The organism is Paenibacillus sp. UNC451MF, assembly GCF_000686845.1.
Taxonomy (GTDB): Bacteria; Bacillota; Bacilli; order Paenibacillales; family NBRC-103111; genus Paenibacillus_S.
Map to the genome: position 1 here is coordinate 1 of NZ_JMLS01000008.1, position 57,671 is coordinate 57,671.

A 57,671-nucleotide genomic window follows, 5' to 3' on the forward strand; every position below is an offset into this window, starting at 1 on the left:
TTTCCTTATCTCAAAGCTATACGTCGTGAGCTTTTGCCCCTTTTTTGCCATAACGAAAAGCACCCCCTACAGTTTTCATCGGTTATTAACACCAGGGTGTTTTACCAATGTCCACTATAAGGGGTGCAGTTCAAGTCTGCGAGGGTCAGTTCCTCGAGTTGTTTTATGGAGGCTTGAACAAGCCTGAGCCGGTGCATCGTCCAATCGGCTTCAACCATCTTTGTCTGGAAGTCGACAATATACATGAGATTGCCAATCATCTAAAAAGCCACGGTATCCTGCTGGATGTAGAACCCAAGCAAGGAAAAGATACCAACTACCAGTGTTGGGCGAAGGATCCGGACGGTAACCGGATTGAATTTATGCAAATGATGCCTGGTTCCCCGCAATTGAATGTTCATTAATCCCAATAATCATGATCCTTTAAATCAGGAGGTTATATAAAATGGAATATCGTACACTAGGAAAAACAGGAATTCAAGTGTCCAGTCTTTGTTTTGGCACGATGTCGTTCGGAGGACCGGCCGATGAAGAAGAATCCAAAGCTATGTTTCGCCGATGCAGAGAAGCCGGCATTAATTTTTTCGATACAGCTAATGTGTATAACCGGGGCTTGTCGGAAGAGATCTTAGGGCGCTGCATTGCAGATTGCCGCGACGAGATCGTATTGACATCCAAGGTGAATTTCTCGATGGGACAAGATGTGAACGCCAAAGGCTTATCGCGCCGACACATCATGCTGGCCGTGGAGCAAAGCTTGAAACGGCTTGGAACCGATAGGCTTGATTTATATTTCGTCCATCATTTTGACTCGAAAACTCCGATGGAGGAAACGCTGCGTGCTCTGGACGACCTCCAACAGCAGGGGAAAATTGTGCACCCTGCGGTCAGCAATTGGGCAGCCTGGCAAATCGCTAAAGCACAGGGGATTTCGTCCAAAGAGGGTTTGGCTAGGTTCGAATGCATACAGCCCATGTACAACTTGGCGAAGCGTCAGGCGGAGGTTGAAATTTTGCCAATGGCGGCTTCAGAGCAAATTGGCGTTATTTCCTACAGCCCACTCGGAGGCGGATTGCTCACAGGAAAGTATGGAAAAGACCGTAAGCCTGCACAAGGCCGGCTGGTCGATCAAAGAAATTACACCGAGCGCTACAGTGAATCCGTATATTATGATATTGCCGAGAAGTTTACAGACTACGCTATGGAGCGTGACGTGCATCCTGCTTCATTGGCTGTCGCATGGGTTATGAGTCATCCTGCCATTACTGCTCCCATTATCGGAGCGCGTAATATCGAACAGCTGGAGCCATCGCTTGCAGCACTCGACATCGCTATGACGCCTGAATGGCGCGAGGAAATCTCTGCATTATCGATGACCCCACCTCCAGCTACCGACCGAAGTGAAGAAAGATGAGGTGAACGCTCGTAAAGCGACAACATGAACATACATAAAACAGCTTGTATTAGGAATGTCGGCATCGTCGCTCACGTCGACGCCGGTAAAACGACGACCACCGAGCATATGCTCTACGAAAGCGGCCGAATTCGCAGCTTGGGCCGGGTTGATGCCGGAACGGCAGTGACCGATTGGATGGACGTTGAACGGGAGCGGGGCATTTCGGTGCGTGCGGCAACAACGGTATTCCAGTGGAAGGATTGCACGATCAATTTAATTGATACGCCAGGCCACGTCGATTTTTCCTCAGAGGTTGAGCGTTCGCTTAGGGTACTAGATGGAGCTATCCTGATTGTTTCTGCTGTAGAGGGCGTTCAGGCGCATACGGAAACGTTGTGGAATGCACTTCGGACATTGCGAATACCGACGATGATTCTGATTAATAAAATGGATCGTGTCGGTGCGGATGCGCAGCGCGTCCTAGATGAATTGAAGAAATATTTGTCACCGGATGTAATCCCCATTCAGCAGTATAACGGAATGGAGGAAGCTTTTCTCGGAGTGAAGGGACTGTGGGAGCGGCAGGAGAGTGGCACGGTTCACAGAACTGCCGATCTACAGGAGCTTTACGATGGAGTACTTGAGCGATTAGCAGAGCATGATGAGTCGCTGCTTGATGCCTATATTAGCGGTAATACAGTGCCGGATTCGGTATTGGTTGAGCGATTGTTTGAGCTTACCCGTCAAGCGGATGCTTATCCCGTATTATTCGGCGCGGCGAGCAAAGGAATAGGCATACAAGAGCTGATGAATGCGATAGTTGAGTATATGCCTGCCCCCTTGGGGAAATCGGAGGACCCTTTATCCGGAGTTGTGTTCAGGCTGGAACGCGACAAGGTCATGGGAAAAATCGCTATGGTGCGCCTTTATGGTGGGCGTATTCAGAATCGTGACGTCATCCACAACACCACATTGGAGCTGGATGAGAAAGTTACGCAAATCCGCAAAGTACATGCAGGCCACCACGAGGACGTAGGGGTGCTCGAAGCGGGAGACATTGCGGGAGTATGCGGATTAGGTCGTGTGCGAATCGGGGATGTCATCGGCAGCGCTGATGCCGTTCCTCCGGCCCACAGGCTGACGCTGCCTTTACTGACTGTACAGGTGAGTCCAGTTCAAACGGCGGATTACCCTCAGCTCGTTGCCGCACTGCAGGAGCTTTCCGATGAGGACCCGCTGCTAGATTTACAATGGCATCAGGAAGAGCGGGAGCTGCATATGAAGATCATGGGTCCTATTCAGCTGGAAGTTTTGACCCATGTGCTGCAATCCCGTTTTGGTCTGCAGGCTGAGTTCGGGCAGCCGACCATCATTTACAAGGAAACGCCTTCCCGCTCCGGGTTCGGTTTTGTCGCTTATACGATGCCCAAGCCATGTTGGGCCATACTGAAGTTTCACATAGAGCCCGGCCCAAGAGGAAGCGGTCTGACTTACCACTCAATCGTCAAACCGGAAAAGCTGCTGCCGGGCTACCAGAATGAAGTGGCCCGTAGGGTTCCCGAGGCGCTTCAGCAGGGACTCCGCGGATGGGAGGTCACAGATTTAAAGGTGACGCTTGTTGAGGGGGAACACCACGTATGGCATACGCATCCTCTGGATTTCGTATTGGCAACACCGATGGGGATCATGGACGGATTGGTGAATACGGAGACTACGCTTTTGGAACCCTACTTGCATTTTCGAATCACTGCTCCAGAAGAAGCTAATGGTAAAATTATGCATGAACTGATTCTGATGCGCGCGGTATTCGACTACCCGGTTATTGCGGGCGAGCGGTTTACGGTAGAAGGAACGATACCCGCGGCGACTTCTCTCGAGTTTCCTGTGAAGCTGAGTACATTAACAGGGGGTAGAGGGACTTTCACGACCCGCTTTGACGGGTATAGAGAGTGTCCGCCTGGAGTAGACATAATGAGAGCGAGAAGAGGGATAAATCCTCTTGATACTTCGAAATATATTCTCAGCATGCGAAATGCGTTAGGATCTCAACGGTCTTAGGAAACACACAGAAGACGAGATTTATCTACCATTACAAAAGGAGGCTCTCAGTTATGCTAACACGTCAAGTTGGACGTCTAGGTCACCAGAGCTCGGTTGTTATGTTTGGAGCTGCTAGCTTGGGCAGCGTGAAGCAGGAGGAAGCAGACGAATCCATCGCGTTCGCTTTGCAGCACGGGGTTAATCACTTTGATACGGCGGCGAGCTACGGTGAAGCTGAGCTTCGTATGGGTCCGTGGATGCCGAAGGTCCGCAGCGATATTTTTCTGGCGACCAAAACCGGAGAGAGAACGAAGGAACAGGCGAAGGCTCAAATCTACCGTTCCCTAGAGCGGCTTCAGACCGATCATATCGATCTTCTGCAGCTTCATGCGGTAGGAACGCTGGAGGAGCTGGATAAGTGTACAGCTAAAGGAGGAGCCTTGGAAGCGGTTCTAGAAGCGAAAGCTGAAGGTATTGTGAAAGCCATCGGGATTACAGGACATGGACACTTAGCTCCTGCTACCCACTTGGAAGCACTGCGGCGGTTTCCGTTCGATACAATGTTACTGCCGCTGAATTATTACTTGTACTCTCTCCCAGACTACCGTACGGCATTCGACGCGCTGATGGAGGAAGCGGGTAAGCAGGATACTGCCGTTAGAGTGATTAAAGCGATTGCCAAAGGACCATGGGGAGAGCAGCAGGAACGTACTTACGCAACTTGGTATGAACCGTTCGATCGTCAGGACGTTATCGACGCCTGTGTTCATTTTGTACTGTCATTCCAAGGCATTGCCGGATTCGCAAGCGCTGGGGACATTCATTTGTTTCCCAAAATTGTCGACGCGGTGGAGCGTTATGGTTCCATGAGTAATGACGAGGCAACACGCATATTGAGTGCGATAAGCGGCTACAGCTCTCCGTTCGGAGCCTCGACCTCTATTGCTTAATGGTCTCATGCTTCGAGATGTTCTCCATATAAGCACCGGAAGGAATTTCTGACGCTCAACTGATCTTCACTCATCATGCCTCCGATTTCCGCATTCAGCGGGGATTCGGGGGCTATTGTTTTTGTTGGCAGACATAACTAGCATCAGTGAAGCGTAAGGGATTTGTCAGTAAACGAGCATTACCATATGAAACTAAAATAGGGTAAAATAAGATAGTACGCATGGATACGCCAGCTAGGCTACTTTTTTTATGAAGATATTGTAAAATCATGGGAATATAATAAAATGAATTTAGCAACTTTAATTAACTACTAGATTAACAGCATAAATCGGAGGGAATCCAGCTGGACACTTACGCTTGTCTATATATAATCCGGGGGGAACCTCATCGAGCGGGGACCTGTATTAATTTAAGTACGGATGAATGGATTGTTGGACGATCGTCCAATGACGAGGTACCGGACCTTGCATTTTCCAATGCATTCATCTCACGGAAACATTTGATGATTCGAAAAGAAGGGGAAAAAGCAGTTCTATATGACATGGGCAGCATGCACGGGACGGAGCTAAACGGGACACGTATCGAACCTCATACTCCACACCCTTTACAAGCTTTCGATATTATTAAGCTCGCCAAAGGAATGGTTGTCATCCATTTCTCGTATTTATTCGCCGATCAGACGCTGGAGTTCGAGCCTATCAGCTATACGCAGCAGTTTAATTTCCAAGAGCTTGGCTTTTCGATTAACTGGGAGAAGCGGGAATGCACGGTAGAAGGACAGCGCATTGTGATGTCGGAGAAGGAATATGGCCTTATCAAACTGCTTTATGATCAAGCTAACCAGCTCGTGCCGTTCGATGAGATTAAGAAAACGGTATGGCCAGAAAGAACGTCGGGTGCCGATGGCGTTCCAGATGTTAGTATGGATGAACTGAATGCTTTAATCTATCGGATCCGTAAAAAGTACGGAAAAGATACATTTACGATCAGCGCTGTCCGCGGAAGCGGATATGTTTTAGAGAAAGACTGATTCACCCTTTAGAAGAATGAACTGGGAATCCAAAAGTATCGTATGAGGAAAGAAGGAACGACTGTGAGATATATTCAAGTACAAACGTCCGGGCCGCTTCATGGATCGGTAACGATTCAAGGCTCCAAGAACAGCTCTCAAGCGCTGCTCGCCGCAACCTGTCTGGCGGATGCCGCAGTCGTACTCGAGGGGATACCCAATAACAACGATTTTAAAACGATCCGTCAAATCGGCAAAGATATCGGACTTAAAATAGAACGTCAAGCTTCAGGGGAGATGCATATCGATCCTCGGTATATCCACAGTGCTTCCATTGATCCAGGCAAGTCTTCCGCCTATCGGGCTTCGTATTACTTTGTTGGTGCGCTTCTGGCCAAATTCGGCAAAGTGACTGTCGGTTTTCCAGGTGGGGATAACTTTGTATCCCGTCCGATAGACCAGCATCTCAAAGGATTACGGGCGTTAGGCGCTCAAATAACGACTTATAACGATTATTACGTTGTAGAAGCTAAGGAGCTTCATGGAGCGGATATTTACTTCGATATGATTACGTCTGGGGCTACCATCAACTGTATGCTGGCTGCTGTTCGGGCTAAGGGGCGCACACGTTTGTTCAATGCGGCTTTGGACCCGGAAGTAGTGGACACCGCCAATTTCCTGAACCAGCTTGGAGCCAAAATTGTTGGAGCCGGGACCGAGCAAATTCGTATAGAGGGAGTACCTTATCTTGGCGGAGGAAAGTATTCGGTCATTCCAGACCGGTTGATCGCAGGATCTTTCCTGATGGCTGCGGGGATGCAAGGCGGCAGCGTTACAGTGAACAATGTTATCCCAGAGCATATGGGATCATGTATCTCGAAGCTTAAGGAAATCGGATTGGAGATCGAAATCGGGGACCAGAGCGTAACGGCCCATTCTTATGGAAGGCTGCACGCTACACGCGTGAGAACCGGCATGTATCCTGCTTTTGCTACCGATCTTCAGCAGCCTTTGACTGCGCTGCTTACGCAAGCTTCAGGAAAGAGCATTGTGACGGAAAAAATCTTCACCCAAAGATTTAACCACATTATGCAGCTGAAAAGAATGGGTGCCGATGTGACGATCCGTAAGGAAAGCGCCTATATCAAGGGCGGAGTTCCTTTGAAAGGCGACTGGGTGCATGCGACAGATGTACGTGCAGGAACCTGCCTCATTCTAGCTGGACTTGCTGCTGAAGGCAGCACGAAGATTACCGGTATCGAGCATATTGAGCGGGGCTATGAGGATGCTATCGGACTGTTCAGCTCCTTGGGCGCACGAATTTCATGGGAAGAGTTATCCGATCACACGGACACCACATTGGGATGGGGACGAATGTAAGCAGCAATCACTATAAATCTAGGGAGGATGTTGCTGATGGATCCTATATTAACGCTCGCCGAGGAGATTGCGGTACAGGCCGCCAAAGCGGCGGGAGCCGTTGCGAGAAACCTGTTTCAACAAGGCTTCAAGGTCGAAGAGAAGGATGAGAGCGGAGATTTGCTGACGGAAGCGGATTTGTTGGCCGAGCAAATCATTATACATAGCATCAGAACGATTTTTCCTGATCATCAAATTCGCAGCGAAGAGTCGGGAGTGTCCGGGAACGAAGGGGATTGGCTGTGGATGGTGGATCCGCTGGACGGAACGAACAATTTTGCTATTGGGCTGCCTTTGTTTGGAGTATCTATTACATTGGTTTATCAGAATCAACCTGTCTTGGGTGTTATTTATGACACGATGCAGGACAAGGTCTATGTTGCAAAACACGAATTAGGAGCTACTTGCAATGAAGAGGAGCTTCGAATGCCGTGGAAACCGGAGTCGAAACGACTGACAGTCGGCTGGATTCAGGGCCATGCAGTGCAGCAGGATGTACATGCTCTTCGTTTGAGAAAGCATATTGAAGCGAATACGAAGCGGATGCTTCGACTCTGGGCCCCAACACTTCAGTGGGTAATGCTTGCCCGCGGTCAAATCGACGGAATCGTTCTTTACAATTCGGAAGGTGATGATCTATATTCCGGACTCCTGCTAGTACGGGAAGCCGGAGGGCTTGTAATGGACTTTGACGGCCGACCTTTTGATGGCATGAATGCAGAGCCATATATTATCGCCTGTCCCCCGGAACGAAAAGAAGTGATGCTGCGATTGGTGCAGGAAGGCATGCTTTCAGCTGCAGGCAGCTTTAATTAATTTATTTAACGGCTTTTTTTCACTCTTGCCTTCATAAATATGTCATAATTTATCGTTACAATGTCCCTATCACCTGGAATATCTAATATGAAATCAGGCGGAGGGAAAAACAAATGTTCATGAAAAAAATAGCTGCTATCAGTATTGCAGGAAGTTTGCTGTTAAGCTGTGGCATTGCCAGTGCAGCAGATCAATCGGGTACTGAAGCTGTTAGCCCAAGTGCAGACAGCATCCAGAAGGGTGATCATGCCAAGAAAAAGCTTACTGCAGAAGAACGTAAGCAGAAAGTGCTGGAAGCGGCAAACAAGCTAGGCATCAACACGGAAGGCAAGACGGATAAGGAGCTGCGGGAGCTTGTAAGGCAGCAATTGGAAGAGGCTGCCAAGCAAAAGCAAGCGGATAAGCTGAAGAAGCTTCAGGATGAAACCGTCAAGCTGGGGATCGAGCTGGGACAAAAATCGGCGAAGGAGCTATCGACCGAAGTCCGCGAGAAGCAAAAGCAAATCCACGAGCAAAAAAAGCAAGCTCTCCTTCAAAAGCTTCAGGATGAAGCCGTTAAGCTGGGGGTCGATCCGGCGGATAAAACAGCGAAAGAGCTCGGGCAGGCTATTAAAGCAAAGCATAAGGAGCTTGCTGCTCAAAAGCACAACGGCAAGAAAAAGAAAGCAGCCGAACAATAACCGGTTGCAGAATACATAGAGAAACGGCAGCGCTTGAGAGAGCGCTGCCGTTTTGTTGTTTAAACCAGTGACGCCAGTCGACTACATCCTTTTCACAATGCGATAGTGGCTTGGCGGAGAGCCGAAGTACAAGCTGAATGAGCGGGAAAACGAGGCCGCATCAGAATAATGCAGTGTGAACGCAATCTCTGCGACAGTGAGCGATGTTTCTTTTAGCAGCTGCATTGCTTTATTCATGCGAAGCTTTATTAAATATTTAATAGGTGTCAAACCTAGATGCTCGGTAAACACTTTGGAGAAATAGGATCGATGAATTCCGACATGTTCAGCGATATGATGAACGTCAATGGGCTCGCAATAATGCGTGTTCATATAATCAAGGCTTTTTTGAATCCATTCTTTCTGGCTGTCTCTTTGTGGTTCCGCTGTCGTGTCCGTTTGACGTTGCATAAGATCGAATAATTGATACAGCAGACTAAGGAACAAGAAACGCGTGCGCCCCGGTTGAAGAGCACCCACAGACCAGAAATGCTGCAGCGTCAATTCGACCTCTGTAGAAATAACCCCTTTTACATAGGGCTTGCTGGGCAGGATTCCCACTAAGGAAAGCAATATCGGAGCTTGTTCTCCGTGGATACCGATCCAGGTCATTTCGAGAACGACATCCAGATCGGCCGGACGGTATTTGTAGGAAAGGTCGGGAAATAAGCAAAACATATCCCCTTTGTTCAGCAGCACCGTCGTATCCTCATATTGAAAACGCACAGTCCCCGACCTGACAAAATGCATGCTGTAATGCCCTATGGCACGCGGACCTGCGTTATAGTTCGGCTTCGCTTTATTGCGTCCAGACCGAACTAACCATAGCCCCAAGGACTTATCTGTCTCGTCTGGAGTAAAGTACATCGTGTCCGCATATTCCTGAGCGAATTCCTGCATTCTTATCCCTACTTTTGCTGTTTCTTTTCAGTATACTCACTACCTGACAAAATGCAAAGTCTTTAGGACATTATGCAATTGTCCCATACCCGGGATGACGATATATTGATGCTAGGACTGAAACCATAACGTACATGAGAGGATTTTCTGCCAATGACTCGCACGAATGTCTTATTTATTCTATCAGATGACCAAGGAGCTTGGGCTATGGGGTGCGCGGGCAACGACGAGATCCGTACGCCGAACCTGGATCGGCTCGCGGCTGCGGGCATCCGCTTTGACAATTTTTTCTGCACATCACCTGTTTGCTCTCCGGCAAGAGCGACCTTGCTAACGGGACGCATTCCGTCACAGCATGGTGTGCACGACTGGATTAAAGAAGGCAGCATGGGGGAGAAGGCACTAGCCTATCTTGAAGGTCAGACAGCATACACGGATATTTTAGCTGAAGCAGGCTACTATTGCGGGATAAGCGGTAAGTGGCACTTAGGCGATAGCATGACACCGCAGCACGGTTTTTCCCACTGGTTTGTTCATCAATCCGGTGGGAGCCCTTACTACGATGCGCCTATGATTCGAGATGGTAAGCCTGGTAAAGAACCCGGGTATGTAACGGATGTCATTACAGAAGATGCCTTGCAGTTCTTGGATGGGCAGACAGGAGAACAACCATTTTATTTGAGTGTTCACTATACGGCACCGCATAGTCCGTGGATTAATAACCACCCGGAGGAGATTGTGGCGCTCTATGATGATTGCAAGTTCGAATCTTGTCCTCAAGAACCCGAGCATCCATGGACGATACCTGACGCACCGTGGGGCAACGATTGGAAGGCTAATTTGAAAGGGTATTTCGCCGCTGTCACTGCGATGGATATTCAGATCGGACGCTTGATCGATAAGTTAGAAGCAAAGGGCTTGAGGGAAAATACGTTAATCGTATTTATGGGTGATAACGGATTTAACTGTGGTCATCACGGTTTTTGGGGCAAAGGAAATGGCACATTTCCACAAAATATGTATGACACCTCCGTGAAAGTTCCAGCTCTTTTCAGCCAACCAGGAACAGTTCCACAAGGTGAGGTCTGCTCTTCCATGCTGAGCGGATATGATTTTATGCCGACCTTATTGGAATATCTTGAGGTGAGTAATTCAACTGCGGCTTCGGATCATATCAAACTGCCCGGACAAAGCTTTGCTCCCCTGCTCCTAGGTAAGCCAGTAGAGGAACGCGAGCATATATTCGTATTCGATGAATACGGTCCAGTACGCATGATCCGAAGCAACGAATGGAAATACATTCATCGTTATCCGTATGGACCTCACGAGCTGTATGACCTAAGGAATGACCCTGACGAACGTAATAATCTGATGCTTGCCGGAGAGGATCACGAACATGCGGTTCATCTGAAGGCAGAGCTTGACGAATGGTTCGTACGCTATGTAAACCCAGAGTTGGATGGCGTTCGCGAACCTGTAACAGGGGGAGGACAGCTAACGCTGGCGGGTACTGCTAGCAAAGGCAAGAAAGCATTTTCCTAGAACCCTGTCAAAAACGATCGTATTGCGAGATGCCACAAGACAACAAGCATCGGAGGTAGCGGCAGCATGAACCATAAAAAACCGAACATCCTTTTAATTACAAGTGATCAGCAGCATTGGAATACGATTGGCGCCTTTAACAAGGAGCTCCATACACCGAATTTGGACCGGCTTGTTCGTGAAGGGACTACATTTGACAGAGCCTACTGCCCTAACCCGACGTGTACTCCAACAAGAGCATCTATTGTCACCGGGATGTATCCTAGTCAGCATGGGGCATGGACTTTGGGCACCAAGCTGTTGGAAGACAGGGAAACCGTAGGTGAATTGCTAAGCAGCGGCGCTGGCTATAAGACGGCATTGATTGGTAAAGCGCACTTTCAGCCCATCGGCTCGACCGAGCAGTACTCCTCTCTGGAAGGCAGGGAGAAGCTGCATGATTTTGAATTCTGGAAATCATTCACTGGTCCATATTATGGCTTTGAACGAGCCGAAATGCTTAGAAACCATACGAACGAATGGCTGGTGGGACAGCATTACGCCTTATGGATGGAGGAAAAGGGCTGCAAGAATTGGCGTGATTATTTCACCCCACCTATCGGGACGATGGATGCGAATGAACAGTTTAGCTGGCCGATTCCAGAGAAATACCATTATAATACTTGGATTGCAGAAAGAACGAACGATCTTCTGGAGCAGTATCAGCAAGCAGACGATGCATTCTTTTTGTGGGCCAGCTTTCCGGACCCTCATCCTCCGTACTTGGTTCCTGAACCATGGGCGAGCATGTATGAACCGAAGAAGCTTACGATTCCTAGCTTGATACCTGGCGAGCATGATAGCAATCCGCCTCATTTCGGTAAGACGCAAGAGCCCGAGCCGGACTTTTCAGACTATAAGGAAACGGGCTTTGGCATTCACGGGTATCATTCCCACGTCAAACTCACAGAAGAAGAGCATAAGAAATCGGTGGCTGTCTATTATGGAATGATCAGCTTTATGGATAAGTATATAGGCTCTATCCTGGACAAATTGGAGGAGCTCGGGCTGAAAGAAGACACCATCGTCATTTTTACGACCGATCACGGTCATTTCTTCGGCCATCACGGGCTGCAAGCCAAGGGGGGATTTCATTACGAGGATTTGATCCGGGTTCCGTTCATCGTCAGGTATCCGGGCGAGGTTCCCGCAGGCAAGGTGTCCGACTCAATGCAGTCCTTGGTGGATTTGGCTCCAACATTTCTTTCCTATGCAGGTGTGACAGTGCCTCCGACTATGACCGGGGTGAATCAGACTCAGGTTTGGAAAGATCCGCAAAGTAAAGCAAGAGATCATATCATTTGTGAATTTCATCATGAACCGAACACGATTCACCAGAAAACGTATGTAGATTCTAGGTATAAAATAACCGTGTACTATAACCAGACCTATGGCGAATTATTTGATCTGGAAGAGGACCCGGGAGAACTCAGAAATCTGTGGCATGAAGAAAGGTACAAGGAGCTTAAGCTGGAGCTCTTAATGAAATATATTTGGGCGGAGCTGGGCAAAGAACCGATGCCTATGCCGAGGGTTTCCCACGCGTAGAAGGCTTCTGGGGCCTATGTGCAAATTTGGCATATGCCGTAAAAAATGACTTATATACAAGTGGAATTCAAATTTATTAATCTGGCAGTAAGCCGACTGGACGTTATTAGGGAAGGTCGGCGCTCGCCGGGTACTATGGGAGGTAAGTCCATTGACAATCGTATTGAACACCCAAGTGTTAAGTTCATTATCCAAGGTGTTTGCAGATGAAGCTCTAACAGAGCCCCTGCTGAAAAAAGCAAGCGCATTCATGAACGAGACGTTCTCCTTTCAAGTGGCCCTTCACTCACCCATGCTTCTCAAGTCCGTTCAAGTAAAAGTACGCGGAGAGCTTGCTGGAGTTACAACTGTAAGAACGGTCGGGCTTGTACCTTCTGAGCTACCCTGGATGCATGATGCCGATTTGCATGTACTTCGCACCACGCCGGGACTTTACCCGGACCCGCTGTATACGGTGGATGAGCAAGAGGGGCTTACTTTATTTCCCGAACAATGGAGAGCCTTGTGGTTCACGGTTGCATTAGACAGAACGGTGAAGCCTGGGGAGTACGACATCGAGGTTGCTTTCGAAAATGCGCAGGGCGTAGAGCTCAACTCCGAGAAACTGAAGCTTGAAGTTATTGCGGCTGAGCTACCTGAGCAAAAGCTCATCCACACCGAATGGTTCCATACGGATTGCCTGGCTGTACATTATGGGGTAGAAGTATTCTCGGAGCGCCATTGGGAGCTGATCGATAAGTATGTCCATACGGCGGTTCGGCATGGTATCAACATGATTTTGACTCCAATCTTCACTCCACCGCTAGATACGGCTGTCGGTGCTGAGAGGCCTACAGTTCAACTCGTCGATGTGCAGAAATCGGGGGATACGTACGAGTTCGCTTTCGATAAGCTGAAACGTTGGGTTGATCTTTGTACGGAGCGGGGAATCCGTTACTTCGAGTTCTCGCATTTATTCACTCAGTGGGGTGCCAAGCATGCGCCCAAAATCATGGCTGTAGAAAATGGGGAGTACACGAAGATTTTCGGTTGGGAAACGGATGCCAATAGTGATGAATATCGCAGCTTCCTAACGCAGTTTTTGCAAAAGCTTGTTAGCTTTATTCAAACGAACGAATTAGAAGAAAGAAGCTATTTCCATAATTCCGATGAACCAAGAATGGAAGACATGGAGCAGTACAAGCGAATCAGTGAATTTACGAAACAGCATTTGGGTGATTATCCAATTATCGATGCCTTATCAGATTATGCCTTTTATGAGAAGGGCGTTGTAGAGAGACCGATCCCGGCGAACAATCATATCGAACCGTTCATCGAGAACGGGGTTAAGCCTTTGTGGACCTATTATTGCGTCTCGCAAAGAAAGCTCGTTTCCAATCGTTTTTTCAATATGCCGTCAGCCAGAAACAGGATTATTGGCATGCAGCTGTATAAATTTGGGGCGGAAGGGTTCTTGCATTGGGGCTATAATTTCTGGTTCTCCCAATATTCCAAGAAACCGATCAACCCATTCCTGAATACGGACGCCAATCATTCGTTCCCTTCGGGGGATGCCTTTCTTGTGTACCCAGGCCCAGACGGACCTATCGAATCAATCCGAATGGAAGTTTTTTATGAAGCATTGCAGGATTTACGCGCTCTTCAGCTGTTGGAAACCTTCTTAGGCAAAGAGCAAGTTGTTGCTCTGCTGGAAGAGGGGTTGGAGCAGCCGCTAACATTTAATGAGTATCCCCGGTCTGCGGAATGGCTGTTAGCCAAGAGAGAGCAGATTAATCAAAATATTCAGCAGTATGTATCAAAGTAAAACCATCATGAAGCCGCTGGGAGAAGATAAAATGAGTCGTAAGAAACCAAACCTGCTGTTTGTTTTCCCAGATCAATGGCGAAGACAGGCCGTCGGTTACCGAAAAGAAGATGAAGTGATCACTCCGCATATCGACCGCTTTGCACAGGAGAGTCTGATTATGAATAATGCGATCAGCTGCTTTCCGCTGTGCTCACCTAACCGCTCGGTTATGCTGACGGGAAGATACCCGCTATCGACGGGTGTTACTACGAATTGCAAGCTGGGACTTCCTGTGAAAATGAACGATGATGAGCTAACGATAGGTAACATTTTGAAGAAGGAAGGGTATCAAACCGGCTACATCGGAAAATGGCATCTTGATTTGCCGGAGCAGTCAGCGGTGGAGGAGCCAGAGTCAGGCGCTAGACACTGGGATGCCTACATACCTTCTGGTCCAAGAAGATTCGGATTCGATTTCTGGTATTCGTATAATGCCTACGATCAGCACTTAAGACCGCATTATTGGCGGGATACGCCACAAATGATCGAGCCTAACGAATGGTCGACCAAGCATGAGACGGACGTTGCTATCGAGTTCATCCGCAACCGGAACCAAGAGCAGCCGTTTTGCTTATATGTGTCTTGGAATCCACCTCACCAGCCTTTCGAGCAGGTTCCGGATACATACAAACAGATGTATGCCGATAAGCCTGTTAGCTACCGTCCGAATGTCCAGGGAAAAGGGCTCGCGCAGGCAGAACAGCATCTTCGTAACTATTACGCTGCGGTGTCGGCAACGGATGATCAGTTCGCTCGCTTGCTTCAAGCTCTGGAGGATGAGGGGCTGTCCGACGATACGATTGTCGTGCTTACTTCGGATCACGGTGAGATGATGGGCTCCCATGGCTGGCTGGAGCATAAAAACATTTGGTATGAAGAATCCATCGGCGTTCCTTGCTTCATACGATATCCAGGCCATGTTGCCACAGGCACCGAAGAATGTCTGTTCAACAGCTCAGACCTTGTTCCTACGCTGCTAGGCTTAATGGACATCCCGGCCCCGGCACAGGTTCAAGGAAGCAACCTTTCGTCTCTTCTTCGCGGAGAGGGTGGGGATCGTCCTTCATCCACCTTCATCTGTCATTATCCTGGAGCTATTGGAGAGCACGAACAAGCGCGTGCGCAGGGTCTGGACATTAACGCTTATGGCTGGCGTGGAGTTCGCACGAATCGATACACCTACGTAGCCAAACGTAATTTTGGAGATGAAACGGTCGTAAGAATGTGCTATGACAACGAGAATGACCCGTATCAAATGAATCCAGTTAAGTTGGAAAGCGCCCCGCTGGAAGGACCTGAGGTTGAGTTAGAGCAGGAATTGAAAGCTTGGCTGGAGCAGCTGCGAGATCCTTTTAGCTTGGAGTAGTAAAATCGATTGGGTTAGAGAAAATTTTGATTATAAGCTAGGACTATTGCTGGAGGGCTGATGACAGTCCTTCAGCAAATCCCTCAGCTATACATAGTCGATAAAAATTAGGGGGATTACACAATGAAAAGAAAACGCTTTCAAAAAATGGGAACAGCATCACTTGCCGCAGCGCTCTTAGCTACTTTTGTAACCGCTTGCAACTCTGGGGCAGACAGTACAGCAACGACTCCTAAAGAAACTCCGACGGTGAAGGACAGCAAGAAGCCAGTTGAGCTGGTCGTCTATAATGCTTCGAATTCCACGGCTACCGCGGAAGCTTTTATGGATAGCGATATCGGCAAAGAAATTAAGGCCAAATTTCCGCAGGTGACCATCAAGTTCATTGCTACGGGCAAAGGTACGACGCCTAACGAGCTAATCGTTTCCGGGCAAGCGGTGGATTTGGTTCTATGCTCGGTGTTTTCGTTTCCGTCTCTTGCTGACACCCAGCTGTTGTTCGACATGAGTGAGTTAATAAAGAAAAATCGTTATGATCTTAATCGTCTAGGGCCTAATACGGTTGAGTTTCAAAAGCAGTTCGGCGGGGGAATCTACGGCTTCCCTGTAGCGAGTGCTCCCACAGCCCTTTTCTACAATAAAGACATCTTTGATAAATTCGGGGTTCCTTATCCAAAGGACGGGATGACCTGGGACGAAACCTATGAATTAGCCAAAAAGATGACGCGAACCGATGCCGGGACGACTTATTACGGCTTTGCGACCCGCTATCCATTTATGTATAACACCAATCAGTTATCGCTTTCATACTATAACCCTACAACGCAAAACGTTCAGGTTACGGATGATAAGTTTAAGCTGTTTATGGAAAACTTTACGCGGTTCAGTCAAATTCCAGGTAATGACAAAGCGAATACGGATATGTTCGGCAAAGATAAGAACGTCGCGATGATGGCTTATCAGATTGGACGCTGGGATTTCGATAGCTGGGATATGGTGAGCATGCCTACTTTCAAAGAAGCGCCGGGTATCGGACCGCAGGATTACGCTACATATATGAATATTTCCAGCACTAGTAAAAATAAAGACCTCGCGTTTGAAATTTTGACGGCGCTGACGTCCGATGAGTACCAAATGAAAATTTCTAAGGCCGGTACTCTGCCGGTTGTTACGACTCCTGAGGTTATCAAGGCTTTCGGCCAGTCCGCAGATGGGTCTAACGGAAGAAACTTTAAAGGGAAAAATGTCAGTGCCTTCTTCGCAAAAGAAAGAGCAAAGCCGTCCTTCGTGACCAAATATGACGATATCGTTGCCAAACGGATGACCACGGCTTTCAATGCTATTGTAGCAGGAGAGAAAGACTCAATAAGCGCTTTGCGTGAAGCGCAGGAGGGTGCTACGAAAGATATTGCATCCGTTAAAAAGTAAAAGGTTCAGATTCATGCTCGTTAGGAGTTACCTTGACTCTAGGTAATTGATCAGGCATGATACTGTTAAACGGCTTGCTGACGTTCGGAAGGACGGTCCCGCTTCAGGACTTATCTTCATAGGACGAGCATAGGCTGCTGACAGTCAGGAGGCGCATCAATGAAAAAACTGCTGCAGGGCGGGGTCAAATTTTATCGAAAATTCATTTCGCCGCTGAAGCCGCCGACATGCCGATTTTATCCTTCTTGCTCCCAATATGCGCTGGATGCGCTGGAAATACACGGTCCCGCCAAAGGAACCTGGTTAGCTGTGAAAAGAATATGTAAGTGCCATCCGTTTCATCCTGGGGGGATTGATTATGTTCCTCCAGCGACGGAAAAGCAAAAATAAATGAAATTAGAAAGGGTGCCGAATCGGGTTGTTAGACACCGCAGGCTCCCTCACTTGACACAGGTCGGCTTTATCGCTATATTTGCCTTAACCCTATATTTGTATAGCCTATGAACGGATGAGTACTTTGCAGATGTCACACAGAGAGCCGGGGTAGCTGAGAGCCGGTTGACGGAAGCAAGGGAAGATGGTCCGGGAGGATATGAAAGTGAGCGTAGCGCAGAAAGAACTGCTGCAACCGTGAGCTGTCGTCGTAATTCCGGCGTTAACGGAAAGTCGCATAAAGACTACTGAGCCTTGCTACTCTTAAACGATTAGCGGGGGAAGTTGGGTGGTACCGCGTGAGCACAAGCTCTCGTCCCAAGCTGGACAGGGCTTTTTTTGTTTTTCATTGAACCTAAAAAGGAGCGATTTACGATGACAGATCAACAAAAATCGTTTTACATTACGACGCCGATTTATTATCCGAGCGACAAGCTCCACATCGGACATGCTTACACAACGGTTGCGGGTGATGCTATGTCTCGATACAAGCGGCTGCGCGGCTATGATGTGATGTACCTCACCGGTACGGACGAGCATGGGCAAAAGATTGAACGCAAAGCGCAGGAGAAGGGCGTTACTCCTCAGCAATTCGTTGACGACATCGTCGCCGGTATCAAAGAGCTTTGGAATAAGCTGGACATCTCTTATGATGATTTCATCCGTACGACAGAGCCGCGGCACAAGCTATCTGTAGAGAAAATTTTTGCCCGTTTGATCGAGCAAGATGATATTTACTTGGGAACTTATGAAGGCTGGTACTGTACACCATGCGAATCCTTCTTCCTGGAAAATAAACTGGTGGACGGCAATTGTCCTGATTGCGGACGACCCGTTGAACTGATCAAGGAAGAGAGCTATTTCTTCCGGATGAGCAAATACGCGGATCGCTTGTTGAAATATTACGAGGAAAACCCTGAATTTATTCAGCCGGAATCTCGTAAAAATGAGATGATCAACAACTTCATTAAACCAGGTCTTGAGGATTTGGCTGTGTCCCGTACAACCTTTGATTGGGGAGTTAAAGTACCAAATGATCCAAAGCATGTCATCTATGTTTGGATCGATGCGTTGTCCAACTATATTACTGCACTCGGATATGGCAGTGAGGATGATAGCAAGTACAAGAAGTACTGGCCTGCTGACGTGCATTTGGTCGGAAAAGAAATCGTCCGCTTCCATACGATCTACTGGCCTATCATGCTGATGGCGCTGGATTTACCATTACCTAAAAAGGTATTTGGCCATGGCTGGCTGCTGATGAAAGACGGCAAAATGTCTAAATCGAAAGGCAACGTAGTAGATCCTGTAACTCTGATCGACCGCTATGGTCTGGATGCCCTTCGTTACTATTTGCTTCGGGAAGTTCCTTTCGGTTCTGATGGCACCTTCACACCGGAGAGCTTCGTAGAACGGATCAACTTCGATCTGGCTAACGATTTGGGTAACCTGCTGAGCCGTACTGTCGTTATGATCGACAAGTACTTCGGCGGAACGGTACCTGAGTATATCAAGGACGCTATTGAATTCGACGGAGCACTGTTGGATACAATTCGTACTACCGTCCGCAAAGTTGAAGACTCGATGGAAAATATGGAGTTTTCCGTGGCTCTGGGAGCGATCTGGCAAATGGTCAGCCGTACGAACAAATATATTGATGAGACTCAGCCATGGGCTCTTGTAAAAGATGAAAGCAAGCGTTCGGCGCTAGGCTCCGTACTCTATTGCTTGGCTGAATCGCTGCGAATTGCTTCCGTAATGCTGCAGCCGTTCTTGACGCAAACTCCGCGTAAAATGTGGCAGCAGCTAGGAATTCAAGAAGGTCCACTGACAGCTTGGGATACGATTCACCATTTCGGAACCCTTCCAAGCGGTACGCGAGTGGAAAAGGGCGAGGTAATGTTCCCTCGACTTGAAGTGGAAAAGGAAGTTTCTTACATCGCGCAAGCTATGGGCGGAGGCGCTGAAGCAGCTCCGGCAGTAGTGAAGGCTGATGGTAAGGCGGCAAAAGCTTCTTCTGAAGAGAAAAAAGAAGCAGTCGAAGGTGTTCAGGAAATCTCAATCGACGATTTCTTCAAGGTTGAGCTTCGGGTCGCTGAAGTTATTGCGGCAGAGCCGGTAAAAGGAGCCGACAAACTGTTGAAGCTTCAGCTGGATCTTGGTACTGAGCAGCGTCAGGTTGTGTCCGGGATCGCTAAATTCTATACGCCGGAGCAAATGGTTGGACGTAAAGTGATTTGTGTAACGAACCTGAAACCAGTGAAATTACGCGGCGAATTGTCTCAAGGAATGATCCTTGCAGCGTCTCATGGAGATCAATTAACTTTAGCTACAATTTCTGATGCACTTCCTAACGGATCTGTGGTAAAATGAGGATTGTTCACGTTAACAATAATAATGAATAATCCATGACTCTTACCAGGAGGCCTAACCATTATGCAAACCAAAGACGGAATGAATTACGCGCCGCAAGGCAAACCGAATCCGGTCGTAGCTAAGGGAGAGTTTGCTTTCGCTGCAATCGCATTGGACCACGGCCATATTTATGGCATGTGCAACGGCTTGATCGAAGCGGGAGCCGATCTTGTTGCCGTGTATGATCCGGACCCTGCCAAAGTAGAAGCATTCGTCAAAAAATTTCCGCAAGCTAAAGCAGCTTCTTCCGAAGCTGAAATTTTGAACGATCCATCGATCAAGCTGATTGCCGGTGCTGCTGTACCGTCAGAGCGCTGCGCTCTAGGTCTTCGCGCGATGGATCACGGAAAAGACTACTTTACGGATAAAACGCCCTTCACTACTTTGGAACAGGTAGAGCAAGCTAGAGCCAAAGCTAAAGAAACCGGCAAAAAGTACATGGTTTATTACAGCGAGCGTCTGCACGTTGAGAGTGCTGTATTTGCAGGACAATTGATTGAGCAGGGCGCCATCGGCCGCGTAGTACAAGTAATCGGCTTTGGTCCTCATCGCTTGAATGCACCGTCCAGACCGGAATGGTTCTTCCAGCATGAAAAATATGGCGGCATCCTGTGCGATATCGGCAGCCATCAAATCGAACAGTTCCTGTTCTTCACCGGTGCGAAGGATGCACAAGTGCTTCATAGTAAAATTGCTAACTACAATAACAAGGATTATCCGGAGCTCGAAGATTTCGGCGATGCTACGCTTGTTGCCGATAACGGTGCGACCAACTACTTCCGTGTTGACTGGTTGACTCCGGACGGCTTAGGCACTTGGGGTGACGGACGTATGACGATTCTCGGTACGGAAGGATACATTGAAATCCGTAAGTACATCGACATCGCACGTGATCCGAAAGGCGACCACCTGTACCTGGTCAACAAAGAAGGCGAGAAGCACTACTCGCTGAAGGGCCAAGTCGGCTATCCATTCTTCGGACAGCTGATCCTCGATTGCATTAACCGCACGGAAAATGCAATGACACAGGAGCACGCCTTCAAGGCAGGCGAGCTGTGCATCAAAGCGCAAATGCAGGCTGTGCGCGTAGAGTAGTTCGCCGCGTTTGATGCCGCGGTGCATCAAACGAGGTATGAAACCACCATCTCACCGATTTGGGTCGGGGAGATGGTGGTTTTTTTGCTGCTTCGGGAGAAGGGCTGAGTTAGCGCTGAAAAACAGCGCTAAAGTAGCCTGCGGTGGCAGTGAGGGTCATATAACTTTGAAAAACAGCGTTAAAGTGTCGATCGGCTCGCCCACGCTATCCCTCAACGAACGGCGCTACATATGTATCGAATCTACGTGCACTTCCTGAGCCAGTTTGTAGCTTCGGATGCGCTCAGCACCTCGTCCATCCGATAACAGCATGTTCTTTTGCAAGAGATTACGCAGCAGCTTGCGCGCCTTTTCTTGTTTTATATTTAGCAGAGAACAGCCATCCGCTGGACTGAAGCTGCGATTAAGTCTCACAGCCATCCTAATAATCTCTTTTTCCTCGGAAGATAGAAGCCCTGCTTTCTCTGTGGTTCTGTAAACTTTCCATCCATCAATAATAAGATGGTTCTGTCGCATCCATTGATATGGAAAATTGAGTCCTGCTCATCTTTTGATAATGGGGACCAAAGCCATCGATCTCTGTCGCGAGCCTTAGCGGCCCCCTTACATAAGCAAAGTCCAAGAAACGGACTCCGTCGCGGAAATCAATAGATATTCTTAATCTCTCATTTTAGTTCGAAAAGATTCTCTCTTCGTAAAATACAAACATATGGCAGGTAAGTCCCTAATCATATATCCCAGTAAAAGGCTCCTTAGAGAAAACTATTTATCTTGAGAATCTAGCGCCCTACTATATTTATGAACTCCGTTAATCGTAAATATTATTAACTGTTGACATGGGCGAGAGCCGGACGTATAATCGTAATCGTCTAATAAAAAAGTTTACGATTTACATTTCAGGGGGAGCGTTTTTACATGTCGCTGCGCAATAAAACCATCATCATTCCTATTTTGCTGGTATTGATAGTTTCTGCTATTTTAACAGGCTGCGGTAAGTCGCAGGCAACGCTGATCAACGGCAAAGTGAATGTCGTAGCCAGTTTTTATCCTTTATATGATTTTACGAAAAAAATAGGCGGGGATCATGTCAACGTAATTAACCTGGTACCGACTGGCGTAGAGCCCCATGATTGGACGCCAAAAAGCCGGGATATGCAAAATTTGTCCAAGGCTCAAATGTTTGTGTACTTGGGAGCCGGTTTTGAGGGCTGGGTGAAAGATACACTCGACAGCTTGCCGAAGGATTCCAAGGTAGCTATTGTGGAAGGAAGCAAAGGAGTTCAGCTTCTGGCTTCCACTGGCGACGAACATGAGCAGCAAGGCAAGAAAGACGATCACGATCATACTAATGATGCTCACTATGATCCACATGTGTGGCTGAGCCCGGTCAATGCCAAAATCATTGCCCAAAACATTAAGGACCAGCTTGTCAAAGTCGACCCTGCTAACCAAGCCGATTACGAAGCTAACTTTAAGCAGTTGGCGGCAAATCTGGATCAGCTAAACAACAAGTACAAAGATGCGCTATCCAAAACGACGAAAAAAGAAATTGTCGTTACGCACCAGTCATTCGCTTATTTGGCGAAAGAATATGGTTTGACACAGAAAGCCATTATGGGCTTGTCTCCGGATTCAGAGCCGACATCTAAGGATTTGAAAGAAATTAATGAATTTATCCGTTCTAATAACATCAAATATATTTTCTTCGAGGAGCTGGTTTCAGACCGTCTGGCCAAAACGTTAGCTAAAGACGCCAAAGTCGAGACGATGGTGCTGAATCCCCTTGAAGGACTAACGGATGCGCAGCTGAAATCCGGAGCCGATTATATATCGTTGATGGAAGCGAATTTGAATAATTTATTAAAAGCATTACAATAGAAGTAGGAACCTGCGAAAAAGGAGCTTGCAGCTATGAAGCCAGTGAATGCAGGATGTCATCGGAGCATCGTCTCAATTGATGACGTCTTTTTTTTCTACGAAAATAAAAAAGTAATTGAAAATCTCAACTTTACCGTACTTGAGCGCGATTTTATCGGCTTGATCGGGTCTAACGGGGCAGGTAAAACGACACTGCTCAAAATGATTGTGGGATTGCTGAAGCCGTCCCAAGGGGAGATTCGGTTGTTTGGGGAGCCGATTTCAACATTCCGCGATTGGGAACGAATCGGGTACGTGCCGCAAAAAAATGCGTTCAATCCTTTGTTTCCAGCAACTGTACGTGAGGTAGTGCTGTCTGGGCTGTATGGCAAGAAAAAGATGTTTCGGCGCATGACCAAAGAGGATCACCAAAAATGCGAGGATGCGCTTTATGTCATGCGGATCGAGGATTTGGCAGATCGCCGGATCGGCCAGCTTTCTGGCGGTCAACAGCAGCGTGTGTTTTTGGCGCGTGCACTTATTAACAACCCGGAGCTGCTCATCTTGGACGAGCCTACGGTGGGCATTGATGCGGAGACTCAAGCGGGCTTCTTCAGAATGATCAGGCATATGCATCAGCATCATCACATTACGTTTATTATGGTATCTCATGACATGGATATGGTACAATCGTATATTGGAAATGAGCCTATTCAGAAGAGCGGTTCGCTCTCGTTTTATGTTAAGCACACCCATGAGCCTGAGAACTGCCAGGAAACGAATTTGACTCACTCCATCCAGCAGTTGCGGGAACAAATTGAGGTCTTATCGTAAGAACGATAGGCAAGGAAGCTGAAGCTAGGAGAGAAACAGGTGGATATTTTTTCGGAATATTTTTTTCAACGAGCCTTGTTGGGTGGCTTGCTCATTGGGCTTGCAGCTCCTATGATGGGAGTATTTCTAGTCTTAAGAAGGCTCTCCATGATCGGAGATACACTTGCGCATGTGTCGATCGCAGGGATCGCCCTCGGTTTTTTAATCAATGTGTACCCGATCGGGGTAGGTTTATTATTCGCTGTGTTGGCTTCATTTGCAATTGAAAAGCTGCGCAAAGCATACAAGACGTATGCCGAGCTCTCTATTGCCATTATTATGTCCGGCGGCGTCGCTTTGGCTACCTTATTGTTTACATTGGGAAAAGGCTTCAATATCAATGTGATGAGTTATTTTTTCGGGAGCATTTATACCTTGGACTCCATAGATTTATGGGTCGTGCTGGGGGTGACTGTGATAGTTGTGGGAGTTATTTTGGTGAATTACAAAGAGCTGTTTCTGATGTTTTTTGACGAGGATGCGGCTGGGGTTAGTGGTTTGCCGCTTCGCTTCTATAATATGATGATCACGATACTGACCGCACTGGTGATCACAGTAGCTATTAAGATCGTTGGAGCCCTTTTGGTTTCATCGCTGTTAACAATACCTGTTGCATGCAGTCTTCTTGTAGCTAAGAGCTTTCGGAATTCATTGTTTTGGTCTGTTTTGTTTTCCGAAATCGCTGTTGTCGGCGGCTTGGTTGCCGCGGGAGTGTGGGGCACAGCTCCGGGTGCGACTATCGTGTTATGCCTCATCGCGCTTTTAATTATAAGTATGTTCATTAAACGAGGCTTTCGGTTATAGCCGTCGAGTAGCAAGTTTTCTAAAGTAAAGAAAACTTTTAGAAAGGAGTCACCATGGAAGTTAACTTATGGATCGCGCTATGGGCAGGTGTAGCATCGTTTATCTCACCCTGCTGTTTACCCTTGTATCCATCCTATTTATCTTACATAACAGGGATCTCCGTTAGCCAATTAAAAGAAGGCTCTGCTTCCGGTGTCCGCAAAAGAACGGTGCTTCATACATTATGCTTTATCTTAGGCTTTTCTATTATATTTTACAGCCTAGGCTGGGGCGCTGGACTGGTATCCAACATCTTTATTGATTATAAAGATCTGCTGCGGCAGGTTGCCGCTATCTTAATTTTTGCTATGGGTTTGTTCTTGCTAGGCATTTTTCAGCCGCAGTGGCTAATGAGAGAACGGAAGATGCAGTGGAAATTTAAGCCTGCGGGATATCTGGGTTCCATATTGATCGGCATGGGATTTGCAGCGGGCTGGAGTCCTTGTATCGGACCTATTTTATCGGCTATATTGGCTTTGGCTGCAACAAACCCGGATTCATGGCTGCCTTTGATTACGGCATACTCGCTCGGATTTGCGATTCCGTTTTTCATTTTGGCTTTTTTCATCGGAAGTACCAAATGGATTCTTCGGTATTCATCAACCATTATGAAGATAGGCGGGGGCTTGATGATTGTCATGGCTGTCCTGCTGTACACAGATCAAATGACTCGAATCACCATCTGGTTGAATTCCATTACCCCCGACTACCTGAAGTTTTAGGTGAAATAGTCGATGCTTGAATTAGGGAACTTGTCGAATATTTGGTCGGTTATGAATTCACGCAGAGCCGTAGCCTGTTCATCGGGATAAACATACTTGCCTTGGCCCCAGCGGCCCCATTTATATTTACGTTTTGTTTCATCCAATTCCAGCTTGGTTTTAGGATATCGCTGCTGAATGACGGTTTTGGCAGTCTTCGTAAAACGATGTTGAATAAGTTCAAAGGTCATATCAGAGGTGGCTTCTTCAGGAAGCGCCTCTTTTAGTTTTTCCAGCAGCTCACGATATCCATCCTCCCAGCCTTCATGCCATATGATGGGGGCGATTATAAAGCCTAGAGGATATCCTGCTTTAGCCACTTTTCCAGCCGCTTGAATTCGTTCATAGAAGCTCGAAGTGGCAGGCTCGAAATTTTTGATAACGTAATCCGCATTGACGCTGAATCTGAAACGTGTGTGCTTGTTATGCTTGACGTCTAGCAGCGGCTCCACGTGGTGAAATTTTGTTACGAATCGAAGTCGGCCGAGAGGTTCTTTACCCATAAACTCGATCAGTTCTTTCAACGAACCGCTAATATGCTCCAGACCGACCGGATCCGATGTACATGCGGCTTCGAACCGGGTAATCTCAGGTGCTCTTTCCTCAATATATTGCTTGGCCGCCTTCAAAATATCATCGGTATTGACATATACCCTAATATACGGCTTAGCGCCGAGTGTAGTTTGCAAGTAACAATAATGGCAGTGGGCCATACAACCAGTAGCAATAGGTATCGCATATTCGGCCGATGGCTTGGACGTATCAAATTTTAATGTTTTACGGATTCCAACAACAAGTGTCCGCTTTGCAATTCGGTATTTCTCCAAGTCGCTATCCCCGGGCAAATTCGTGATTCGGTTATGGGATGTCGTCATATGGATAGGCAAGCCTTGTTTTTGGGCCCACTCCATAATTTTTTGACCCTTTGGGTAATTTAGCGCGTCAGGCTCAAAGTATACGAGCTCAGGGACGAATACTTCCGTCTGCCGGAGTGGAGGAGTTAAGGTTTCTAGTGTCATAAAATGTCTCCTTTTGGGTACCGTATCTGCTCCATTTTGTTGACTTAACTTGCTTCGCTCATTCGGCTGTGATATAGTAAAAGGCGCTTATAATGACCATAGTTTGAACCTGAACGCTTACGCTCACTCGTGGGAAATAACTGATCGATGGGCGCTTTTTCAATGTTCATCCAGGTTTTTACGACTTACGTATGGTTTAAGATGTACGGGAGGAAAGCAAAATGGCTACACCTAGTATGGAGGACTATCTGGAGAGGATCTACAAGCTGATCGATGAGAAGGGATATGCTCGTGTGTCCGATATCGCCGAAGGGTTGGAAGTGCATCCTTCTTCCGTTACGAAAATGATCCAAAAATTGGATAAAGACAATTATTTGGTATATGAGAAGTACCGCGGTCTTGTTCTGACTTCCAAGGGACAAAAGATGGGGAAAAGACTCGTTGACCGTCATCAACTATTAGAAGAATTTTTAACCTTGATTGGCGTTTCGGAAGATACGATTTATAAAGATGTTGAAGGCATTGAGCATCATTTGAGCTGGGATTCCATTACATGCATCGAAACGTTGATTGAATATTTCAGAAAAGATCCTTCTCGAACGGAAGAACTGATGAAGCTGAAAAAGGAAATGGACGAATCGTAAAAGCGGGCATCCGACGACTGAATCGGGTGCTTTTTTTGTTCAAGAGAACCAGGCACATTGCCTTATTTTTTTGCAACAAAAAGGCCAATTATGGTATAGTTTGCGTATATATGCTTGTTTTGAGGTGAATATTTTTGCTAAAAAAGCTTGTTCCACGGATGCAAGTAAATACCATTTACGATATTGACTTGAATGAATTATGGAAGCAAGGCAAACGCGGCATTATCACGGATCTAGACAACACGTTGGTCGGAGCGAAAGCGCCGCTGGCAACACCGGAATTGATTGACTGGCTTAAGGTGGTTGGGCAGATCGGATTTCAAGTCGTGATCGTCTCGAACAACAACAAGCCGCGTGTGAGTAGGTTCGCTGAACCGCTTTCGTTACCGTTTATTTATCGTGCCAAGAAACCGACAAGCGCCGCTTTTCAAAAAGCAATGCACCTGATGAAGCTTGGTCCCGAGGAAACGGTTGTTATTGGAGACCAGATGATGACGGATGTGCTTGGCGGTAACCGGATGGGATTGTACACGATACTGGTACTTCCGATCGAGCGACGGGACGAAGGCTTTTTTACTAAAGTGGTGAACCGCTCCTTGGAGAAAGCCGCTTTAACTTGGATGAGAAAGTAGGTACACAAACAATATGACACAAATGCAACATGCAGATGGGGCCTGTGCGGGCTGCGGAGTAAAGCTGCAAACCGAGAATGTTGATAGACTGGGCTATGTTCCTCAGCAGGCTTTGAATCGTACGCCGGTCATATGCCAGCGCTGCTTCAGAATTAAAAATTACAATGATATGTCAGGAATTACGTTGAACCAGGATGATTTCTTAAAGCTGCTGGGTCATGTAGGGAGCACGAAATCACTGGTCGTGAACATTGTCGATATTTTTGATTTCGAGGGAACCCTGATCAGCGGTCTTGCCCGTTTCGTCGGAAACAATCCGGTAGTGCTTGCCGTTAATAAAATCGATCTGCTGCCTAAAGTGACTAATTACAATAGAATTGTCAACTGGGTTCAAAGACAGGCGAAGGAATTCGGTCTGAAGGTCGTTGATGTCGTCTTGTGTTCGGCTAAGCAAAATATGGGATTCGAACGGGTTATTGAAGCGCTGGACAAGCATCGGGATGGTCGTGATATATACGTTGTCGGGGCGACGAATGTGGGTAAATCCACGTTGATTAACCGCTTAATTCGCGATTACAGCGACCTCGACGCGGAGCTTACAACTTCGCAGTATCCGGGCACCACGCTAGATTTGGTGAAAATTCCGCTTGATGACGGAACATTTATTATCGATACTCCGGGAATCGTGTATACACACCGGTTGACTGAATTGGTAAGCAAGCAGGATCTTCACAAGGTCATGCCAGAGAAGCCAATAAAACCGTTAGTATTTCAATTAAATGAGCAGCAAACGATTTTCTTCGGCGGCTTTGTTCGATTTGATTTTGTTCAAGGTCAGCGTCAATCGTTTACCTTTTATGTGTCCAACGCACTGTCCCCGCATCGAACCAAGCTGGAGCGAGCGGATGAGCTGTATGAAGAGCATAAGGGAGATCTTTTGTCTCCTCCTAACCGTGAAGCGTTGGAGCTGCTGCCTAAGCTGACCAAGCATCCTGTCAGGATTGCTAAAGGCAAGCAGTACGACGTATCAATTTCCGGACTTGGATGGGTGAAAGTGAACAGCGATACGGGAGCTGATTTAATGATTCATGCGCCTAAAGGCGTTAAGGTAGCCGTACGCGAATCGATGATCTAATGGGGAACGGGGAGAACTAAAGCATGGGGAACTATAAGCTGGACAGCCACACAATCATGTATGGGGTTTTCGGTGATCCAATCCGTCATTCCAAATCGCCGATAATGTTGAACCGCGCGTTTGAAGAAGCAGGCATTAATGCTGCCTATGCGGCATTTCATATATTACCGGGCCAATTAAAGGATGCGGTAGCCGGAATTAGAGCCTTGCAATTTCGTGGTATCAACGTTACAATTCCGCATAAAGTGGAAGTCATGGATTATATGGACGAGATTGATGAAGGGGCACGTGTTATCGGTGCAGTCAATACGATTGTTAATGATAACGGCCGCTTGACGGGGTATAACACCGACGGAATCGGTTACGTCCGATCGCTAAAGGAAGAGACGGGCATCGATCTGCGCGGTAAAAAAGTGCTTATGCTAGGAGCAGGCGGCGCCGCTCGTGGTGTAGGCTATGCGCTGGCCAAGGAAGGCGCTTCCCATATCTACATTTCCAACAGGAATCCTGAAAAGGCCGTTGATTTGGCTCGCTCGCTATCTCAGTTTACCCAAACTACCGGAATGGGTACTGATGCGATTCCAGAGGTTATCGGTGATGTCAGCCTGGTCGTTAATATTACACCGGCAGGTATGCATCCTAATGTGGATACCGTTCCTATGGATACGTCCCTTATTCATGACAAACTAGTCGTAAGCGATACGGTATATACTCCTTTGGTAACCAAGTTTCTGCGTGAATCTGAAGCCAGAGGCGCCAAGATCCATTGCGGACTCGGAATGTTCATTTATCAGGGCGCATATGCCTTTGAATATTGGACTGGTGTCCCTGCTCCTATCACTGCTATGCGCCAAGTTGTAGAAAAATCTTTTTAATAACACACACGTGTTGAACGATTGTTTTGATCTTTTCCCAGAGAAAATGTAAGATGGAGAGCTTAGCAAGTACCGTAGAAACGATAGTGTTCGCCTTTGTTTACGGATTTCATCCATGAACGATATATAATAAGAAATCCGGAAACAACAGCGATCGGAGGAACTTGCTGAAGCTTGTAATCTGATTTATTTTCTCATTTTGGTTTCAAACTATCGCCCAACACGCATCACACTAGAATTGAGGCAACCACATGTTAACAGGCAAACAAAAAAGATATTTGCGCTCCCTAGCGCATAACTTGAACCCGATTTTCCAAGTTGGAAAAGGTGGCGTCAACGATCATTTGATACGCCACATTGAAGAAGCTCTTGAGGTTCGTGAGCTTATTAAAGTGACGGTATTGAATAACTGCATGGAAGACCGCAATGAAGTAGGTCAACAGTTAGCTGACGGAGCAGGTGCAGAGCTAGTACAGGTCATCGGTAAAATCATCGTTCTTTATAAGGAATCCCGTGACAAGAAAACGATCGAGCTCCCGGTATAAGTCAAGATAGACAAGAAGCCTCACCATCGGGGCTTTCTTTTGTTCAGGTGAAAAATAACTGGAGTATAATGAGGTGGGAGCATGAAGGTTGGCATCATGGGAGGCACCTTTGATCCGATTCATATCGGCCACTTAATCGCGGCTCAATGCGCATTCGAACAATCGGAGCTGGACGAGGTATGGTTCATGCCGACCAACGTCCCGCCACATAAGCAGCAAGCTCCGGGGGCGACACCAGAGCAGCGCTGGGAGATGGTGTGCAGGGCGGTGGATGGTCATCCTTATTTTCGCCCCATCGACATAGAGCTGCAAAAAGGCGGTGTTTCATATAGCATCGATACGGTGAAGCTGTTGAAACAGCAGTATAATGGCATTCATTTTTCATATATTATCGGTGCCGATATGGTACAATATTTGCCTAAATGGTACAAATTCGACGAATTGGTTCAGTTGATCTCGTTTATTGGACTTCAGCGACCTGGGTACGAACTGGATGTTGAGCAGCTCCCGGAGCAAGTGAAGCAAGCAGTTTCAATAGCCTCTATGCCGCTTATGGAATTGTCCTCAACGTACATTCGTGAACGGGTAGCCGCAGGCAAATCGATTAGGTATATGGTTCCAGACCATGTACACGACTATATTGAGGAGAGCGGGATTTATGGATCGTAAACAGCTGATGGATTCGGTTAAAGCTCAAATGCCAGCCAAACGGTGGGAGCATACGCTTGGCGTGATGGAATCGGCCGTCATGTTGGCACGTCAATACGGATGTGATCCCGAGAAGGCTTACTTGGCCGCGATTCTTCACGATGTGTGCAAATACTGGCCAGTCAAGGATCAGGAAAGCATTATAAGGGAAAACGGCTTGCCTGCTGATTTGCTGGATTATGATAAAGAGCTGTGGCATTCCTTTGCTGGAGCCTTTGTCGCTCAAAGAGATTACGGCGTTGAAGATGAAGAGGTGCTGGATGCCATTCGCTATCATACCTCTGGCAGAGCAGACATGACGCTGTTGGAAAAAGTAGTCTGTCTGGCGGATTATATCGAACCAGGGCGTGATTTCCCGGGAGTGAATAATATCCGTGAAATCGCCGAACATAGTGTAGAGAAGGCATTAGTTGCCGGGTTTGACGGAACGATACGGTTTTTATTGGAGAAGGGGAAGAAGGTTTACCCTTTAACTATGCATTCACGTAATAGTCTCATTGATGAGATCAAAAGGCAGGAGCAAACTGCCTTAAACATGGATAATGTACAATAGGATGATAATTGGTTAAATATAGAGGAGGAAAATGAATGAGTATAACCCCGGATAAATTGATGGCCCTTGTAGTAGATGCGGCTGATGATAAGAAAGCGATGAATGTAGTTACGTTGGATCTGCAGGGAATCTCCCTGATCGCCGACTATTTCGTGATTTGCCACGGGAATTCGGAGACGCAAGTGCAGGCCATTGCTACAGAGATTCGTAAGCGGGCTGAAGAGAAGGGCGCACGAGTACGCGGTATGGAAGGAATGGATACGGCACGTTGGGTTCTTGTAGACTTAGGCGATGTCGTTATTCATGTATTCCACCGCGACGACCGGGAGTATTACAATATCGAGAGACTCTGGTCTGACGCGAAAGTGGTTGAGAGGGTATGAGGCTTGAAGCCGGAATCCGTATGAACCTGGAGGTGGCGAGAGAAGTCTCGCCCAATGGCTACTTTCTCACAGATGGCGATCAAGATGTTCTGCTTCATTATAGTGAAGTGATTGGTGAGATTGAGGTAGGCGACCGGGTGGACGTATTTTTGTTCTACGACACAGAGGATCGTTTGGCCGCTACGATGCGTGAACCATTAATTCAGCTAGGTGAGGTGGCCTTGCTGGAAGTGGTCGATATTCATAGACGCTTCGGCTGCTTTCTGGAAATGGGGCTCGGACGTAACCTGCTGCTTCCATTTCGTGAATTGCCCGAGCTTCCTGAGCTTCGGCCGCAAATAGGAGATAAAGTATTCGTCTCGCTTGCACATGACCGTCAGGGACGTTTGGTGGCCAAGCTTGCAGGTGAATTGGACCTGCTGCCGTTGTGCTTTGATGCTCCGGTAACTTGGAAAAACAAATGGGTTAAGGGTAGGGTCTACAAGACACTGCAAATGGGAACATTCGTAGTTTGTGATGGCGGTGTAGTAGGCTTTGGCGTTATTGGCATGGTTCATGCTTCCGAACGGACAAGGCTGCTCCGGCTCGGTGAAGAAATCGACGTTCGAATCAGCTTTATCCGGGAAGATGGTAAAGTTAATTTGACGATGCGGGCTCCTAAAGAAATTGGACGCGATGAGGATGCGGAGAAGCTGCTGCAGTTTTTACGTGAAAGACCTAACGGTTCGATGCCTTATTCGGATGAAACGCCGGCAGATGTTATTTTACAACGTTTCAAAATAAGCAAATCTGCCTTTAAACGTGCCGTCGGCAAGCTGATGAAAGAAGGCATTGTTTACCAAGAAGGAAGCTGGACTCATTTAAAGGAAGAACATAAAGAGCAGAGTGCAGAGCAGAATTAGCCTCCTCGGCTTATACCGGCAGCAGACTAGTCAACCCGTTGCGATTCAATAGGAATCTCCACCGATGGCAGGCTGCAGAAATGCCGGTTTTTTTGTTGTTACTTAATTATTGGAGGTGAACTTCATGGCGTACGAGCTGTTCGCGTATCACTACGATCGGTTGATGGAAGAAATGCCCTATGCAGAATGGCTTGATTTCTTGAGTCAATGCTGGGATAAATACGGTCAACCAAGAACGATCGCCGATTTGGGCTGCGGTACCGGAAATATCGCGATTCCTTTAGCACAACAGGGATATGAAGTATACGGAATCGATTTGTCAGAGGATATGCTGGCTGTTGCTCAACAAAAAGCTTATGAAGCCGAGCGCGCTCACGCTTTTCCAGGTAAGGGGTCCATTACATGGCTGCAGCAGGACTTACGAGATTGGAGCTTGCTTCAGCCGGTAGATGCAGTCATCTCACTTTGCGATTGCATGAACTATCTTCTAGAAGAGGAAGAGGTAGTGGAAGCTTTAGGACAAGCACATGCCGCTCTAAAAGACGGAGGTGTGTTCGTATTCGATGTCCATACTCCACATCAGCTGGAAACGTATGCAGAAGAGCAGCCGTTTTTCTTGAACGAGGATGATATAGCATACATCTGGACTAGCGAGCTGGATACTAGCCGCTGTGAGATTGAGCATGCATTAACCATTTTTGTGCGTGAGAATGGGCGGGACCAGGACTATGATGCGCCAGAACGGTTTCAAAGGGTAGATGAAGTTCATGTACAGCGCGCTTATCCGTTGGCATGGTTAAAACAGCAGGCATTGGCTGCTGGCTTTAGTGAAGTGGACTGTTATGCTGATTTCATGTGGAAATCGGTTACAGATACGACGCAGCGAGCTTTTTTTGTCGCACGAAAGTAAAGCAATGATTCCATTATTGAAGGAAAAAGTGAATAACGCTTAGAATAATTCCCCATAATGGAAGGGAAAGAGCGATACCGTTAACGAGTCCGGACATAGGGATCACCTTCTTGCTAGATTTGGAGATGCTTATGAAATCTAGTTTTCCCAGCTTTGGTGATGTATAATCACAGCATATTCGAAGGATTCGACGGTTGTGTAGGGGATGTACACTTGACACAGCTGCCGTTTTTTACATATAATCGCTTTATATGCTGTTAACGGCTGGGATAAGAAGTAGTAACTCCACATCCTATTTGCAGAGAATCGGCGGTTGGTGAGAGCCGGTATTGGGAATGAGTGAACTCGTCTTGGAGCCAGAAGGTGATGTTTTAGCTTACTTGGGAAAGGATCCACATATCCATTCTGAAGGCGGCTGGACTTAGCCCGATCGTCGCCCCCGCGTTAAGGGGAAGAGTGAACACTAGGCAAAGAATGCCTGTGTTAACTAGGGTGGTACCACGGGAATCATGCCTCTCGTCCCTAGCGTTGCGCTAGCGATGAGGGGCTTTTATATTTAGAAGTTGAACTTTCGAAGGGGGCACAATCGAATGACACAGGAAGTAAAAGAACAGCAGGGCTATAACCCGCTGGTCATCGAGCCGAAATGGCAAACGTATTGGGAAAACAATAAAACGTTCAAAGTGTTGAACGACGATAGCTTGCCTAAATTTTACGCATTGGATATGTTTCCATATCCATCCGGTGCAGGTCTTCACGTAGGCCATCCGGAGGGCTATACGGCTACGGATATCGTATCCCGATATAAGCGGATGCGCGGATATAATGTACTCCACCCGATGGGATGGGATGCATTTGGTCTGCCTGCTGAGCAGCACGCATTGGATACGGGAGAGCATCCACGGGATATTACGATCAAAAACATTAATAATTTTCGCCGTCAAATTAAATCCTTGGGCTTCTCTTATGATTGGGACCGAGAAATCAGCACGACAGACCCGGATTATTATAAATGGACGCAATGGATCTTTATCCAGTTGTACAATAAAGGTCTTGCTTATGTTGATGAAGTTCCTGTCAACTGGTGTCCGGCACTGGGTACAGTATTGGCAAACGAAGAAGTCATTGATGGTTTGAGCGAGCGCGGCAACCATCCGGTTATCCGCAAGCCTATGCGTCAATGGGTGTTGAAAATTACTGAGTACGCAGAACGGTTATTGGAAGATCTGGAGGAGCTGGATTGGTCCGAGTCGATCAAGGATATGCAGCGCAACTGGATCGGAAAATCGAAGGGTGCGGAAGTAGTTTTTGCGATCGAAGGCCAAGCGGATGCAAGCCTGAAAGTATTCACCACCCGTCCTGATACCTTGTTCGGTGCAACTTACTGTGTTATGGCTCCTGAGCATGAGCTGGTGGAGACAATCACTACTGCTGAACAAGCGAATGCAGTTAAGGAATACCAGGATAAAGCAGCGCGCAAGAGTGATTTGGAGCGCACCGATTTGGCGAAAGACAAAACCGGGGTGTTCACAGGCGCGTATGCGATTAATCCGGTTAATGGCAAGAAAACTCCAATCTGGATTGCCGATTACGTACTTGCGGGTTACGGTACCGGAGCTATCATGGCTGTGCCTGGCCACGATCAGCGCGACTGGGAATTTGCCAAGCAATTTGATCTGCCGATCATCGAAGTCGTTCAAGGCGGCGATGTGACGAAGGAAGCTTATGCAGGCGATGGAGAGCATGTGAACTCCGAGCAGTTGAACGGATTGAACAACGAGCAGGCGATCGCTTCTATGATCGAATGGCTTGAGGCTAACGGCAAAGGGCAAGGCAAAGTGACCTACCGTCTGCGCGATTGGTTGTTCAGCCGTCAGCGTTATTGGGGTGAGCCGATTCCTATCCTTCACCTGGAAGATGGCACAATGAAAACCGTTCCTGTAGATCAATTGCCTCTGTTGCTGCCGGATGTGGATCAAATCGCACCGTCAGGCACTGGCGAATCCCCGCTGGCTAATGTAACAGAGTGGGTAGAAACAGTGGATCCAGAAACGGGTATGAAAGCACGCCGCGAGACGAACACGATGCCTCAATGGGCGGGAAGCTGCTGGTACTACCTGCGCTTTATCGATCCGAAGAATGACAAAGAATTGTGCTCTCAAGACCTTCAGCAAAAATGGCTGCCGGTCGATCTGTATATCGGTGGAGCTGAGCATGCGGTGCTTCACTTGCTGTATGCGCGTTTCTGGCATAAAGTATTGTACGATCTGGGCGTCGTATCGACGAAAGAGCCATTCTATAAATTGGTTAACCAAGGCATGATCTTGGGTGAAAATAACGAGAAAATGAGTAAATCCCGCGGTAACGTCATTAACCCTGACGTTATTGTCAATGAATTCGGAGCGGATACGCTGCGGATGTACGAAATGTTCATGGGGCCATTGGAGGCAACCAAGCCGTGGAATGTGAACGGGGTAGAAGGAACCTACCGTTTCTTGAACCGGATCTGGCGTTTGTTTATCGGAGAAAACGGTCAGCTTAACTCGAAGATCAATGCCGATGAAACATTGGGAAGTGATACGTTCAAACGGACATGGCATCGTACCATCAAGAAAATTACGGAAGATTTGGACGCGCTTCGCTTTAATACGGCGATTAGCCAGCTGATGATTTTCGTCAACGAGGCTTATAAAACCGAGACCTTGCCTAAGCAAGCTATGGAGCAGTTCGTTCAACTGCTGTCTCCGATTGCTCCGCATTTGGCTGAAGAGCTGTGGGAAAAGCTGGGTCATACTGATACGGTAACTTACGCTGTATGGCCTACGTATGACGAAGCATGGACAGTTGATAACGAAGTTGAGATTGTCGTTCAGGTAAACGGTAAGATCGTCGACCGTACTTTGGTTTCCAAGGATGCCAACGAAGCCGAGCTTCAAGAGCTGGCTTTGGGCATGAGCAAGGTGCAAGAAGCGATGAGCGGCAAATCCGTTCGCAAAGTCATTGCAGTAAAAGGCAAGCTGGTCAACATTGTTGTAGGTTAAACAAATAACCGCTCTGCTGCGGCAGGCGGTTCATATTGGGAAAAGCGTGAAAGCATCACGTTCTAATCGTCCTTCGATTCATGAAACAGGGCTTCCACCTTTTCCAAATCTTCTTCATATTTAGAATGAGTTGTACGGATGAGGCTATTGAACATCCCGTGCAGCTCTTTTTCCATTATACGGAGTCCTTCTGCGGTAATGCCTCCAGGAACAGATACTCTTTTTTGCAGAGATGCAGGAGTGAAACCGCCCGTTGTAAGCAGCTTGCCGGTACCAAGAGTCATTTCGCTTGCCAATTGGGTCGCTTCTTCTTCTGAAATGCCGGTTTCCTCAACGGAGGCTTGAATGAATCTTTGAATAAAGTAGGCGAGGAACGCGGGCCCGCAGCTTGATAGATCGGAAGAGATGCGGGTATGATTTTCTGAGACGCGTATGGGTGCGCTAATATGGGACAGCAGATTTTCCAGCAGATCTTTGTCTTCGACCTCTAACCGGTTGCCGAAAATACATAAGGTGGCACCGCTAAACACGTAGTTAGTAATACTCGGTATAATTTTGGCCACTTTGCAGCGAAGCTGCTCCTCCAATAGGCGAATTTGAACAGGACTAGTAATCGAAACCAGCAATTTATCCGGTTCCGCCTCATCCTTGATTTCTGTAATGACGACCTTATAGTCAGCAGGTTTTACACATAAAAAAACAAGCGAACAATTCCTAACGACTTCTATATTCGAACGGGCTACCTGGAGACCCGGATATGCTGCAGCCAGCTGCTCCACTTTGCTAAGGGTCCGGTTTGTTGCCACTATTTGATCCGGATTCAACGCCCCGGACTGTATAAAAGCTTCTACCAGTATGCTGCCCATGCTGCCTGTGCCTATGAATCCTACTTTCATGACCATCCCCCCTGAAAAGTGCAGCCTTCTTAATCCTTATGCATCATAGTTTATATATATGATGGTTGAGGTTGTTGTGACAATAAGTAATTTTGAGTAAAGCTATAATGTTTGTATCTAATTAGGAAGTGAAGGAGGAGACGAAAGATTGGCTTTGTCATTTGTGAACAAAAAGAAATCAGGGACAGTTCTTCTTGTTGTGATGTTGACGGTCGCGTTGGGAGGCTGGTTCGGTTATACGGCATGGAAGGAAGCCATTCGCGAATCGACCGAATGGCGCTTGGCCAATGACGATATGCAGCGTTTGCTTACTGAGCAAGCGGAGCAGAAGGCAGGCCAGAAAGGGACATCTGGACGGGGCGACGCGAATAATTCACAAGCAGCTCCAAAAAATAGTTCGGGCAGTGCGGCGACTAAGGAGGCGAGTGCTAAGTCCCAAGAATCCGAAGCCAAAGAGCAAGCCGTCACCAGTGCTCCTGCCGATAAAGAGGCTAGTTCAAACGGTCTACAGCCTAGTGCGGATGCCGCGACAGAGCCTGTATCTTCGGCCTCAAATAGCCTTTCCACCTCATCTCAAGATAGCAAGCTGAATATAAACAAAGCTACGGAGAAGGAGCTTGACGCGCTTCCAGGCATTGGAGAGAGCAAGGCCAAGGCTATAGTGGCTTATCGTGAAAAACTGGGAGGCCGATTTAAATCAGTAGATCAGCTGCTTGATGTTAAAGGAATTGGGGATAAGCTATTAGCCAAAATGAAGCCTTATATTACGGTAGAACCATAGTCCTAGAATCGCCCTTTTGTTTTCTTACAATATATGAGAAAATAGTAGAGAGACTTCATACATATTTTATTAGGGAGGATTTTACGAATGTCTAATGAACGTAAGCTTGGTTTGGAAACGTTGGCAGTACATGCTGGTCAGGAGATCGACCCGTCAACCTTGTCCCGCGCAGTGCCTTTGTATCAAACAACATCCTATGGGTTCCGCGATACGGATCATGCGGCTAACTTGTTTGCCTTAAAGGAATTCGGCAACATCTATACTCGCCTTATGAATCCGACGACGGATGTTTTTGAGAAAAGAATTGCGGCGTTGGAAGGAGCTCCTGCTGCGCTTGCTACGGCTTCCGGACAAGCTGCGATCACCTATTCGATTTTGAATATCGCAGGTTCTGGAGATGAGATCGTCTCCGCAGCGAGCTTGTATGGCGGCACTTACAATTTGTTCTCTACAACATTAGCTAAGCTTGGCATTAACGTCAAATTCGTTGACCCTTCCGATCCAGAAAACTTCCGCAGCGCGATCACGCCGAAGACAAAAGCGTTGTATGCGGAGACTGTTGGTAACCCGAAGGGAGACGTCCTCGATATTGAAGCTGTAGCGGCAATCGCACACGAGAACGGTATTCCGCTTATTGTGGATAATACCTTCCCTAGCCCATACTTGCTGCGTCCGATCGAACATGGCGCGGACATTGTCGTACATTCCGCTACGAAGTTTATTGGTGGTCATGGTACTTCCATCGGCGGCGTTATCGTAGACGGAGGTAAGTTCGACTGGAAAGCTAGCGGCAAGTTCTCAGGCTTGACTGAGCCGGATCCAAGCTATCATGGTGTGGTTTACACGGATGCGGTAGGCCCGATTGCTTATATTATTAAAGCACGCGTGCAACTATTGAGAGATATGGGAGCGGCGATCTCTCCGTTCAACTCCTTCCAGCTTCTGCAGGGCTTGGAGACGCTGCATTTGCGTATGGAGCGCCACAGCTCGAATGCCTTGAAGGTAGCTCAATTCCTGGAGCAAAACGAAGCGGTTGAGTGGGTCAGTTATGCAGGGCTGCCAAGCCATCCTTCTTATGAGCTGGCGCAAAAGTATATGCCTAAAGGGCAAGGCGCTATCATGACCTTTGGAATTAAAGGCGGTATTGATGCTGGTCGTAAGGTCATCAACAATATCAAGCTGTTCTCCCATTTGGCTAACGTTGGCGATTCCAAATCGTTGATTATTCACCCGGCAAGTACGACGCATCAGCAATTGTCGGAGCAAGAGCAGATTGCTGCGGGTGTGACTCCTGGGATGATTCGTTTGTCCATCGGAACGGAATCCATCGAAGATATTATTTATGACTTGGATCAAGCGATTCAAGCAAGTCAGAACTAAACGGAGCTAAAAAACATGACGACGACTCGCAAAGATTGGGATACTTACTTCTTGGATATGGCGTACATGGCATCAACACGATCCCAATGCAGCCGCAGGCATGTTGGAGCGGTACTTGTGCAAGGGAAGAAACTGCTAGGTGCCGCATATAACGGAGCTCCTATGGGAGTTCCGGACTGCTCTGAGGCCGGATGCATGCTGGTTGAAGAGTATGAAATGGTAGAGCAAGGCGGCACGGAGCAGGTTGTCAAAAAGCAGCGTTGTATCCGCACGATTCATGCCGAACAGAACTTACTTTTATTTACAGACCCGAAAGATAGGGAGCGTTCTGTGGTTTACGTAACTGATCAGCCGTGTTGGACCTGCGCGAATATGCTGGCTAATAGCGGTATTAGTGAAATTGTATACCATCGCTCCTATCCGAAGGACAGTGATAAGGTAAAGGCATTGATGGTACAAAAAGGTATTACGCTACGCCATTTGGAAACCTATGAGCCTCCGTCAGGCACAATGACCGAAGTACAGCATTAATGAGGAAGAACCTCTTTCGTTTATCGAAGGAGGTTCTTTTTTTTGTATTTTAAAGGAGGAGCGAAGTGAATCGGCCTATTGTTCTCTTTACATTGCTTTGGACTTTCGGCTATATATTGGCTTATACAGCAGAATTATCTTGGCTATCTCTCTACACCAGTCTCGCTGGGGGTATTGCTGTAATATGGTTATGGATGCTTCGACAACCGTGGTCCCAAGCAGTATGCTTGCTTCTTATCATATTTATAGCTGCTGGATACTATGAAGATTATGATCGCCACAATCAAAGCGGGATTGTTGAAGGCACTTCCGAGGCAGCAAATTTTAGCCTGAATGGGGTCATCGTAAACCAGGTTGAGGTTGATGGTGATAAGGCTGCTTTTATTATTCGATCCAATGATTACGATGGGGAACGCTTCGCGGTTTCCGTTAGATTGTTATCCAAACAAGAGCAGCAAGAAGCCATGAGCTGGCAGCGTGGTGACCAAGTGAAGCTGGAGGGTTCTCTTCAGGTACCAGGTGAATCACGTAACTTTGGGGGCTTTGACTATCGCCATTATTTGCGATTCCAGCATATCCATTGGCAAATCACTGTAAAAGGCATCTCTAGCGTTTACAGAGCAGCCCCAGATTCATGGACTTTTGGACATGTGCTTCGATGGAACGATTCGTTTCGCTCGATGCTGGGTGAGGGTGTTGAACGCTTGTTTCCAAAGGAGCAGGCAGGTTTCATGAAAGGAATGCTGATCGGATTGACGGACGATATTGATCCACAGCAGTTCCAGCAATTTTCTCAGCTAGGTCTTACACATATTATTGCGATATCAGGTTTAAATGTTGCTGTATTTTTAGCATGCTTGCTATGGATCATGCGCAGGTTGGGATTCACTCGCGAGACGTATTTGATTACGGCGATGCTGATGATGCCCGTCTACATCGCAGTGACAGGAGCCTCTCCTTCCATTATCAGAGCGGGCTTGATGGCTATGCTCGGTTTGTATGCCGCTTACCGCCATACTCTAAAGGATGGGCTTCATACGGTCCTGATCGTCGGATGTGTAATGCTGCTGTGGGAGCCTTATTATTTGCTGGATGTTAGCTTCCAGCTTTCCTTCCTAGTCACGATTGGTTTAATTCTTGGAGTTCCCTCTGCGAACAAGCTTATGCCAATTCGCTCAAAATCCTGGAGAGATGCGCTATCTATTACGATCGTCGCTCAGTGTATTTCTTTCCCGGTATCGATTTACTATTTCAATCAGTTCTCACTGCTTTCTTTAGCGGCCAACTTTGCATTGGTACCGGTATTCAGCATGTTTACCATGCCTGCCGGTACAGCTGCACTATTAATAAGCTTCGCCTCGAATCCGGTTGGGCAAGCTTTGGCATGGCTTGTTGCCAAAGTGAACGATTGGATCTTTGCGCTCGTATCGGCAGTAAGCAAATGGCATTTGTTTCAAACGATCTGGCCGACCCCTGGTCTTGTATGGATCATCGGTTATTATGCGGCATGGAGCCTTCTTATTTATGGCTTGCTTAACAGAAAAGGCAAGGGAGAAGCTCTTCAGGGTGATGAGCTTAACGGTCCCATGCTTAACGGATTATCTACCAAGAAAAAATTTACAGGCTTTAAGGTGCAAGTGCCTGTGAAAGCCATGCTTCTTCCCGTGTCTTCTGTCAGTCTCATAGCTATGCTGCTGTTCGCCTACCAGCCGGCACTGTGGAGCCAGGAGGGGCAGGTATTCTTTATGGATGTTGGACAAGGTGACAGCATGTTAATTCGTTCTCCACAGAGTCGCAGCATCATATTAGTCGATGGGGGAGGTACGGTTACTTTTCGCAAGTCGGGTGAAGAATGGAAGCAGCGATCTGATCCTTATGAAGTAGGGCGCAAGCTCCTCGTACCTTTGTTGAAAAAGCGAGGGGTACAGCAAATTGATTATTTAATCGTTACTCATCAGGATGCTGACCATATTGGGGGACTGCAATCGGTGCTGGAGCAAATTCCTGTCAAGCAGCTCATATTCAATGGAACGGCGAAACCGACAGCGGGGGCGGAGGAGTTGTTTCAAACAGCATTAAATTATGGGGTCAAGCTGGTAAAAGCTTATGCTGGTGACGTATTGCAGGTCGATCAAGACACACTCCTTCGGTTCCTCTATCCATTGCCTGCGAAGCAAGGTGAGACAGGTATCCGTCTTGAGAAGGAACAAAATGCGGAGTCGGTTGTCTTTTTGATGGAGATGCAAGGAACCAGGTGGCTGTTTACGGGGGATATGGAACAAGCCTCTGAAGCAGCTGTACTCCGTATGATCAACGGGGCTCCTGCAACGGATGTTTCTTCTGATGTTTTGATTAGAGGACAGCAGCCCCTGCCTTCAGGACAAATTGATGTTCTAAAGGTCGCTCATCATGGCAGTAAAACGTCCACCACGGCCGCTTGGCTGGATGCATGGCAGCCGAAATATGCAGTGATATCCGTTGGCCAGCACAATGTGTACGGACACCCCCATCCAACGGTAGTTGGCAGGCTTGAAGAGAGGAACGTCCATATTTTACGTACGGACAACCAGGGGGAGATACAAATGATTATCCGGGATGGAACAATCCGAATGCGCACCAGGTTTGCTGAAACGCGTTAATGAAGTTTTACTTATTCATTTTGTCGTATTGATTCTGTCATAAAAAACAAAGAAATGGCAAGATATTAAACCGTGAGGATTAGCCTCCACGTGTATATTTTATTTTTTTGATGAGATGCTTGTCTTTATCATCTCCTTGATCGTCCCGTTCTTCTTTTTCCTGTTTTTCCTCATGAATTTCAATAGGGGTCTGTCCAGTAATGCTATCGAAGGGAGTATAATCGTTGTTTGGAATGCCTTTCCGGAAATGATTTTGACGCTTATGATTCCCAGTAAAACTAGAATAGGTACGATGAGCGACAAGGTAGCATACAGAGCAAAGTCCATAGAGATTAGTCCTTTCGATAGAAAATAGGAATGCTTTAGATTCCATTATAGGCTTCCGATGCAATTACATATACTACGAATAGAGTTCAGGTTTGTTTCGATTTTTCTTCCCATAAAGCTGCTCCAATATATGGGGGACGTGATAAAAGAGAAACGATTGCTTGAATATTTCTGTCGGTTCCCTTATAGTGTTAGATTGTGTGAGTCTTTAACGAGACTTCATGGGTGGGTGAGGGAATTTATAAAGAAGGAAAAGACATGACATCTAAGAACCGTTGGAAGGCCATTTGGTTCGTCTTGTTGGGCGCCGCCTCTTATGGCGTGTTGTCTACATTCGTTAAGCTTGGTTATCAAAGCGGATTTACGGCATCGGAAATTACGGGCAGCCAAGTTCTGTTCGGGTTGATTGTGCTGTGGCTGTTAAGCTTACCGAAGCTTCGTCAAATGAAGGGAATATCGCGCGGCATTATTGTGAAGCTTATTGCGGGCGGTACGTTTACAGGTCTAACAGGATATTTTTATTACCAATCATTGCAGGTGCTGGACGCATCGTTTGCGGTATTACTTCTGTTCCAGTTTACATGGATGGGGATGCTGTTCGATTGGTTCGTGGCAAGAAGAGTGCCGACGCTTTTCCAATGGATAGCTATGGTGCTGACACTTATTGGTACAGTACTGGCTTCCGGTATTTTATCGGGTACGATAGACCGTCCAAGTGCAAGTGGGATTGGACTCGGTTTGTTAGCCGCTTGCTGCTATACGATGTTTATCTTCTTCAGCGGTAGAGTAGCCACTCATTTGCCTGCATTGGTCCGCAGCACATGGATGATTACGGGGGCTGCCTTGATCGTATTGATCTTGATGCCGCCGCAGTTTCTCTGGAACGGATCGCTCAGCCAAGGGTTATGGAAATGGGGGATATTATTAAGCGTATTCGGCATGATTCTACCTCCATTCCTGTATGCTAAGGGAGCACCTTTTATCGAGACCGGTCTTGCTGCTGTGTTAGGCTCTGTGGAACTGCCGGTCGTCATTATTTGTTCCGCACTGCTGCTTCACGAAACGACTTATGTGCTTCAGTGGATCGGTATCGCCGTCATACTTCTAGGCGTGTTTGTGTCAGAACGGAAGACAGGTGTTCCATCCGACAGCAGTGCTTGAACGCTTATTGGGAGTTTAAAGAGAAAGGCTATACTATAAACGTTAAAAGCAGCGCCTGTCTAAACAGGTCGCTGCTTTTTTCACTAATTCATAAAAGTGCTGATTTATTAATAAAGTGCTTTGTCTATAGAGAAGCTCTGAGAGCTCCATGCTTTCTTGTTGGTCCAATCCGCCTCGCCTTGCCAGAACGGGTCTTCGGCAGGTAAGCCAAGAGGCAGGAATACGGCAGAGCATAAGTAGAGACTTCCTGTAGAAATATAGGTTTCACCAATTTCGGGTTGATGACCGCAAAAACCGATCGTAAGCCAGCCATTATCGTCGAAAGTCCCCGGTGCGTTGATCATGCGCTGCATTACGGCGGTTAAGGCGCATCGTACTTGAGCAGGCTCAAGGCTTGCGTCCAGTTGATGCTGAAGAGCCATCTGGCTGAGCAGTTGGAAGGCTCCGAATCGGTATGCCAACGATCGTCCAACCGCAGGGAAGGTTCCTTCAGGAGAGATGGATCTTTCCTGTTGAACGGCGTACCTGCGGGCACGGCAGACAACTTTCTCTTCCATATCTGCCCACGCAGGATCTTCTCCCTTAAGCGTGCTGATAATGTCTACCAGCATAGGTTGGATAACGAAGCTGTTATAATAATCGGCGTGGAAATCCGGTCCGTCTCCATAGATGCCATCGCCTTTATACCACTGTTCGTGCTGCCTAAGAGCATAGTCGACGCGCATTCTGTCCCAATCAGCACCTGCACGGTACAGTGCCGTTTCGATCATGGCCGAGAACAACAGCCAGTTGTTATAGTAAGGCTTGCGGGTACGGGTAGACTTCAATGCTTCAATAACATTCTTCTTAACATTCTCCCCAAGCTTGTTCCATAATTCTTCTGGTGCACGTACCAGAGCATGCGATAAGAAAGCAGCATCGACAATGGGCTGGTAGCCTTCGGAAAAATTCATAAAATCAGGTGACGAAGGATCAGTAGCCGCATCAATAGCACCTCTGGCCTGATCGGCATAGCGCTCACGCAGTCTGCCTTCTTCTCCATCACGGCTGCCGTTTTCAAGCCACGGAGCCATACCGGTCAATAAGCGGCCTAGTGCTTCCAAATACGTGTACATATGTCGATCATCCATCTTACGTTCGATCGGCATTTTTTCTTTTAACTGACGGTGGTTTAAATGATGAAGCACGGGCTGAGCAATTCTGCTCATCGTATCAATCCAAAAAATGCGATCCTCTCGACCAAGAGACATTTATAAACCCTCCCTATAAATAAGACAAAGCAACTGGTTCATTTGCTCATCATTTTACAACAATTTACGACAAGGGTCATTGGTGAACATGACAATAATCTTTGTGGAAAAAAGCTGTAAAAATATAATTGATTATTACATATACAATTTTTGGATTATCATGCAATATTCAACAAACATCTGTGAGCTATATGATATGTTCTTATTTTTAATAGAAATATACTCTTATTTGTGAACGCTTGCAATAAAAGTTCCGACAAATATACGATTTATCGAACGGTCTGCTGTTCATCCGAAATCTATTATTGGTCTTTCCCGTTCCCGTCATGCTGCTGCAGGCATGCGGGATTTTTTTATGTAAGATAAGATAGTCATTCTTCATGCGGAGAAGCATATCGAACTCAGGTATACCTGCACGCCAAAATTTGATATTCTTAGTAGAGTTCATTGAGTGCAACATTTTATTCGTTACGTTCGTTTATATAGTTGCAAGAGAGGGGGATCCCAGTGGTAGCGCCAGAACTGATAAAGGCTGCCCAATCGGGCGATCGCGACGCTCTAATTACCCTACTGCGTGAAATAGAAAATCATGTATATCGAACTGCTTATTACATTCTGGGGAATGAGCAGGACGCTATGGATGCCGCACAGGAAGCGTTAATACGTATTTATACCAAAATTAATTCTTATGAAGAAAAAGCTCAGTTCAAAACGTGGGTACAACGAATTGTCACTAACTTATGCATAGACAAATTCAGAAGGTCCAAGCCTACCGTTTCCATCGACGAGCATGAGCTTAACTTTACTGCAAACAAGACGGTAGAAGATGAGGTTATGTCCGCATATATTGCCCAAGATATTAAAGAGGCAATTGATAAGCTGCCGGAACATCATCGATCGGTTGTTGTACTGCGATATTTGCAGGATTTTTCCTACAACGAAATTGCCGAATCTTTGGATTTGCCCATCAACACGGTGAAGTCCTATTTATTCAGGGCAAGGCAGCAGTTACAAACATTGTTGCAGGATTACAAAAAAACCAAGAGTGATGCTATCAGAGGCTAATTCACTTCGTCGGTTTGCGTGAGTTCATCTGGGTCTTATTTATTCTGCTTCGTATTTGTAAATATCAATTGTGAATTGTTCAGAAAGGTAGTGTGCGGGATGATGTGTCAAGAGGTGATCGAACTCATGCAGAGATACCTCGATCAGGATCTCGATGAATTAGAATATGAACAAATGCTGGGGCATTTGCAGCAGTGCTCGGAATGTACGGAACTGTTCCAGCGTTTGGCAGCTTTGTCTCAGGAACTGGAGCAATTACCTAAAGTAACTCCAGCTTACAGCTTAGTGGATGCTATTATGCCGAAGCTGCAGAGAATTGATGAAGGCTTCCCTGCAGTGGAATACCCGATTGCACCTGTCGCTCCTCTACCTGATAAGTATAAGGAGACACCACTTACGGAAGAAGCTAGGGCTCAAGTCGAGCATGCAGTAGGATGGCGAAAAAGAATTCGGGGACTTGTCTCCATGCGGATTGTGGGCGGTGTGGTTGCAGCTGGTCTGGTACTTGGGTTTTTCGTGTTTGAGCAGCAGGAGCAGCGCGGCGGGATGAATGATGCGGGATCCATGCTGATGTCCTCTACCACTCAAAACAAGGCTGAGAGTACAGCAAAGCAGGACCCTGCTTCAGGAGCAAACAGCAAACGGGTTGCAGAATCGTCCAGTGCGGCCAACCCGTCGGATCAGCAGGCAGCAATGGATACAGTCAAGCCGGATTCCACTGCAAAAGCTCCTTTGGGGGCCCCTGCCCAAAGTCAAGAAAATAAGGTTCAGCCGCCAAGTGCTGATACTCCGTTAAAGAAAAGCGTAAGTACTGGATTAGGGCAGCAGGAACCTTCTAAGGAACCGGTGCAGCGTTCTGCCGATCAAGGTACAGTTAATGATCAAATTCCAACTTCAACACCATCTACTAAGTCGCAGCCGCAGGATGCACCTGTTAATGAGGAATTAGCTCCTCCGCCAGTAGAATCGCCCGCAGGTCGAAGCGGTGCTCCAGTTAATAAAATGACGGTTCCGAATCCGGCCCAATCATTTGTAAATCCGGACTCAACGTTATCGGATGGCACGGGTGGCAATGCTTCCGCTTTTGCGGGTAATCAGAATGATGCTGCGCCCGGAGCCCAGTCGAATGGCGATGCTGCCAACAAGACGAAACCGGAGGAAATGGGAATTAACCAACAGTATTCGGTGTCTTCGTCTGGCAATCCAAGTACGCTAACCTCTCCGGATAAAGGCTATGTGGCTGCTATCAATGATAAGCGTCAGGTTGTTATTACAGACAATCAGCAGAAGGTACTGTTTACTTCCAGTAACACATGGACGGTGAAAGACAAGATGGAACTGGTTGAATGGACAGAGGGGCAGATGCTTACTTATCGTGTAAGTAATGAATCGGGAACAAATACCTATGTCATTAATGTAAAAGACAAAACAGAAATAAAAAAATAATGGTTTATGCCGCGGCCAGTCACCAATCGGGCGCGGCGTAATATAATATGGTGTAGCATCACACTACGAGCGCGTCGTATGATCACCACGGGGAAGGTTTCTAGAGCTTTCCTCATAGTGTTTATATAGATGGGGTTTCGTGCAAAGGGATTATGTTCAAAACCTGCAGGTTTTGACGTAATCCCTTTGTTGTTGCTACAATGTCAAAAGAAGAAAGTAGGGGGAGCGGAGATGGATTATAAAACGGCGTTGAAACAAATTCAACAGGGGAAGTTTGCCCCGGTCTACGTGTGCTATGGTGCTGAATCGTACCTGATCCACGCATTAATTGAGAAGCTGACGGATCGTCTTGTAGATCCGGAACAAAGGCCGTTCGCGGTAACCAAATATGACTTGTCGGAAACGTCATTGGATACGGTAATTGAGGAAGCGGAGACGCTCCCTTTTATGGTGCCTCGCAAGCTGGTTATTGCAACGAACGCATTATTCCTTACCGGTGCAAAGGAAAGCACCAAAGTAGAGCATAAACCTGAACGTTTGACTGAATATATGAAGGCGCCGACCGATTTTTCCGTTGTCGTGCTTACAGTAGATGCGGACAAGCTCGATGAAAGAAAGAAGCTGGTCAAAGCATTGAAGGAAGCAGATTGCTTGGTTTCTTGTGCATCGCTATCTGCTGACGATTTGTCGCATTGGGTAAAGCAAGAGGCGGACAAAGCCGGATTCACATTTGCACCGGGAGTAGCAGAGCAGTTCATCTTGTATACCGGAACCAGCCTACAGGCTTTATCCAGTGAATTGGAAAAGTGTGCGCTGTTCGTAGGTCGCGGCGGGACGCTTACAGAGGATGCGTTAGAGCAGCTGGTAACACGTTCGATAGAACAAAATATTTTTATATTGATAGAACATATTGTTCAGCTTCAATTGGAGAAAGCGTTCACGATGCTGTCGGAGCTGCTTCGCAGAAAGGAAGAACCGATTAAGATTATGGCTCTGATCGCCCGCCAGTTCCGAATCATGTTTCAAGTGAAGGATCTACAGCAGCAAGGGTATTCTCAGCAGCAAATGGCTTCCCAGCTAGGGCTCCATCCTTACGCTGTAAAGATTGCCTCAGGGCAAAGCAACCGGTTTGAATTGAAGCAGCTCGCGGATATTTTAAACCAACTATCTGATTTGGATTATCAAATGAAGAGCGGAAAAATCGATAAGGTATTGGGGCTAGAAATGTTTCTTCTTAAGCTCATAGCTTGAAGCAATAAACGAGGGTATAAAAAACGACCGATTCCCATGGGAATCGGTCGTTTTTGGTATTAAGCCTGAGCAGAAATCGCGTTCAGTTTTTTCGCTAAACGGGATTTTTTGCGGGCAGCGGCATTTTTATGGATTAAACCTTTAGTTGCTGCTTTGTCCAGTTTTTTGCTGGCAGCAATCAAGGCTGCTTTTGCAGTGTCCACATTGTTGCTGGCTGCAGCAGTTTCAAAGCTCTTAACTGCAGTGCGAAGAGCGGATTTGTGAGATGCGTTACGAAGACGACGCTTTTCACTTACTTTTACTCTTTTAATCGCGGATTTAATGTTCGGCATTGACGTTCACCTCCTAATACGACTTGCATAAAATCATTCGGTGCCTATTTGTTGACAACTCTAGATATTCTAACATGACCCATATTAAAATGCAATAGAGTCATTGGGCAGGTCTGACAATTGTTTGAATAGCGTCATTCCCTTTGTCACACACTAATTACGCATGCTTACGTTGAAAGGAGAAATGCCCAATGGATTTGAGCGCCTATTCGGTTCGTACCGATTTAGCACTAGAAGCGCATGACTTGGCTTCCGCAACCGGTCAAACGATTCCAGGAGTACATAGGTCAGTTGAAAACCAAGAAGGAATACGAATCAGTACGATTGATATTACCTCTGATGAAGGCTCTCGCGCTATCGGTAAGCTCCCTGGTCATTACATTACTATTGAAGTTCCTGAGCTTCGTCAAAAAGACAGCGATCTGCAGGATCGTGTCGCTATGGTTATCGCAAAGGAATTCGAAGGTTTTTTGGCAAAGCTCAATATAAATCCCATGGCTAAAGTATTGGTGATAGGTCTCGGCAACTGGAACGTCACTCCTGATGCGTTAGGACCCATTGTCGTCGAAAATATTATGGTTACCCGCCATTACTTCGAACTGATGCCTGGTCAGGTCAGTCCTGGATATCGCCCCGTCAGCGCAGTTGCTCCGGGTGTTCTAGGTACTACGGGGATTGAGACAGGAGAAATCGTTCAGGGGATCGTGGAAAAGTCCAAGCCCGATTTGGTCATCGCGATTGATGCCTTGGCTTCCCGTTCATTAGAAAGAGTGAACACGACGATTCAAATTGCCGATACCGGTATTCACCCCGGGTCTGGGATAGGCAATAAGCGTAAAGGATTGACGCTGGAAACTTTGGGAGTGCCAGTTATAGCTATCGGTGTGCCTACGGTTGTTTTTGCCTCCACGATCGTCAACAATGCATTCGATATGATGCATAACCATTTTCAAAAACAGACCGACAATACAGGCAAAATCTTAGGTCTCTTGGATAATATGCAGGAAAATGAACGACTTGAGCTGGTGAAGGAAGTATTGAATCCTCTTGGCCATGATTTGCTCGTTACACCTAAAGAGATCGATCAGTTTATTGAGGACATTGCTAACATTATTGCAAGCGGCTTGAATGCTGCCCTTCACGAAGCAGTCGATGCGGACAACGTTTCGGCTTATACACATTAATTAATGATCACAAAAGTCCATTAAAAACGCCAGGCGAGGCTGCAAATTTGCGGCGGAAGCTTGGCGTTTTTTTATGTACTTGAACTCTTCTAAATAGAATCAACGGACTTCTATGACTATGAAATTGTAGTTCTATCTTCTAGCAAACGTTCATAGATTTGAATTAGAAGGCTGGACGACGCTGGAAGGTAGTGTGATAGCTTGCTAGGAAGCTTTCCTATGGAAGCTCAAAAGCTCAGCAATGCTTACGAAGAAAGCTTTCCTACGGAAAGCTCTAAGGAGGGAACCAAATTGAAATGGACTGCAGTAACGGTGAATTTAAACAAATATCGTAAAGCGGGACAAGAACTAGGTGTGTATATCCGAATAGTTAGCTTTTTAACAGTAGGCTGCCTGTTTTTTTTCATAGCATTAGGATTGCTAGGCTACGCTCAAGCGAGATGGACAAGCACGACACCATCCTCTTCCATGAAAGGGTTGGCAGCGGCCGTATCGAGTCAATTCTTTATGGATATGATGGGGATGGAAATGCCTCATTTGCAAAAAGACCGTCAATCGTTTACCTTTTCGCAGGCTAACGTCTCCGGATTTTTATTCTCGTTGGTTACAGACCTCAATGTAAAGGATCCCAAGACATTCATCGCTAGGGAGATGCCAGGCTTGACGGAGGATCGCTCAGTGGTTCTTCGCAAAAGCAGCACGACGGGGGACGATGGCCCGGAGGATTACAGTCCCAAAGCGGATGCGCTCCCGAAAAATGGCGAAGGAGCAGAGGGCTCTATTACTGCAAATCCTACAGCACCCAAAGAAGGAGATGCTGTAGCAGGACCTGCTATACCAACCCCGGCAGCACAGCCTCCCAAGACAGCCGGGAAAAATGTTGCCTTCATCTATCAAACGCATAACACAGAATCGTATTTACCAGAGCTTCCCGGAGTTACAGATCCTGATAAAGCGTACGATTCCAAGAAGAATGTAACGCTGGTTGGACTGAGGCTTGCGCAGAAGCTGGAACAAGACGGCATAGGAGCGGTTCACTCCGACCTCAACTATCCGGCCATCGAGAAAAAGTTCTATTACCCTTATTCCTATAAGTATTCGTTGAAAACTTTGCAAGAAGCAACCACATCCCATCCTGATTTGAAGTTTTACTTTGATATTCACCGCGATTCTCAACGCCGCGAGAAAACCACTGTGACACTGAACGGAAAAGACTATGCCCAGCTGTATTTCATTATCGGGGGTAAAAATCCGGATTGGAAAGAAAACGAACAGTTCGCCTCCCAAATCCATCAAGCGATGGAAGCCAAGTATCCCGGGTTATCGAAAGGGATGTTCGCGAAGGCAGCAGAAGGCAACGGAGTATACAATCAAAATTTCTCTACAAATAGTGTGCTTATTGAAGTTGGCGGCGTAGACAATTCTCTTGAAGAATGCTACCGGACCGTAGATCTGCTCGCACAAGCCATTACTGAGGTCGTCCTGAATGTCCAAAAAGTAGATGGCAGCTTACAAAACGATGGTAAGGACGTTAAGAAAAATTAGATTAAAGCTGGGAGCAACGGGGGCGGATATCGATGAAAAAGTTTTATATCAGGCTGCTGATTGTCATTCTTTGTATCGGGTTCTGTATCTTTTTTGGAGTGGATTTGGCGACACGGGGTGTCGAGAGAATCCAGGGTCCGATGGCCTCAGACGCAGCTATAGTCAGACCTTGGCAGCCAGCCGTCAAACAGCAGGATACAAAGACGAATGTCCCCACCCCCAAGCCGACAGCTCCGTCTACAATGAAAGAAGAGAAAGCCAAGGAACAGGTGGAGCCTCCTGAGCCTAAAGCAGAGATATCCAAAGCATCAGGCATCAACAGACTTGGCAACAAAATAGGCGAGCTGCTGCAAATATTGGCTTTTCATACTATCAAGCTGTTTGTTGCTCTGTTCGATACCATCACTTAAAAAGCTTTCCGTCAAGCATCCATTGCTGAGCAACCACACAACTGCTATAATTAGAGGTATTGTAAATTTGTAGGTTAGTGAGGGTCTCCGTAGATGGATATTCAAGCAAGACAGAAGAAGATAAGAAACTTTTCGATTATTGCCCATATTGACCATGGGAAGTCGACCTTGGCCGACCGGATCCTTGAGTTCACTGGAGCGCTCTCCTCGCGTGAGATGCAGGAGCAGGTTCTGGACCAAATGGATCTGGAGCGGGAGCGGGGCATTACGATTAAGCTGCAGGCCGTACGTTTAAACTACCGTGCGGATGACGGAGAAGAATATATTTTAAATTTGATCGATACGCCGGGACACGTCGATTTCACTTATGAAGTATCACGAAGCTTGGCAGCCTGTGAAGGCGCACTGTTAGTTGTGGATGCAGCCCAAGGGATTGAGGCGCAAACATTGGCTAACGTATATCTGGCGCTGGATAATAATTTGGAGATTTTGCCGGTCATTAATAAAATCGATTTGCCGAGTGCTGATCCTGAACGGGTTAAGCAGGAAGTCGAGGATGTCATTGGACTTGATGCAAGCGACGCAGTTCTGGCTTCGGCTAAAGCTGGTATCGGCATAAAGGAAATACTGGAGCAGGTTGTACAGCGCGTTCCTGCACCTACGGGAAGTCCTGACCAACCGCTGAAGGCGCTTATCTTTGACTCACACTATGACCCTTATAAAGGGGTTATCGTATACGTTAGGGTAATTGACGGATCGATTCGAGCAGGCTCCAAAATCAAGTTTATGGCAACGGAAAAAGTGTTTGAAGTTATTGAGGTAGGGGCATTTAAGCCGCGCATGTCCATTGTCGATTCGTTGGATATCGGGGATGTAGGCTTTATTGTAGCCGGAATTAAAAATGTTGGAGACACGCGTGTCGGGGATACAGTGACTGATGCGAAAAATCCAGCTCCAGAAGCACTGCCAGGTTACCGCAAAATTAACCCAATGGTATTCTGCGGTTTGTATCCGATTGAGACTAGCGACTACAACGATTTGCGTGAAGCGCTGGAGAAGCTGCAGCTCAACGATGCTTCACTCAGCTTTGAGCCTGAAACCTCCACTGCACTGGGGTTTGGTTTCCGTTGCGGCTTCCTTGGATTGCTCCACATGGATGTTATTCAAGAGCGGATTGAGCGGGAATTCAATATCCCGCTTATTACGACAGCGCCAAGCGTTGTGTTCAAGGTCACTTTAACCAACGGCGAAGTCATCAGCATTGAGAATCCATCGTTATTCCCTGAGGTCGGCAAGATCGATTTCGTTGAAGAGCCTTACGTCAAAGCGGCTGTCATCGTGCCTAACGACTATGTCGGAGCGATTATGGAGCTGTGCCAAGGCAAACGCGGCGAGTTCGTGAACATGGAATACCTGGATACGACACGTGTTACTCTAACGTATCAAATTCCGTTGGCCGAAATCGTCTACGATTTCTTCGATCAATTGAAATCGAGCACGAAAGGCTATGCATCCTTCGATTACGAGCTATCGGGTTACAGAAGATCCAATCTGGTGAAGATGGATATTATGCTGAACGGGGAGCAGGTGGATGCCTTGTCATTCATCGTTCACCGTGACCGTGCTTACAACCGCGGACGGATTATTTGCGAAAAGCTGAAAGATTTGATTCCGCGTCAAATGTTCGAAGTACCTATTCAGGCTGCGATCGGACAAAAAATTATTTCCCGGGAAACCGTCAAAGCGATGCGCAAAAACGTATTGGCAAAATGTTACGGTGGCGATATTTCACGTAAACGGAAGCTGCTGGAGAAGCAGAAGGAAGGTAAGAAACGGATGAAGCAGGTCGGAAGCGTAGAGGTTCCGCAGGAAGCGTTCATGGCCGTATTAAGAATAGACGAGTAAAACTTAAGGAGGCAGGTGCGCCCAGCAAGCGCATCTGCTTTTCCATTAGAAGGGGAGGGAGGAGCTTAAGATGATGTATCAACGGCAAGAAACGCCTCAGGCTGTCTATATCCATATCCCTTTTTGCACGAATAAATGCCATTACTGCGATTTTAATTCGTTCGTGTTAAAGGGCCAACCGGTAATGGATTATTTGGACGCACTGGAGCGTGAGATGGAACAGACGGTTGCCGCGGTGCCGCCAGGGGAAATCGAAACGATCTTTGTAGGTGGTGGAACTCCAACTGTATTGCTGCCGGACCAGATGGAGAGCTTTTTGAAGAGAGTGAAGACCTATTTCCCTAACCCATCACCAAATATCGAATTTTCGATGGAAGCTAATCCAGGCACAACGGACTTGGAAAAGCTGCAGGCGATGAAAGAAGGAGGCGTTAACCGAATCAGCTTCGGCGTACAATCCTTTGATAATGCGCTTTTAGAAGGGATCGGAAGAATTCATAATACGGACGATGTATATCGTAGTCTCGAGAATGCTCGTAAAGTCGGCTTTACTAATTTGTCTATCGATTTAATGTTCGGTCTACCTAAGCAGACAGTAGCGATCATGAACGATACAATAGACAAGGCATTAGCGTTAAATCTGCCTCATTACTCCATTTACAGCTTGAAAGTGGAAGAGAATACGCTGTTCCATACCTTGTATCAGAAAAATCAGCTTCCTCTGCCAGAGGAAGACGAAGAACTGAATATGTTTTTGCTTATTATGGATAGGTTGAAGCAAGCCGGCTATTCACAGTATGAGATCAGCAATTTCGCTAAACCCGGCTTCGAAAGCCGACATAATAGCATGTACTGGTTGAACCGCAGCTACTACGGAATGGGTGCTGGCGCACATGGCTATACGTACGGAAATCGCCATATCAATATCAAGGGCGTTCAGCCTTATATTGATGCCACCCGTGAGGGGCTGCCTATTCTTGAAAAGTATGAGATCAGCGAGCAGGATGCTATGGAAGATTTCATGATGGTCGGATTGCGTTTGCTGCGTGGTGTCGATAGAGCGGACTTCTCCAAGCAGTTTGGGCGGGAATTAGAGACGGTATTCGGAAGCGAACTAAACAAGCTTCTTGGGCTGCAGCTGCTGGAGAGCACAGACATAGGCTATCGCTTATCGTCTCAAGGAGTTCTCCTGGGGAATGAAGTGTTCGGTGAATTTTTGAGCGAATAGTTAGGATGGGAAAGACCTGGCCTTGGCCAGGTTTTTTCTTATATGTCCATTCCCTGAAATTAACAAGGTTGTGCATATTTCTTATTGAATTTTTTATGCGTCTTGTTGTATATTTATTCATATCTAATTTTTACTATGAATGGTGGGTTTTCTATGGCAGTCACATGCAGAAAAGCAACAGAACAGGACATCGATACATTATATGAAATTATACAAGGATATGCAGAGCAAGGGATTATGCTGCCGAGATCAAGGGAAACCTTGATGGATCAGCTGGATACCTTTGTCGTGGCTGTTATAGAAGACCGTCTGGTCGGCTGTGGTTCCTTAACGAGGTTAGGTCAGGATCTTGTAGAGATTCGTTCCCTAGGTGTAACAGGAGGCTACAAGGGTCAAGGAATCGGAAGATCTCTTGTCGATGCTCTAGTAGAGGAAGCAAGACACCAGGAAATACCTAAGGTTATGGCATTAACCTATGAAGTGGCCTTTTTTGAGAAAAACGGCTTCACGGTCGTGCAAAAAGAGATTTTTCCTGAGAAGGTATGGCGCGACTGTATTCACTGCAAAAAGCAGCATTGCTGCGATGAAATAGCCGTTTTGAAGCGGTTGGATTGACTTGACACAGACCTTCGGGTCTGTTATTTTTGTATTATGAATTAGCACTCAACAGTTCGGAGTGCTAACGGTGAAGTAAAAAATGGTATTTCAAGAAAAAGTCTAATTAAGTAAAAACAAATACAATTGTTAAATATTTTGGGAGGGTTGAATATGTTGACCGAACGCCAGCGGCATATATTGAGTGCTATCGTAGATGATTATATTCGTTCAGCAGAGCCGGTAGGCTCCCGCAGTATATCTAAGCGCGGCAATGTGGGATTCAGCCCTGCCACCATACGCAATGAAATGTCCGACTTGGAAGAGATGGGCTATTTGGAACAGCCGCACACGTCCGCAGGACGTATCCCGTCTCATAAAGGCTACCGTTATTATGTCGATCACCTGGTCACATTCGGCAGTCTGGCGGAGCATGAAGTTGAAGCGCTCAAATGTTTTTTCTCGGAAAAAATGCAGGAGATGGAGCAAGTCATTCAGCATGTAGCTATGATGTTGTCCAATCTTACTAACTATACATCGATTGTCATGGGACCGGAAATGTTCAGCACAACGCTGCGTCATCTGCAGATCGTGCCGCTGAATGAACGAACGGCGGTTGCTATTGTTGTGACGAACACGGGACATGTTGAGAACAAGACAGTAACGATTCCGGAAGGAATTCCTGTCTCGGAAATTGAAAAGTTCGTCAATTTGCTTAATGCTCGGCTTCAGAATGTGCCGCTGCTGCATTTTAAATCCAAGCTGTTCAGTGAAATTGGCGAGGAGATGCGCAGCTACGTATCAGGATATGAGGAACTGATGGCGATGCTTAATAACGTTGTTGATCAGGACGAAGAAAACCGGATTTTCCTGGGCGGAACAACCAATATGCTGACGCAGCCCGAGTTTCAGGATATGGAGAAGGTAAAGAACATTCTCGATTTACTGGCAGAGGCGCCAATGCTTGCAAAGCTGATCACGGGTATGCATTCAGGTATTCAAGTCAAGATCGGGAGCGAAAACTCTGTTGCAGCGATCAATGATTGCAGCCTTATAACCGCTTCATATTCGTTTGACGGCAAGCACCTTGGAACCATCGGTATT

General features: G+C 47.0%; 53 protein-coding genes and 2 other annotated features (1 of these 55 running past the window's edge). Of the genes, 46 read left to right on the top strand and 7 right to left on the bottom strand.

The genetic code is table 11. The features are described 5' to 3' along the window. Positions 1 to 107: 107 nt before the first annotated feature. From BP97_RS35940 to BP97_RS0111095, 8 genes are all read left to right on the top strand, one after another. Positions 108 to 404 carry a VOC family protein gene (locus tag BP97_RS35940; protein ID WP_081824060.1) on the top strand — a complete coding sequence of 99 codons (297 nt, stop codon included), beginning with the start codon at positions 108 to 110 and terminating at the stop codon, positions 402 to 404. Between the two features lie 41 nt (positions 405 to 445). After that, positions 446 to 1,414, top strand: a complete 969-nt coding sequence (locus BP97_RS0111065) for an aldo/keto reductase (RefSeq protein ID WP_028549152.1) — start codon at positions 446 to 448, stop codon at positions 1,412 to 1,414. A gap of 24 nt (positions 1,415 to 1,438) precedes the next feature. After that, entirely contained in the window at positions 1,439 to 3,454 is a 2,016-nt protein-coding gene (locus tag BP97_RS0111070; protein ID WP_036745743.1) for a GTP-binding protein, read from the top strand. A gap of 53 nt (positions 3,455 to 3,507) precedes the next feature. Continuing rightward, positions 3,508 to 4,386 (top strand): aldo/keto reductase, encoded by an 879-nt coding sequence (locus BP97_RS0111075; protein ID WP_028549154.1) that lies wholly within the window; start codon positions 3,508 to 3,510, stop codon positions 4,384 to 4,386. Positions 4,387 to 4,814: 428 nt separating this feature from the next. Further along, the gene (locus BP97_RS0111080; RefSeq protein ID WP_269321907.1) at positions 4,815 to 5,417 is read left to right on the top strand and encodes an FHA domain-containing protein; all 603 of its coding nucleotides are present in this window, start codon (positions 4,815 to 4,817) and stop codon (positions 5,415 to 5,417) included. Between the two features lie 63 nt (positions 5,418 to 5,480). After that, entirely contained in the window at positions 5,481 to 6,776 is a 1,296-nt protein-coding gene (murA, locus tag BP97_RS35945) for a UDP-N-acetylglucosamine 1-carboxyvinyltransferase (protein WP_036745744.1), read from the top strand. Positions 6,777 to 6,812: 36 nt separating this feature from the next. Beyond that, a complete protein-coding gene (locus BP97_RS0111090) occupies positions 6,813 to 7,631 on the top strand; it encodes an inositol monophosphatase family protein (RefSeq protein ID WP_028549156.1) in 819 nt (272 codons plus the stop codon). Between the two features lie 113 nt (positions 7,632 to 7,744). Next, the gene (locus BP97_RS0111095; protein ID WP_028549157.1) at positions 7,745 to 8,311 is read left to right on the top strand and encodes a hypothetical protein; all 567 of its coding nucleotides are present in this window, start codon (positions 7,745 to 7,747) and stop codon (positions 8,309 to 8,311) included. A gap of 81 nt (positions 8,312 to 8,392) precedes the next feature. Here the strand turns inward: BP97_RS0111095 and BP97_RS0111100 are convergent, their stop codons facing one another. Beyond that, positions 8,393 to 9,250, bottom strand: coding sequence for a helix-turn-helix transcriptional regulator (locus BP97_RS0111100; protein ID WP_028549158.1), 858 nt, complete (start codon positions 9,248 to 9,250; stop codon positions 8,393 to 8,395). Between the two features lie 153 nt (positions 9,251 to 9,403). On the opposite strand from BP97_RS0111100, the gene BP97_RS35950 reads away from it, so the two are divergent. From BP97_RS35950 to BP97_RS0111140, 8 genes are all read left to right on the top strand, one after another. Continuing rightward, the gene (locus BP97_RS35950; RefSeq protein WP_036745745.1) at positions 9,404 to 10,792 is read left to right on the top strand and encodes a sulfatase family protein; all 1,389 of its coding nucleotides are present in this window, start codon (positions 9,404 to 9,406) and stop codon (positions 10,790 to 10,792) included. A gap of 66 nt (positions 10,793 to 10,858) precedes the next feature. Next, positions 10,859 to 12,379 carry a sulfatase family protein gene (locus tag BP97_RS0111110; RefSeq protein ID WP_028549159.1) on the top strand — a complete coding sequence of 507 codons (1,521 nt, stop codon included), beginning with the start codon at positions 10,859 to 10,861 and terminating at the stop codon, positions 12,377 to 12,379. Between the two features lie 151 nt (positions 12,380 to 12,530). Then, positions 12,531 to 14,183, top strand: coding sequence for a DUF4091 domain-containing protein (locus BP97_RS0111115; protein WP_028549160.1), 1,653 nt, complete (start codon positions 12,531 to 12,533; stop codon positions 14,181 to 14,183). 31 nt (positions 14,184 to 14,214) lie between these two features. After that, positions 14,215 to 15,591 carry a sulfatase family protein gene (locus BP97_RS0111120; RefSeq protein WP_036745766.1) on the top strand — a complete coding sequence of 459 codons (1,377 nt, stop codon included), beginning with the start codon at positions 14,215 to 14,217 and terminating at the stop codon, positions 15,589 to 15,591. 123 nt (positions 15,592 to 15,714) lie between these two features. Continuing rightward, on the top strand, positions 15,715 to 17,019 hold the full coding sequence (locus BP97_RS0111125) for an extracellular solute-binding protein (protein WP_028549162.1): 1,305 nt from the start codon (positions 15,715 to 15,717) through the stop codon (positions 17,017 to 17,019). Between the two features lie 159 nt (positions 17,020 to 17,178). Beyond that, positions 17,179 to 17,409 carry a membrane protein insertion efficiency factor YidD gene (gene yidD, locus BP97_RS0111130; RefSeq protein ID WP_028549163.1) on the top strand — a complete coding sequence of 77 codons (231 nt, stop codon included), beginning with the start codon at positions 17,179 to 17,181 and terminating at the stop codon, positions 17,407 to 17,409. A gap of 101 nt (positions 17,410 to 17,510) precedes the next feature. Continuing rightward, positions 17,511 to 17,775 (top strand) — a binding site (T-box leader). 51 nt (positions 17,776 to 17,826) lie between these two features. Continuing rightward, a complete protein-coding gene (gene metG / locus BP97_RS0111135) occupies positions 17,827 to 19,824 on the top strand; it encodes a methionine--tRNA ligase (protein ID WP_028549164.1) in 1,998 nt (665 codons plus the stop codon). A gap of 63 nt (positions 19,825 to 19,887) precedes the next feature. Further along, positions 19,888 to 20,961: a Gfo/Idh/MocA family protein gene (locus BP97_RS0111140; RefSeq protein WP_028549165.1), complete on the top strand. Its 1,074-nt coding sequence runs from the start codon at positions 19,888 to 19,890 to the stop codon at positions 20,959 to 20,961. A 225-nt stretch (positions 20,962 to 21,186) separates the two neighbouring features. Here the strand turns inward: BP97_RS0111140 and BP97_RS35955 are convergent, their stop codons facing one another. Continuing rightward, a complete protein-coding gene (locus BP97_RS35955; protein WP_156043197.1) occupies positions 21,187 to 21,381 on the bottom strand; it encodes a hypothetical protein in 195 nt (64 codons plus the stop codon). 495 nt (positions 21,382 to 21,876) lie between these two features. On the opposite strand from BP97_RS35955, the gene BP97_RS0111150 reads away from it, so the two are divergent. Genes BP97_RS0111150 through BP97_RS0111165 form a run of 4 tightly spaced genes read left to right on the top strand, consistent with a single transcriptional unit; the run spans position 21,877 to position 25,256 of the window. Continuing rightward, the gene (locus BP97_RS0111150) at positions 21,877 to 22,839 is read left to right on the top strand and encodes a metal ABC transporter substrate-binding protein (protein WP_036745746.1); all 963 of its coding nucleotides are present in this window, start codon (positions 21,877 to 21,879) and stop codon (positions 22,837 to 22,839) included. 33 nt (positions 22,840 to 22,872) lie between these two features. Beyond that, entirely contained in the window at positions 22,873 to 23,652 is a 780-nt protein-coding gene (locus BP97_RS0111155; protein ID WP_028549167.1) for a metal ABC transporter ATP-binding protein, read from the top strand. Positions 23,653 to 23,691: 39 nt separating this feature from the next. Beyond that, positions 23,692 to 24,495: a metal ABC transporter permease gene (locus BP97_RS0111160; RefSeq protein WP_028549168.1), complete on the top strand. Its 804-nt coding sequence runs from the start codon at positions 23,692 to 23,694 to the stop codon at positions 24,493 to 24,495. 53 nt (positions 24,496 to 24,548) lie between these two features. Beyond that, positions 24,549 to 25,256 carry a cytochrome c biogenesis CcdA family protein gene (locus tag BP97_RS0111165; RefSeq protein WP_028549169.1) on the top strand — a complete coding sequence of 236 codons (708 nt, stop codon included), beginning with the start codon at positions 24,549 to 24,551 and terminating at the stop codon, positions 25,254 to 25,256. Here the strand turns inward: BP97_RS0111165 and splB are convergent. Next, positions 25,253 to 26,314 carry a spore photoproduct lyase gene (gene splB, locus BP97_RS0111170; protein ID WP_028549170.1) on the bottom strand — a complete coding sequence of 354 codons (1,062 nt, stop codon included), beginning with the start codon at positions 26,312 to 26,314 and terminating at the stop codon, positions 25,253 to 25,255. The two genes, BP97_RS0111165 and splB, sit on opposite strands and share 4 nt — an antisense overlap. Positions 26,315 to 26,535: 221 nt before the next feature. On the opposite strand from splB, the gene mntR reads away from it, so the two are divergent. From mntR to leuS, 11 genes are all read left to right on the top strand, one after another. Then, positions 26,536 to 26,958 (top strand): transcriptional regulator MntR, encoded by a 423-nt coding sequence (gene mntR, locus BP97_RS0111175; protein ID WP_028549171.1) that lies wholly within the window; start codon positions 26,536 to 26,538, stop codon positions 26,956 to 26,958. Between the two features lie 134 nt (positions 26,959 to 27,092). After that, a complete protein-coding gene (locus tag BP97_RS0111180; protein WP_028549172.1) occupies positions 27,093 to 27,590 on the top strand; it encodes a YqeG family HAD IIIA-type phosphatase in 498 nt (165 codons plus the stop codon). Between the two features lie 13 nt (positions 27,591 to 27,603). Then, entirely contained in the window at positions 27,604 to 28,725 is a 1,122-nt protein-coding gene (gene yqeH / locus BP97_RS0111185; RefSeq protein ID WP_028549173.1) for a ribosome biogenesis GTPase YqeH, read from the top strand. Positions 28,726 to 28,748: 23 nt separating this feature from the next. Beyond that, entirely contained in the window at positions 28,749 to 29,600 is an 852-nt protein-coding gene (locus BP97_RS0111190) for a shikimate dehydrogenase (protein WP_028549174.1), read from the top strand. A gap of 251 nt (positions 29,601 to 29,851) precedes the next feature. Then, a complete protein-coding gene (gene yhbY / locus BP97_RS0111195; protein ID WP_028549175.1) occupies positions 29,852 to 30,145 on the top strand; it encodes a ribosome assembly RNA-binding protein YhbY in 294 nt (97 codons plus the stop codon). 81 nt (positions 30,146 to 30,226) lie between these two features. Next, positions 30,227 to 30,814 (top strand): nicotinate-nucleotide adenylyltransferase, encoded by a 588-nt coding sequence (locus BP97_RS0111200; RefSeq protein ID WP_028549176.1) that lies wholly within the window; start codon positions 30,227 to 30,229, stop codon positions 30,812 to 30,814. Further along, a complete protein-coding gene (gene yqeK / locus BP97_RS0111205) occupies positions 30,804 to 31,406 on the top strand; it encodes a bis(5'-nucleosyl)-tetraphosphatase (symmetrical) YqeK (RefSeq protein ID WP_028549177.1) in 603 nt (200 codons plus the stop codon). Before BP97_RS0111200 ends, yqeK begins: the two co-directional genes overlap by 11 nt. Before the next feature lie 35 nt (positions 31,407 to 31,441). Then, the gene (gene rsfS, locus BP97_RS0111210; protein WP_028549178.1) at positions 31,442 to 31,789 is read left to right on the top strand and encodes a ribosome silencing factor; all 348 of its coding nucleotides are present in this window, start codon (positions 31,442 to 31,444) and stop codon (positions 31,787 to 31,789) included. Then, positions 31,786 to 32,691, top strand: coding sequence for a CvfB family protein (locus BP97_RS0111215; RefSeq protein WP_028549179.1), 906 nt, complete (start codon positions 31,786 to 31,788; stop codon positions 32,689 to 32,691). The genes rsfS and BP97_RS0111215 overlap by 4 nt, the downstream gene beginning before the upstream one ends. 124 nt (positions 32,692 to 32,815) lie before the next feature. Next, positions 32,816 to 33,601, top strand: coding sequence for a class I SAM-dependent DNA methyltransferase (locus tag BP97_RS0111220; protein ID WP_028549180.1), 786 nt, complete (start codon positions 32,816 to 32,818; stop codon positions 33,599 to 33,601). 257 nt (positions 33,602 to 33,858) lie between these two features. Further along, positions 33,859 to 34,128 (top strand) — a binding site (T-box leader). A 63-nt stretch (positions 34,129 to 34,191) separates the two neighbouring features. Beyond that, positions 34,192 to 36,642, top strand: coding sequence for a leucine--tRNA ligase (leuS, locus tag BP97_RS0111225; protein WP_028549181.1), 2,451 nt, complete (start codon positions 34,192 to 34,194; stop codon positions 36,640 to 36,642). Between the two features lie 62 nt (positions 36,643 to 36,704). On the opposite strand, the gene comER is transcribed toward leuS, so the two are convergent. Further along, entirely contained in the window at positions 36,705 to 37,538 is an 834-nt protein-coding gene (comER, locus tag BP97_RS0111230; protein ID WP_028549182.1) for a late competence protein ComER, read from the bottom strand. A gap of 148 nt (positions 37,539 to 37,686) precedes the next feature. Between comER and BP97_RS38785 the strand changes: the two genes are divergently transcribed. From BP97_RS38785 to BP97_RS0111250, 4 genes are all read left to right on the top strand, one after another. After that, on the top strand, positions 37,687 to 38,319 hold the full coding sequence (locus tag BP97_RS38785) for a ComEA family DNA-binding protein (protein ID WP_051620514.1): 633 nt from the start codon (positions 37,687 to 37,689) through the stop codon (positions 38,317 to 38,319). 87 nt (positions 38,320 to 38,406) lie between these two features. Further along, on the top strand, positions 38,407 to 39,699 hold the full coding sequence (locus tag BP97_RS0111240) for a homocysteine synthase (protein WP_028549183.1): 1,293 nt from the start codon (positions 38,407 to 38,409) through the stop codon (positions 39,697 to 39,699). A gap of 15 nt (positions 39,700 to 39,714) precedes the next feature. Next, the gene (locus BP97_RS0111245; RefSeq protein ID WP_028549184.1) at positions 39,715 to 40,230 is read left to right on the top strand and encodes a deoxycytidylate deaminase; all 516 of its coding nucleotides are present in this window, start codon (positions 39,715 to 39,717) and stop codon (positions 40,228 to 40,230) included. Between the two features lie 65 nt (positions 40,231 to 40,295). After that, entirely contained in the window at positions 40,296 to 42,869 is a 2,574-nt protein-coding gene (locus BP97_RS0111250; protein ID WP_028549185.1) for a ComEC/Rec2 family competence protein, read from the top strand. Positions 42,870 to 42,948: 79 nt separating this feature from the next. On the opposite strand, the gene BP97_RS35965 is transcribed toward BP97_RS0111250, so the two are convergent. Further along, entirely contained in the window at positions 42,949 to 43,242 is a 294-nt protein-coding gene (locus BP97_RS35965; protein WP_231506279.1) for a hypothetical protein, read from the bottom strand. A gap of 212 nt (positions 43,243 to 43,454) precedes the next feature. Between BP97_RS35965 and BP97_RS0111260 the strand changes: the two genes are divergently transcribed. After that, positions 43,455 to 44,357: an EamA family transporter gene (locus BP97_RS0111260; protein ID WP_028549186.1), complete on the top strand. Its 903-nt coding sequence runs from the start codon at positions 43,455 to 43,457 to the stop codon at positions 44,355 to 44,357. A gap of 107 nt (positions 44,358 to 44,464) precedes the next feature. On the opposite strand, the gene BP97_RS0111265 is transcribed toward BP97_RS0111260, so the two are convergent. Next, the gene (locus tag BP97_RS0111265) at positions 44,465 to 45,607 is read right to left on the bottom strand and encodes a DUF2264 domain-containing protein (RefSeq protein ID WP_028549187.1); all 1,143 of its coding nucleotides are present in this window, start codon (positions 45,605 to 45,607) and stop codon (positions 44,465 to 44,467) included. A gap of 507 nt (positions 45,608 to 46,114) precedes the next feature. On the opposite strand from BP97_RS0111265, the gene BP97_RS0111270 reads away from it, so the two are divergent. From BP97_RS0111270 to holA, 3 genes are all read left to right on the top strand, one after another. Continuing rightward, positions 46,115 to 46,672: an RNA polymerase sigma factor gene (locus BP97_RS0111270; protein WP_028549188.1), complete on the top strand. Its 558-nt coding sequence runs from the start codon at positions 46,115 to 46,117 to the stop codon at positions 46,670 to 46,672. 102 nt (positions 46,673 to 46,774) lie between these two features. Beyond that, positions 46,775 to 48,118, top strand: coding sequence for a zf-HC2 domain-containing protein (locus BP97_RS0111275; RefSeq protein ID WP_269321908.1), 1,344 nt, complete (start codon positions 46,775 to 46,777; stop codon positions 48,116 to 48,118). A gap of 231 nt (positions 48,119 to 48,349) precedes the next feature. Beyond that, positions 48,350 to 49,369 carry a DNA polymerase III subunit delta gene (holA, locus tag BP97_RS0111280; protein WP_028549190.1) on the top strand — a complete coding sequence of 340 codons (1,020 nt, stop codon included), beginning with the start codon at positions 48,350 to 48,352 and terminating at the stop codon, positions 49,367 to 49,369. Between the two features lie 59 nt (positions 49,370 to 49,428). Here holA and rpsT read toward each other — a convergent pair whose 3' ends face one another. Next, the gene (rpsT, locus tag BP97_RS0111285; protein WP_028549191.1) at positions 49,429 to 49,701 is read right to left on the bottom strand and encodes a 30S ribosomal protein S20; all 273 of its coding nucleotides are present in this window, start codon (positions 49,699 to 49,701) and stop codon (positions 49,429 to 49,431) included. Positions 49,702 to 49,892: 191 nt separating this feature from the next. Between rpsT and gpr the strand changes: the two genes are divergently transcribed. The 7 genes from gpr to hrcA form a co-directional block, all read left to right on the top strand. Further along, complete coding sequence (gene gpr / locus BP97_RS0111290) at positions 49,893 to 50,885, top strand: GPR endopeptidase (RefSeq protein WP_028549192.1); 993 nt, start codon at positions 49,893 to 49,895, stop codon at positions 50,883 to 50,885. Between the two features lie 219 nt (positions 50,886 to 51,104). Next, positions 51,105 to 52,430 carry a stage II sporulation protein P gene (spoIIP, locus tag BP97_RS0111295; RefSeq protein ID WP_081824064.1) on the top strand — a complete coding sequence of 442 codons (1,326 nt, stop codon included), beginning with the start codon at positions 51,105 to 51,107 and terminating at the stop codon, positions 52,428 to 52,430. A gap of 32 nt (positions 52,431 to 52,462) precedes the next feature. After that, positions 52,463 to 52,840: a DUF3679 domain-containing protein gene (locus BP97_RS0111300; RefSeq protein WP_028549194.1), complete on the top strand. Its 378-nt coding sequence runs from the start codon at positions 52,463 to 52,465 to the stop codon at positions 52,838 to 52,840. A 93-nt stretch (positions 52,841 to 52,933) separates the two neighbouring features. Then, the gene (gene lepA / locus BP97_RS0111305) at positions 52,934 to 54,745 is read left to right on the top strand and encodes a translation elongation factor 4 (RefSeq protein WP_028549195.1); all 1,812 of its coding nucleotides are present in this window, start codon (positions 52,934 to 52,936) and stop codon (positions 54,743 to 54,745) included. Positions 54,746 to 54,818: 73 nt separating this feature from the next. Next, positions 54,819 to 55,973 (top strand): radical SAM family heme chaperone HemW, encoded by a 1,155-nt coding sequence (gene hemW, locus BP97_RS0111310; RefSeq protein ID WP_028549196.1) that lies wholly within the window; start codon positions 54,819 to 54,821, stop codon positions 55,971 to 55,973. Between the two features lie 153 nt (positions 55,974 to 56,126). Continuing rightward, complete coding sequence (locus BP97_RS0111315) at positions 56,127 to 56,588, top strand: N-acetyltransferase (RefSeq protein ID WP_028549197.1); 462 nt, start codon at positions 56,127 to 56,129, stop codon at positions 56,586 to 56,588. Positions 56,589 to 56,741: 153 nt separating this feature from the next. Next, a protein-coding gene (hrcA, locus tag BP97_RS0111320) for a heat-inducible transcriptional repressor HrcA (RefSeq protein WP_028549198.1) crosses the window boundary here: on the top strand, positions 56,742 to 57,671 show its 5' portion. Its footprint extends 96 nt past the window's final position; 930 of the gene's 1,026 nt are visible here — the first part of the coding sequence; the start codon lies at positions 56,742 to 56,744; the stop codon falls past the right edge of the window.

What these genes read in the sequence shown, in the direction of transcription:
- BP97_RS0111275 (WP_269321908.1), top strand. Translation starts at nt 46,775, where the DNA reads ATGTGTCAAGAGGTGATCGAACTCATGCAGAGATACCTCGATCAGGAT.
- comER (WP_028549182.1), bottom strand. Translation starts at nt 37,538, where the DNA reads ATGAAAGTAGGATTCATAGGCACAGGCAGCATGGGCAGCATACTGGTA.
- BP97_RS0111065 (WP_028549152.1), top strand. Translation starts at nt 446, where the DNA reads ATGGAATATCGTACACTAGGAAAAACAGGAATTCAAGTGTCCAGTCTT.
- BP97_RS0111220 (WP_028549180.1), top strand. Translation starts at nt 32,816, where the DNA reads ATGGCGTACGAGCTGTTCGCGTATCACTACGATCGGTTGATGGAAGAA.
- hemW (WP_028549196.1), top strand. Translation starts at nt 54,819, where the DNA reads ATGTATCAACGGCAAGAAACGCCTCAGGCTGTCTATATCCATATCCCT.
- BP97_RS0111215 (WP_028549179.1), top strand. Translation starts at nt 31,786, where the DNA reads ATGAGGCTTGAAGCCGGAATCCGTATGAACCTGGAGGTGGCGAGAGAA.
- splB (WP_028549170.1), bottom strand. Translation starts at nt 26,314, where the DNA reads ATGACACTAGAAACCTTAACTCCTCCACTCCGGCAGACGGAAGTATTC.
- spoIIP (WP_081824064.1), top strand. Translation starts at nt 51,105, where the DNA reads ATGGAAGCTCAAAAGCTCAGCAATGCTTACGAAGAAAGCTTTCCTACG.
- BP97_RS35955 (WP_156043197.1), bottom strand. Translation starts at nt 21,381, where the DNA reads ATGGCTGTGAGACTTAATCGCAGCTTCAGTCCAGCGGATGGCTGTTCT.
- BP97_RS0111245 (WP_028549184.1), top strand. Translation starts at nt 39,715, where the DNA reads ATGACGACGACTCGCAAAGATTGGGATACTTACTTCTTGGATATGGCG.
- BP97_RS0111110 (WP_028549159.1), top strand. Translation starts at nt 10,859, where the DNA reads ATGAACCATAAAAAACCGAACATCCTTTTAATTACAAGTGATCAGCAG.
- BP97_RS0111100 (WP_028549158.1), bottom strand. Translation starts at nt 9,250, where the DNA reads ATGCAGGAATTCGCTCAGGAATATGCGGACACGATGTACTTTACTCCA.
- BP97_RS35950 (WP_036745745.1), top strand. Translation starts at nt 9,404, where the DNA reads ATGACTCGCACGAATGTCTTATTTATTCTATCAGATGACCAAGGAGCT.
- BP97_RS0111190 (WP_028549174.1), top strand. Translation starts at nt 28,749, where the DNA reads ATGGGGAACTATAAGCTGGACAGCCACACAATCATGTATGGGGTTTTC.
- holA (WP_028549190.1), top strand. Translation starts at nt 48,350, where the DNA reads ATGGATTATAAAACGGCGTTGAAACAAATTCAACAGGGGAAGTTTGCC.
- BP97_RS0111260 (WP_028549186.1), top strand. Translation starts at nt 43,455, where the DNA reads ATGACATCTAAGAACCGTTGGAAGGCCATTTGGTTCGTCTTGTTGGGC.
- rpsT (WP_028549191.1), bottom strand. Translation starts at nt 49,701, where the DNA reads ATGCCGAACATTAAATCCGCGATTAAAAGAGTAAAAGTAAGTGAAAAG.
- leuS (WP_028549181.1), top strand. Translation starts at nt 34,192, where the DNA reads ATGACACAGGAAGTAAAAGAACAGCAGGGCTATAACCCGCTGGTCATC.
- lepA (WP_028549195.1), top strand. Translation starts at nt 52,934, where the DNA reads ATGGATATTCAAGCAAGACAGAAGAAGATAAGAAACTTTTCGATTATT.
- mntR (WP_028549171.1), top strand. Translation starts at nt 26,536, where the DNA reads ATGGCTACACCTAGTATGGAGGACTATCTGGAGAGGATCTACAAGCTG.
- BP97_RS0111315 (WP_028549197.1), top strand. Translation starts at nt 56,127, where the DNA reads ATGGCAGTCACATGCAGAAAAGCAACAGAACAGGACATCGATACATTA.
- BP97_RS0111265 (WP_028549187.1), bottom strand. Translation starts at nt 45,607, where the DNA reads ATGTCTCTTGGTCGAGAGGATCGCATTTTTTGGATTGATACGATGAGC.
- BP97_RS0111070 (WP_036745743.1), top strand. Translation starts at nt 1,439, where the DNA reads ATGAACATACATAAAACAGCTTGTATTAGGAATGTCGGCATCGTCGCT.
- BP97_RS0111075 (WP_028549154.1), top strand. Translation starts at nt 3,508, where the DNA reads ATGCTAACACGTCAAGTTGGACGTCTAGGTCACCAGAGCTCGGTTGTT.
- BP97_RS35965 (WP_231506279.1), bottom strand. Translation starts at nt 43,242, where the DNA reads ATGGAATCTAAAGCATTCCTATTTTCTATCGAAAGGACTAATCTCTAT.
- BP97_RS0111095 (WP_028549157.1), top strand. Translation starts at nt 7,745, where the DNA reads ATGTTCATGAAAAAAATAGCTGCTATCAGTATTGCAGGAAGTTTGCTG.
- BP97_RS0111165 (WP_028549169.1), top strand. Translation starts at nt 24,549, where the DNA reads ATGGAAGTTAACTTATGGATCGCGCTATGGGCAGGTGTAGCATCGTTT.
- metG (WP_028549164.1), top strand. Translation starts at nt 17,827, where the DNA reads ATGACAGATCAACAAAAATCGTTTTACATTACGACGCCGATTTATTAT.
- yhbY (WP_028549175.1), top strand. Translation starts at nt 29,852, where the DNA reads ATGTTAACAGGCAAACAAAAAAGATATTTGCGCTCCCTAGCGCATAAC.
- yqeH (WP_028549173.1), top strand. Translation starts at nt 27,604, where the DNA reads ATGACACAAATGCAACATGCAGATGGGGCCTGTGCGGGCTGCGGAGTA.
- BP97_RS0111200 (WP_028549176.1), top strand. Translation starts at nt 30,227, where the DNA reads ATGAAGGTTGGCATCATGGGAGGCACCTTTGATCCGATTCATATCGGC.
- BP97_RS0111150 (WP_036745746.1), top strand. Translation starts at nt 21,877, where the DNA reads ATGTCGCTGCGCAATAAAACCATCATCATTCCTATTTTGCTGGTATTG.
- BP97_RS0111300 (WP_028549194.1), top strand. Translation starts at nt 52,463, where the DNA reads ATGAAAAAGTTTTATATCAGGCTGCTGATTGTCATTCTTTGTATCGGG.
- yqeK (WP_028549177.1), top strand. Translation starts at nt 30,804, where the DNA reads ATGGATCGTAAACAGCTGATGGATTCGGTTAAAGCTCAAATGCCAGCC.
- BP97_RS0111140 (WP_028549165.1), top strand. Translation starts at nt 19,888, where the DNA reads ATGCAAACCAAAGACGGAATGAATTACGCGCCGCAAGGCAAACCGAAT.
- BP97_RS0111090 (WP_028549156.1), top strand. Translation starts at nt 6,813, where the DNA reads ATGGATCCTATATTAACGCTCGCCGAGGAGATTGCGGTACAGGCCGCC.
- yidD (WP_028549163.1), top strand. Translation starts at nt 17,179, where the DNA reads ATGAAAAAACTGCTGCAGGGCGGGGTCAAATTTTATCGAAAATTCATT.
- BP97_RS0111125 (WP_028549162.1), top strand. Translation starts at nt 15,715, where the DNA reads ATGAAAAGAAAACGCTTTCAAAAAATGGGAACAGCATCACTTGCCGCA.
- BP97_RS0111240 (WP_028549183.1), top strand. Translation starts at nt 38,407, where the DNA reads ATGTCTAATGAACGTAAGCTTGGTTTGGAAACGTTGGCAGTACATGCT.
- BP97_RS0111120 (WP_036745766.1), top strand. Translation starts at nt 14,215, where the DNA reads ATGAGTCGTAAGAAACCAAACCTGCTGTTTGTTTTCCCAGATCAATGG.
- gpr (WP_028549192.1), top strand. Translation starts at nt 49,893, where the DNA reads ATGGATTTGAGCGCCTATTCGGTTCGTACCGATTTAGCACTAGAAGCG.
- BP97_RS35940 (WP_081824060.1), top strand. Translation starts at nt 108, where the DNA reads ATGTCCACTATAAGGGGTGCAGTTCAAGTCTGCGAGGGTCAGTTCCTC.
- BP97_RS0111155 (WP_028549167.1), top strand. Translation starts at nt 22,873, where the DNA reads ATGAAGCCAGTGAATGCAGGATGTCATCGGAGCATCGTCTCAATTGAT.
- rsfS (WP_028549178.1), top strand. Translation starts at nt 31,442, where the DNA reads ATGAGTATAACCCCGGATAAATTGATGGCCCTTGTAGTAGATGCGGCT.